The sequence below is a fragment of the Kitasatospora sp. NPDC005748 genome (genome assembly GCF_040630735.1).
Classification (GTDB): Bacteria; Actinomycetota; Actinomycetes; order Streptomycetales; family Streptomycetaceae; genus Kitasatospora.
In genome coordinates this window covers 55,926-112,744 of record NZ_JBEXYD010000010.1, presented here as the reverse complement: position 1 = coordinate 112,744, position 56,819 = coordinate 55,926, and the positions used below count along the sequence as shown (strand labels likewise).

The window sequence follows — 56,819 nt, the reverse complement described above, 5'->3', positions numbered from 1 at the left end:
CTGTACACCGTCGGAGCGGTACCCCGCACCCCGGCGTCGGCCCGTTGCCGCCAGCCGGTTGTCGGCGGGCCGTTGCCGGCGGGACGGGACCGGCGCCCCTCGGCCCGGTCCTCGGCTCAGTCCTCGGCGCCGTAGCGGGCCAGGTAGCCGGCGAAGCGGGCGACGTCCTCGTCGGACCACTCGGTGAAGCGGGCGGTGAAGGCGACCCGGCGCTGCTCGCTGGCCTCGCGCAGCAGGGTCAGGCCGGCCTCGGTGGCGCGCAGGATCTGGCCGCGCTGGTCGTCCGGATCGGTCTCGCGGCGCAGCAGGTCGAGCTTCTCCAGCGCGGTGACCTGGCGGCTCACGGTGGACTTGTCGAGCATGAAGTACGAGGCGACGTCGGCGGCCCGGCAGCCGCCGCGCTCGTTGATCAGGTCGAGGATGCTGTAGGTGACCAGGGAGAGGTCCGGGTGCAGCTGGGAGGCCTTGTGCCGGGCACGCCGGGCGAAGGCGGTCAGCTCGCGCTGGATGGTGTCGATCGATGTCTCGCGGCCGGGCACGGCGGTCCTACCTCCTCGGTAATTTGTTGCACTGTACAACGTTTTGGGCTCCGCTGTGCCCGCCGTGTGCTGTCGGGCCACGCCGTCCGCCGCCGTCCTCCGCCCCGTTCCGCGGCCGGCGGCACCCGGCCAGGGGCGCGGGCTCAGCCGGTCGTGGCGCCGTCCGGGGTGCCGGTGCCTCCTGCGGCCTGCCAGGCGCGGGCGGCCGCGATCCGGCGGGTGGCACTCGGATGAGTGGCGAACAGTAGCTCAAGCACCCGGGGCGGGTCGACATCGGACACGTTGGCCACTGCCAGTCTGCGCTGCATGGCGATGAACTGCTCGGCGTCCGAGGTCAGTTCCAGGGCGTGCCGGTCCGCCCGGGCCTCGACCCGGCGGCTCACCGCGCACTGCACCGGCCCCGACAGGGCGCCCAGCAGGGCCGCGCAGGCCGCCATCAGCGGCAGGACGCGCGGATCCGCCGCGTCCGTCGCCCCCGCCGCCGACAGCAGCGGGCCCCAGCCGGTCAGCAGGCCGATCAGGCAGACCACCACGGCCGCCCCCACCGCGCCCAGTACCGTGCCGGTCAGCACGTCCCGGTGCTTCACGTGCCCGAGTTCGTGCGCCACCACCAGCTCCACCTCGCGCGGCTCGGCGGTGGACAGCAGCGTGTCGTAGGCGACGATCCGTCGGGTCGCGCCCAGGCCGGACACGTACGCGTTGAGGGCCGTCGTCCGCCGGGAGGCGTCCGCCACCAGGACGTCCCGCACCCGGACGTCGTCCTGGTCGGCGAGCGCGAGCAGGGCGGTCCGCAGCGGGCCGGGCGCCATCGGGGTGAAGCGGTTGAAGACCGGCTCCACCAGCAGCGGGTAGAGGAAGGAGAGCGCCGCCGTGAGCAGCGCCGCCGCGCCGGCGGCCGGGAGCCACCAGCGGTCCGGCCAGCGGTCGGTGAGCGCGAACAGTCCGAACGCCAGGGGCAGCACCAGGGCCAGGCCCAGCGCCAGTCCGCGCACGGCGTCCACCGCCCAGCCGCCCCAGCCCTGGGTGACCAGGCCGAACCGGGCCCGCACCGTCCGGGCGCCGGCGGCGAACGGCAGCTGGGCCGCCCGGCCGAGGAGGACCAGGGCGGCCGCCCCCGCCAGCACCTCGGCCGTCCGCGAGCCGCCGAACAGGTCGCCGGCGGCCGTCACCAGAGCGGCTCCGGCCGGGCTCAGCCCGAGCAGCAGCGTCAGGAGAAGGCCGGCCAGCCGCCCGCCCAGTGCCCACGGCAACTGGGCACGCCGCAGCGCGCGGCCCCGGGCGCGCTGGGCGGGGGTGAAGTCGGGCGCGCCGGTACCGGCGCCGGGGGCGGGGGTCGCTGAGCCCGGAGGCGGGCTGACCGGATCTGTCATCTGTCGGCTGTCATCCGTAGTCCGTGAGCTGTCGGCCACCCGCTGCCGGGCGCCGTCCGTCGGGCGCTGTCCGTCCGGCCGCGCCCACCGGTTGCCCGTCGGGCGCGGGCCGGCCGGCGGCCGCCGGGATCAGCATGTCACTCCCGCGCCGGCCCGGTGGCGGACTCGGTGCCGCTGCGGAGCAGCCGGTGCCCCAGCTCGACCAGGGCCCTCCCCACGGCGAACGCGTCGCCGACCGCCTCGGCGGGCTCGTCCTGCGGGCTGCGGCGGGCGCGGGTGTCGGCGTGCAGCACGCTGCCGTCGGCGTCGAGCACGGCGTGCACCCGGGTGGTGTCCCGGCCCTCGACGAGGTGCAGGCTCACCTGCCACTCCTTGGTGCGGACGGCCGATCCCTCGTCCTCGGTGAGGGGAGCCGCGGTCGCTGCAGGGGCGGCGTGCACCGGGGCGGCGGCGCCGTCCGCGCGGACGATCACCACCGGGCAGCTGCCGTGCACCGCGCAGTGGGAGCTCACCGAACCCAGCAGCGTGCGGGCGAAGGTGCCGCGCCCCCGGCTGCCGAGCACCAGGAAGTCGGCGTCCGCGGACAGTTCCAGCAGCACCTCGGCCGCGTGGCCGAGGACGAGGCTCTCCTCGATCTCCACCAGCCGGTCCCGGCCGACCACCTCGTCCACCTCGGCGGTCAGCGTGCGCCGGGCCGCCCGCTCGAAGCCGTCGTCCAGCAGCGGCGTGAGCCACCCGTAGAGCGACGGGTACTCCCAGGCCGCCACCGCGTGGACCGCGGCCCCGGTCAGGCCCGCCTGACCGACCGCCCAGCGCAGCGCCGCCTTCGAGGGCGCGGAGCCGTCGATCCCGACCACGATCCGTCGCCGGCCGCCGTTCGCCGCGCCGATTCCCACACCGTCCATGCGCCGTCCACCTCGCCACCTCGGCCCGGGAGCGTGCAGCCCCGGGAGCGTGCACCCCCTCCACGCTGCGCGTCCGGACGGCCGGTGCGCCAGGGACACGACGGCCCGGTGCGGCGGTCGTGGGGGCCCGGGTGTCCTGGTGGGGGTGGTGCCGGCGGTGGCGGGTCGTGGTGGTGGAGCCGGGTGCGGGGGTGCTGCGGGGGCCGGGGCGTCCCGGTGCGGCGGTTGACCAGGCCGGTCCGTCCCCTGCGGTGGAGCCGGGGGGACACCGAGGCGGGCCCGCCGGGCCCGCCGATACGATCGGTCGGGGCTGTCCGGCCCGGTGGGCGCGGGCAGTGGCCGTGAGCTGTGGCGCCGGTCCCGCCGGCGCCACCTGGGGAGAGGGGATCCGGTATGGCAGTCGAACCGTCCGGCGCGCAGGAGGTCCGGCGCGTCGAGGGCCTGGTGTCGGCGCAGGAGAAGGCGATCGCCCTGTTCGCCGAGGCCGAGGCGCGCGAACTGGTGGCGCCCGGGGTGGGCGAGCGCGAGGCGAGCGACCGGATCCGGGATCTCGCCAACGAGATGTTCGGCGCCACCCGGCACTGGCACAAGCGGATCATCCGCTCCGGCCCGAACACCCTGGCCCCGTACCGGGACAACCCGCCGGACCGGGTCATCGGGGCCGACGACGTGGCCTTCGCCGACTTCGGCCCCGTCTTCGAGGAGTACGAGGCGGACTTCGGCCGCACCTACGTCTTCGGCGGCGATCCGCACAAGCGGCGGCTGCTCGCCGACCTGCCGCGGATCTTCGACGCCGGCCGCGCGTTCTTCGCGGCCGACCCGGAGATCACCGGGCGGCAGCTGCACGCCGAGGTCGAGCGGCTGGCCGCCGAGGCGGGCTGGGAGGTCGGCATCTGGCACGCCGGCCACCTCGTGGGCGAGTTCCCGCACGAGGTGAACGACGGGGCCAAGGCCGACTCCTACATCACCCCCGAGAACGAGACGCCGCTGCGCCGCACCGACCGGTCGGGGCGGGTCTGCCACTGGATCCTGGAGCTGCACCTCGTCGACCGGGAGCGCGGCTTCGGCGGCTTCTACGAGCAGTTGCTCGACCTGGCCTGACCGCGGCCCCCGGCCCGCGCTCCGGCCGCCGGGCCCGTCCTGCGCCCCGAGCGCGGGGCGGGCCCGGGGCGGGCGGGCCGTGGAGGCAGACCGAAGGCGATGTGGGGGAATGGCGTAGTCTGACCGCTCTCGAATCGACCCCCGGGGGGACTTCACATGCGCCGAGTCGCGGCCGCCGTCGCACTGCTGCTCGGGCTGATACCCGTGGCCGCCTGCGGGCCGGACGACCCGGCGCCGGCCAAGGCCGCGCCGGCGGGCGACGCGGCGAAGCCCTCAGCGGCCGGGACGGCGCCCGCCTCGCCGTCCGCGAGCGCCTCGGCGCCCCGCCCGGACGGTTCGATCACGGTGGCGTTCGCCGGGGACGTCCACTTCGAGGGCCGCACCGAGGCCCGGCTCGCGGTGAAGGCGCCCGAGCAGGCGCTCGGCCCGATCGCCACGACCCTCTCCGACGCGGACCTCGCCGTCCTCAACCTGGAGACCGCGATCACCGACCGGGGTGCCCCCGAGCCGAAGACGTACACCTTCCGCACCTCGCCCAAGGCGCTCACCGCCCTCAAGGACTCCGGCGTCGACGTCGTCTCGATGGCCAACAACCACGCCGTGGACTTCGGCGCGGACGGGCTCACCGACACGCTCGCCGCCAAGGACTCCGCGCCGATCCCGGTCGTCGGCGTCGGCCGCAACGCCAAGGAGGCGTACGCCCCGTACGTCACCACCGTGCGCGGGGTGAAGGTCGCGGTGCTCGCGGCCAGCCAGGTCGAGGACCTGACGAACCAGAAGTGGCGGGCCGGCGCCACCAAGCCGGGCATCGCCTCGGCGCTGGACGCCGCCGCGCTGGTCAAGGCGGTGGAGGAGGCGAAGAAGCAGGCGCCCGTCGTGCTCGTGTACCTGCACTGGGGCGACGAGGGCAAGGCCTGTCCGACCGGCGCCCAGAGCGCCATCGCCAAGAAGCTCGCCACCGCCGGGGCCACCGCTGTGGTCGGCACCCACGCCCACACCATGCTGGGCTCGGGCATACTCGGCTCCACCTACATCGGCTACGGCTTCGGCAACTTCCTCTGGTACGGCACCTCCGACTACGCCAACTCCAACGAGACCGGCGTGACGACGCTGACCCTGACCGCGGCCGGCAAGGTCACCGGCGAGGTGTTCACGCCCGCCACCGTCGACGGCCAGGGCGTGCCCGTCCCGCAGACCGGCGCCGCCGCGACGGCCGCGCTCAAGCGCCGCGACGGCCTGCGGGGCTGCACCGGGCTGGCCCCGGTGGCGGGCGCGACGCGCTGAGGCCGTGGACGTGGCCGCGCTCAGACGCGGCGACGGTCCGCCGGGCCGAGGTCGTGCGGGTCGCGGGTGGTGAGCGCCTCGGCCACCGGCCGCCCACCGCCCGCCGACCGGGCGAGCCGCTCGCGGACCTGCCCCGGGGTGCGCGGCCGCCACCCCGGGCCGTAGCAGCAGCGCGAGTGGAAGGTCACCCCCGCGGCGAGCAGGGCCGTCAGGGCCCGCCACCCCGCGGTGTCCCGGCGTCGCGGGACCGCCAGGTCCTGGCCCGCGTCGACCAGTTCGCCGCCGCAGCGCACGCAGACGTCCCGCCCCGGGGCGCCGTGCCGCTTCACGGACAGCCGGCACGGCAGGCAGACGAAGTGTCGTCGCGAGGTCCGGCTCCGGGTGCACATGCCGCTCACGGTAGGCGCGCGCCATGCCGTCGGCACCCGGATTTCCGGGCGGGCGGCCGCCGGGGGCGGCCCGGGGCCCGCGGCGGCGTGAGAGGGTCGAAGCGGAAGACGTGGTGGTCACGGGTGCGGAGGAGAGCCGGCCGATGACGGAGTGGAAGACGTACGGCCGGCGGCCGGTCTACGAGTCGCCCTGGGTGGAGCTGTGGCTGGACGACGTGGAGATCCCCGGGGTCGGGCGGGTCGACCACCATGTGGTGCGGATGCCGAAGGCCTGCACCACGGCGGTCGTGACCGATGACGCGGGCCGGTTCCTGCTGCTCTACCGGCACCGGTTCATCACCGGGCAGTGGGGGTGGGAGGTGCCGGCCGGGTGGGCGGAGCCGGGCGAGGAGCCGGCGGCGGCCGCCGCCCGGGAGGTCGAGGAGGAGACCGGGTGGCGACCGGGCCGGGTGGAGCCGCTGGTCGGGTTCAACGCGATGTCCGGCATCTCGACGATGCGCTTCCACGCGTTCCACATGACCGGCTGTACCCGGATCGGCGAGCCGACCGACCGGAGCGAGGCGACCCGGGTCGAGTGGGTGGCGGAGGAGGACGTGGTCGAGCTGCTGGCCGCCGGGGAGGTGCCCGAGGGGGCGTCGCTCGCGGCGCTGTCCTACTTCCTCGGGCCGTACCGCCTGGCGCGGCGGCGGCGGTCGGCCGACTGACCGCCGCCGGTCGCGACGGCCGGTGCGCTCACTCCCGGTGGTTAGCCTCGCCGTGCTTCCAGTAGCCCTTCGCGTGGACCCGGTCGCGGGGGAGGCCCAGGTCGCCGAGGAGGTGGCGGCGGAGGGTTCCGACGGCGACGGCCTCACCGGCGATCCAGGCGGCGGAGCCGGTGGTTCCCGCGGGGCCGGCAGGGTCAGGGCCGGTCAGGACGTCGGCGGCGAGGACGGCGTCGGTGAGGAGCCGGCCCTTGGGGTGGGCGCCGTCGCGGGGGAGCCAGGTGGTGGTGAGCTCGGCGGCGGTGCCGAGCGGCAGCGCGTCGGCGCCGGTGGCGATCTCGAAGTAGGCGAAGGCCCTTACCGTGCTGGGCAGTTGATCGAGAATAGTGAGCGCGGCGGGCAGCGCGCTCTCGTCGGCGGCGAGGAGCAGCCGGGTGACGCCGTCCAGGTCGGGCCGGCGGCCGCGCGGGCCGGCGAGGACGGCCCGGTCGCCGGGTCGGGCGATGGACGCCCAGCGGGCCAGGGGTCCGTTGCCGTGCAGGACGATGTCGATGTCCACCTCGCGCTCGGCGGGTCGGTGCCGGCGGATGGTGTAGGCCCGGGACGGGCCCTCGGGGATGGCCAACTTGACCCACTGGGTGGGGTGTTCGATCCCGAGGTCGGGCAGCGTCGGGCCGCTGAAGGTGATCCGGGTGAGGGTGGAGGTCAGCGGGGTGGTGGCGATGACCTCGACGTCGTGGGCCGGGCGGGGGCGTCGGAACATGATGACTCCTGAGCGGGCCCGGAGGTGGACTCGGGCCGGGTGAAGGGGAGTTCGGTGACGGAGGGGCCGGGGCGCGCCACGGCGAACGGCCGCACGGCGGTGCGGTGCGGCAGCCGCGCGGTGGCGGGTGATGGCGGGTGGTGCCCGGAGTGGGCGCCCGGATCAGTGCGTGAAGCGGGCGAGCTGCCGGTCGAGCAGGGTGTCGACGAAGGCCCGGTCGAGCGGGCGGCGCAGCACCAGGGCGCGGTGGTAGAGCGGGGCGAGCAGGGCGTCCAGGAGTGCGGCGGCCTCGTCCTCGGAGGTGCCGAGGCAGGCCCGGGTGTGCGCGACGTCCCGCTCGCGGAGCGGGTCGAGGAAGCCGGTGTGCAGCAACTCAGCTGTCCGGGAGTCGAGTTGGGCGTGCCCGAGGAGGGCCTGCAGGACTCGGCCGGCCGGTTCCTCGCCGAGGAAGACGGCGAAGCGGTGCAGGTAGACGCGCAGGTCGGCCGGGGTGGCCGGGGAGTCGGGCCAGACCAGGGCGGGACCGGAGTCCAGCGCCAGGTTGTCGAAGAGGATGTCGACCTTGGACTTCCACCAGCGGTAGATGGTCTGCTTGGCGACGCCCGCCGCCGCGGCGATGCCCTCGATGGTGAGGCCCTCGAAGCCGTGCTCGACCAGGAGGTCGTCGGCGGCGTTCAGCACGGCCAGGCGCGCGGCCTCGCTGCGGCGACCGCCGGTACTCGCGCTGCTGCTGCCGGTGGCGGGGCGGGGCTGGGCGGCGATGGCGCTGCGGTCCTCACGGGCGGGCCGCTGCGGGAGCCGGCCGGGGTGCTGGGTCGGGCCCATCCTCTCACGCCTCCTCCGCCGCGAGGGGCGTCGGCCGTGCGCGACGGCCGGTCAGGCCGGCCGCGACGCCGACGGCCAGTACCGCGACCAGCGCGCTGAAGACGACCCCTGCCGTGCGCAGGTCGGTGGCCCGGATCAGGAGCCCGACGCCCACCACCGGTACCGAGAGCATCGTGTACAGGACGGCGAAGTAGGCCGAGATCGCCTCGCCGCGCCGTCGCGGTTCGACGCCCCCGTTGATGGTGGCGAGCCCGGTGGCGACGGCGGTACCGGTGGCGAGGCCGTTGAGCACCGCGCCGAGGAGCAGCGGCGGCAGCGTCCCGGTGAGCAGCGCGGTGGCGACCAGGGCCGCCGCCACGACGAGCCCGGCGCAGGCGGCGGGCAGGGCGCGGGGGCCGGGCAGCACGCGGGCGAGTACCTGGCCGGCCCCGGTGGCGACGAAGGCGAGGCAGGCGACCAGGCCGGTGAGCGCGTGGTGGTGGATGCCGAGGACGGTGGCGAGGAAGAGCCCGCTGACGGAGGTGAGGACGCCGAGGGCGGCGAAGCCGGACCCGGCGGTCAGGGCGGCGCGCAGCAGGGCGGGCCGGATGGCGGTCGGGACGAGCGGCGGCTCGAAGGGCGGGGGGAGCGCGGCGCCGGTGCTCCCCGGGGCGTTCCCGGGGGTCTCGCGACGGGCCTTGCGGGAGGCCGTGCGAGGGGGCGTGTGAACGGCCGTGTGGTGGGCCTCGCGGAGGGCCTTGCGGGGTCCGCCGCCGGGCGCGCTCTCCGGGACGGCGAAGAGGCCGAGCAGGGCGACCGCGGTGAGGGCGAGCATCACCGTCCAGGGCAGCCGCAGCGGGGAGCCGGCCCATTCGGCGAGGATCCCGGAGAGCAGCGTGCCGCCGGCCAGTCCGCCCATGTTGGCGGCGAGCGCGAGGGTCTGCGCCCGCAGCCGGCGCTCCGGCGGAGCGAGGTCGAGCAGGGCCGCGGTGGCGGCGCCGGTGACCAGGGCGGCGGCGAGGCCGGACACCACCCGGGCGACGAGCAGCCAGGGCAGGGCGGAGGCGGCCTCGAAGAGTCCGGCGGCGGACGCGGCGAGGAGCAGGGCGCCGGCCAGGACGGGGCGGCGGCCGATCCGGTCGGAGAGGCGGCCGAGCGTGAGCAGGCCCACGACGACTCCGGCGGCGTAGACGGCGAAGGTCACCGTGACCATCAACGGCGATAAGCCGAAGGCCTGTTGGTAGATCGGATAGAGCGGGGTCGGGACGGTGGTGCCCGCCATGGTGACCCAGAAGGCGAGGGCGATGGCGGCCCGGGCGAGCGGAGTCGCCGGGGTGGGCGGGGCGGACGGGGCTGTGGCCGCCGCCGGGGGGCTGTCGGGGGGCGCGGAAGGCACGGATGTGCTCCTCGGGTGAGGGAGGTGAGGCCTGGCGGGGCGGGAGCTCCGCGCGGGGCGGAGTCGGCGCAGCGCGGGGCGGGCCCCGGAGGCGAAAGTAGACGCAACGTTGCGTTGCGATTTGAACGTAGCACTGGACGCAACGTTGCGTCCAGGCTCGATGGGAGCACCCCGGTCGACCCCGGTGAGGAATGGCGGCCGCCGCCGCGAGTTGACGGACTCGCAGTTCGGCGGCGCACACGAACGGGCGTGTTAGGTTAGCCTTGCCTAATGTTGCCGCTCAAGGGGAGTTCGGGGAGGGGGTGTCCAGGTGCGACTGCCCGAATCAGCGGGCCTGGTCGCGAACCTGCGGCCGGGAACCCCGCCCGCCCCGGTGCTCCGCCCCTAACCGGACGGAACCGGTGTTCGGACGGCGGCGCCACCCGCGTCGCCCGACCGGCTCGCACGCGGCCGCCGAGGGCCGACTGCCCCGCGTCCACCGGAGGCCGAGGCTCCGGACCACCAGCGACCCTCGCGCCACCCGGGCGAACCGTTCACCCGGCCCCGAACCGCCCCACCCGCCGACCGCCCCGACCGGGGAACCCGGCGGCCACTCGCAGACTGGGAGGATCCAGGTGACCACCGTGCACCACGCCCCCGCCGGGACGGACCACACCGTCATCGGCGCGGCCAGCGGGCTGCTGGGCCAGTACCGGGCCGCGCCCGACGAGGCGTTCTTCGCCTCGCCGACCCGCACGCTGCTCGCCGAGGGCGTGCACGCCAGGGTGGTGCAGGACGAGCGCCCGCTGCCGGTGCGGGTCGCCGAGACACTGGCCCGGGCGCGCCGTGACGGGGTCCGGCAGCCGCTGGTGATGGGCGCGGTGGCGTTCGACCACGACAGCAGGGCCGAACTGGCCGTGCCCGCCGGGCTGCGCGTCTGCGGCGCGCTGCGGGACGACCCGCTGATCGCCCTGCCCGCCCCGGCCGCCGAGCCGGTGGAGTGGCGGGTCCGTCCGGTGCCCGAGCCCGAGGTGTACGGGGCGGGCGTCGCCGAGGCCGTCCGGCGTGTGCGGGCGGGCGAGTTGAGCAAGGTCGTGCTCGCCCGGACACTCGAACTGAGTGCCGGTCGCCCGCTCGACCTGCCCGCGATCCTCCAGCGGCTGGCCCGCCGCGACCCGAGCGGCTACACCTTCGCGGTGCCCGCTGGGGCGGGCCGCACCCTGATCGGCGCCAGCCCCGAACTGCTGCTCTCGCGCCGCGGCACCACGGTGGTGGCGAACCCGCTGGCCGGTTCGGTGCCGCGCACCGCCGACCTGGGCGAGGACGTCCGCCGGGCCGCCGCGCTGCTGGAGTCCCCGAAGGACCTGCGCGAGCACGCCTTCGTGGTGGACGCCATCCGCGTGGCGCTGGCCCCGTACTGCCGGACGCTGCTGGTGCCGGCCGCCCCGACCCTGGTCCGGACCGCCGCCATGTGGCACCTGGCGACCACGATCACCGCCGAACTGGCCGACCCGGCCGTGTCGGCGCTGGAGCTGGCCACCGCCCTGCACCCGACCCCGGCGGTCTGCGGGTCGCCGACGCCGGCGGCGCGGCGGGCGATCGGCGAGATCGAGCCGTTCGACCGCGGACTGTACGCCGGGATGGTCGGCTGGGGCGACGCGGACGGTGACGGCGAGTGGGTGGTGACCCTGCGCTGCGCGGAGGCCGACGAGGGCACGCTGCGGGTGTTCGCCGGGGCGGGCGTCGTCGCCGAGTCCCGGCCGGAGGCCGAACTGGCCGAGACCAGCGCCAAGTTCCGCACCTTCCTGGACGCCGCGGGGGTGCCGCGGTGAGGGTCCGGGCGGCGGCCGAAGCTCGCTGTGCGGCACTCGGGTGCGGGGCCGGCCGTCGCGGTCGGCCCCGGCTGACGACCCGGGCCCTACGGCAGGTCGATCCGCTCGGTCCGGTAGGCCCCGATCACCTCGATCCCCTTGCTCCCCGTGATGCCGTCCAGCGGCAGCGACTCCGTGTACGGGGCGGTGGCGGGGAGCCCGATGCCGGACAGCGAGCCGACCACCTCGATGCCCCAGTACTCCGGCTGCGCAAGGTAGACCCGGGGCGACAGCCGGACGGTCATGTTCAGGTAGGGCTTGGTCCCGTTCACCACGAGGATGAACGTGCCCGGGACGATCCCCGGGACGGCCTTCGCCTCCTCGAAGTCGATCAGGCGCACGGACTCCGGCGCCGGCCGCTCTGCAAAGTTCTCCGCCATGGTGAACCCTTTCGTCACCGCGATGCCCTCAGGCCTTCCGACGACGCAGGCTAGCTGACGGTCGCTCACGAACGATGCCTGCCGCGCGCGTACGAGGGCGCCCGCATGCCCGACACCCGCCCGGCGGATCCGACCGCTCGGGAGAGCGGTGTCTCCGTGGCTGCCGCGAAGGCGACGAAGTCGGCCCAGGCGGCGGGGGAGAAGGCGAGCTGCGGCCCGCTCCGGTCTTTCGAGTCCCGGACGCGCACGGCGGTCGTCATGGCGGCGACCTCGATACAGGCGCCGCCCTCGGTGCCGCTGTGGCTGGAGGTGAACCACGCGAGCTCAGTACTCATTGCCCCTCCGCCAACGCGCCGATGAACCGCGCCGAGGCCTTGGAGCCGAAGCCCCCTGGTCCTCGACCGGCTCGGGCTCCGAGGGGAGGGCGGGTGTGGGTCGGGGTGGGGGCGAAGCATGAGAAACCGCACGTCCGGGTGAAACCGGCCGGGGTGGTGGTGTGCGCCGGGGCTTCGGTCCGGTCGGGGCGGGTGCCGTGAGTGTCGGGCGGTGGAGCGCGGGGTCGCTGTGATGAGCTGAGGGCTGCCGTGCCCTCCGGTCCCGTGCGGCAGCCGTTCCGGTCCTGCTGGACCGTCCTCCTGAGGGGAGACGCTCGTGCGCAGTCGTGTCGGAGCCGGGGTGCTGGCTCTGCTCCTGGGGTCCGGTGCCGTCGCGGGCTGTTCGTCGGCGCCGGCGCCCCCGGCCACGTCGGCCGCCCCGAGCTCTGCCGCCGCCTCGGCAGTCGCCTCCCCCACCGCCTCCGCCACCGCCTCCGCCCCGGCCACGCCCGGTGCCGCGCCGTCGGTGGCCGTCCGGGCGACGGTCACCGAGGAGTTGGCGGCGCCCTGGGGCCTGGTGGTGCTGCCCGACGGGGACCTGCTGGTGTCCGAGCGGGACGACGGACGGATCGTCCGGGTCGCGGCGAAGGACGGCGCCCGCACCGGGACCGGGACCGTCCCCGGGGTGGTCTCCGGCGGCGAGGGCGGCTTGCTGGGCCTCGCGTTGTCGCCCGGCTACGCCACCGACCACCTGGTGTACGGCTACTTCAGCACCGCCGCGGACAATCGCGTCGTCCGTCTGACGTACGACCCGACGCGGCCGCCGAAGCAGCAACTCGGCACGCCCGAGGCCCTCCTGACGGGCATCCCGCACGGGCCCCGGCACAACGGCGGGCGGATCGCCTTCGGCCCCGACGGCCTGCTCTACGTGGGCACCGGGGACAGCGGCGACACCGGGCTCGCCCAGGACAAGGGCTCGCTCGGCGGCAAGATCCTGCGGCTCGCCCCGGACGGCACCCCCGCTCCCGGCAACCCCTTCCCCGGCTCGCCCGTGTACTCCTACGGCCACCGCAATGTGCAGGGGCTCACCTGGGATCCCCAAGGGCGGCTCTGGGCCTCGGAGTTCGGCCAGGACACCTGGGACGAGCTGAACCTGATCAAGGCCGGCGGCGACTACGGCTGGCCGGTGGTCGAGGGCACCGGGAACCGCCCCGACTTCATCGACCCGGTGGCCCAGTGGCATACCGCCGACGCGTCCCCGAGCGGTATCGCCTACGCCGACGGCGCCGTCTGGATCGCCGCGCTGCGGGGTACCCGGCTCTGGCGCGTCCCGCTCGACGGTGACCGCGCGGCGGGGGCTCCGGAGGCGTTCCTCGGCGACGCCTACGGGCGGCTGCGCACGGTGGTCGCGGACCGGGACGGCACGCTGTTGCTGGTCACCAACAACACCGACGGGCGCGGGGACTCGCGCTCCGGCGACGACCGGATCCTGCGCCTGACCGTCTCCTAGCGGCGCGGCCGGTCCCCGCGGTCCCGGCCGCTTCTGACATGCTCGGATCGAGTGCGTGGTCCGCCGACCGGTCGGCGTGGTTCGCCCGCAGATCGCTTGTGCTGGAGGGGAGTTGGGACCCCTCCGGGCCGTCGGCCGGGGTGGCGGCCGCGTCGTCGTCCCCGCTGATCGTTCACTCGTTCGATGGGTTTGAAGCGGCTGGTCCGCAGGAGCGGCCCCCCGGCGGCCGCGTTGTCAGTGTGTCCCGTTACGTTCCTCCCATCGCAGACCAGCAGCTGGGAGGAGAGCGGCCGTGACGTGGGTGGAAGCGGGGACGGGCGGCTATCAAGTCGCGCTCGACGCGGAGGGCAGGGTGGTGTGCCGCAACGCGGCCGGCCGCCCGTTGAAGTCCCTTCCGTCGAAGCTGAACGACGATCCGGTGGTCACCGGGCTCAAGCAGCTCACCGAGTGGCTCGCCGCGCACCGGCGCGGCTGCCTGGAGGACGTCGAGCGGTGGATGGTCCGCTCGCTGCCCGTCCCCGCCGCGGTCCTGGTCGCGGTCTGGCCGGACGAGGCCTGGCAGGAGGTCCTGCGCGACCTGGTGGTGACGGGCGCGGACGGCGAGGTCGCCGGGTTCCTGCGCGGCGCCGACGCCGAACGCGGCCTCGGGCTCGTCGACCTCGACGGGGACACCGTGCGCCTCACCGACGGCGAGATCCTGATACCCCACCCCGTCCTCCTGGAGGACTTGGACGAGCTGCGCGAGTTCGCCGTCGAGCTCGGGGTCTCCCAGCAGGTGCAGCAGCTGTACCGGGAGGTCTGGCACCGCCCGGCGGAGGCCGCGTCCGGTACCGAGGTCACCAGCTACGCCGGCGGCCGCTACAACGCCCTGCGCGACCTGCTCGGCCGCTGCGCCCGGCTCGGCTACCGGGTGCGCGGCGGCTACGCCGTGCTGCCCGTGGTCGAGGGCGGCCGCGCGCTGGAGGCCCGCGTCTGGGTCGGGGACTACTACGAGTACGACGAGTGCGAGACCGGCGCGCTCAGCTGGGCCGGCCCGGACGGCACGATCCTGCCGGCGGCCGAGGTCGGGCCGGTCGCCTGGTCCGAGGGCATGCGGATGGCCGCCGCGCTGTACGCCGGCCGCACGATCGAAGGGGAGGAGCCCGCATGAGCACCACCGAACTGCACGAGCGCCTGCTGGATGCCGGAGCGGTCCTCCCGGCGGGCACGCTGCCCGGCGCCGGGCAGCCCGACAGTGCCGCCGACGTCCTCACCGCCCGCAGCTACGCCCACCCGGCGCTCGACGGGCGCCGGATCGTCCGGCTCGTCCCGGGCGCGCTCGGGCCCGCCGAGGACCTGGCGGTCGACTTCCTCGGCCTGAAGCCGGCGGCGGAGCCGGCCGAGGTCGGCCAGGTCCGCCAGGAGGCGCTGGGCTTCCCCGCCTGGGCGCTGGTCCACGACCCGGCGAACGGCCACCACGCGCTCGCCCTGGTCAAGGAGATGGAGCGGCTCGCCCGGCAGGCGAAGTCCAAGCCCGGCCACGCCAAGGACGGCTTCGACGAGCTCGCCGTGCGCCTCGGCCGCGCGGTGCCGCACTTCCTGCCGACCTACTGCGAGGAGGTCGGCAGGATCTTCGTCGAACAGGGCAACCAGACCTACGCCGGCACCTTCTTCGGCAAGGCCCGCGAGGCCGAGCGCACCCACAGCCTCGCCGTGGACGAGGAGCGGCTGCGCGCCGTCTTCCTGGAGTTCGCGCTGGCCGGCGCGCTCACCGTCAAGGCGCTGCGCCAGTACGTGAAGGAGCTGAGCGGCCGGCTCGACCCGCTGACCGCCTGGCAGCGCTTCCGCCAGCTCTGCACCGAGCGCTCGGCCGCCGGCATGGCCCCCTACGCGGGGATCGCCGAGGACGCCCGCGCCCTGATCCGGGCCGCCGGGCTCGACCGCACCGAGCACGAGCAGGCCCTGCTCGCCGAGCTGCTCGCCTCCCCCGCCGTCAACCGCGCGCCCGGCGCCTTCTGGAAGTCCTGGCACGGCGCCGTCATCGAGCTGGCCCGGCGTGACGAGGGCGTCCGCGCCCGGCTGCTGGAGATCATGCCCGACCCGGCCGGGGTCTCCGACCAGAGCGCCCAGGACGCCTCCTGGCTCGCCGTGCTCGCCGAGAGCGGCGCCGAGCAGCTGCTGACCGGCCTGCCCGCCGGCGGCGCGGCGGGCCGGGCCGGGACCACCCCGGCCGCGGCCGTCTGGCTGCAGCGCTGGGTGGGCCACATCGGCCGGGGCTGGCGCACCAACGGGCTCAACGCCGAGACCGTCGCGCTGGCCGCCCGGATGACCGGGCGGCTGCGAGCCGACGGCATCCCGGTCGACCTCTTCACCGGGACGCGGCGCAGCCCCCACCAGATCGAGCTGCTCGACCTGCTGCTCGCCGAGGGCGTCCCGGTCGCCGACCCGGCCGACGGGCAGAGCCTCGGCCTCGGCGACTGGGTGCGCGAGTCCGGGCCCGGCGGCCGCACCCTCGCCGCGGTGGCCGCCGACCCGCGGTTCCGCGCCCTGCTGCGCTCCGGCGTGCCCAACAGCTGGACGGCCGCCGCGCACAAGCAGCTGGCCGCCCTCCCGGTGCTGCGCGAGCTGTTCGTCGAGTGGTCCGACGCCCGGGCCGACGAACTCCTGGCCGTGCGCGGCCTGGCGAGCGCCGCCGAACTGCTGAAGGACCTGCGGAGCAGCCGCGGCGCGATCCGCACCGAGAACCCGGCCGCCGCCGAGCGGATCGCCGGCCTCGACGTCACCGGACTGCTCGCCCGCACGCTGCGCACCGGCATCCTCGACGAGCTCGGCTGGCCCGCGCTGGAGGAGGCACTCGTCCGGCTCGGCATCGAGGCGGGCGAGGCACCGGGCGGCCCCGAGGGCAGGGAACTGCCCGACGGCCTCTGCGTCGAGGAGGCCTGGCCGCAGCTGGTCCTGGAGCTCGGGAACCGCGTCGTGGTGGTCGGTCCGCAGGGCATCCTGCTGGAGCACACCCTGCGCATCCCCGACAAGCTGGAGCGCTGGCAGCGGCCCCGGCTGCGCTTCGTCGACGGCGAGCTGCTGGTCGCCTGGTACCGGGAGAACAAGCAGTTCGCCTACTGGTCCGGCCGCCCCACCGAGACCTTCGAACTGGGCGGGGAGACCATCGTCCGCTACTACGGCGGCCGGGACGACCCGGAGATCCCGTCGATCCCGCTGTCCGGCGGGGGCCGGACCACCGGCGAGCGCCCGCTGCACGTCGGTGACACCCGGATGCCCGCCGAGGCGCGGGTGATCGGCGACGGCACCGGTCACTGGACGGTCCGCCCGAGCCGGTCCGGTGACGTCCTCACCGAACTGGACGCGGCCACCGGCGCGCTGGGCCGCGCCGCCGAACCGCCCAGGATCGCCGCCACCGCGGCGGCCGGCCGGCTCGACCTCGACCGCACGTCGCTGCTGCCGATGCAGCCCGGTCTGGAGGCCACCCCGCTCGGCACCGACGGCGTCGTGCTCGGCAGCTGGGTCCGGGTCGACGGGGCCAAGGTCACCACCGGCACCGCCGACGGCACCACCCTCGCCCTGGCCGGAAAGGGCCGGCGCGCCGATCGGTTCCCGCTCGGGCGGCTCGGCCTGCCCGGTGACGCCCACCCGCTGGTCGTCGAGGAGCGCGGCGGCGATCTCGGCCTCGCCCTGCCGGACGCCGACGGCAGCGGCGCCGACACCAGCACCGACCTGCAGACCTGCCGGCCCGGTGGTCTGGCGGCCGCCGGTACCGCGTTCGTCCCCCCGCTCGCCCACTGGCACGCCCTGCGGCCGCGCGACGAGGCGGGCTCGCTGGTCCTGCGCGGTCTGACCGACGAGCAGGCCGCCCGGCTGATCGACGCCGCCTGGCCGACGGACGCCGAACCGCCCGCGGAGGCGGAGCAGCGCTGGCTCACCGTCCAGGGCGTGCGGCGCCCGCTGGCGGTGGGCAAGGCCGCCCGGCAGTCCGTGCCGGTCGAGGCCGTCGGCGCCGTGCTGCCCGGCGTCGGCCACCCGCTGCTGCGGGCCGGCGTCGCCGGCCTCGCCCGGTCCGCCGCCGAACTGCTCGACCTCGCCGCCCGGTTCGTCCCGCAGCCCGAGGCCGAGGCCCGCCCCGAGCCCGGCACCGCCCGGGCGGGCGCCGCCTACCGGCCCGAGCACGGGCGTGACCAGGACCTGCGCGAGGCGGTGGAGATCCTGCTGCCCGACACCTCGGGCTTCGGCCGCTCCTGGGAGCACGGGGACCACTGGCGGGTGCTCGGCAACCTGCGCACCGTCCTCGGCGTCCTCACCGGGCCACCGGCCGTGGCGCCCGGTACCGAGGGCTGGTCCGCCCCGCTCCGGGTCGAGCTGGAGGGGGACGACAACCACCACGGCTGGCTGAGCCTCCTCGGTCACCTCGGCACCCTCGCCTACGCCGCGGCCGCCCCGCTCACCGGCGTGGCCGAGCGGTCGGCGCTCGCCCTGCTGCTGACCGAGCTCACCCGCGGCCTGCTCGCCGACCGCGGCGCCACCCTGCGCGAGGTGGTGCTGACCGAGCCGCTCGCCGACTTCGTCGACCCGGACGGCACCAGCCGCAAGCACCCGTCCCGGGCCGGCCAGGTGTTCCGGCACGGGGAGCGGACGGTCGTCGTCCTCGGCTGCCGCCACCACCGCGAGGACCGGGTGAACTGGCTCGCCGTCGACCACGACCCGAGCGGCGCCTTCGGGCCGGTCGCCCACTTCGGCACCGCCGGGGAGCGCAACACCGAGGAGGTCGTCACCGCCGACTGGACGGCGCGGTTCACCGCCCTGCTCGCCCTGCACGGCGGGTTCGTCCGGGAGGCCGGGCAGGCCGCCGCCTTCGGTGCGGCGACCGGCATCGGCGCCACCCGGGCCGCCCTGCTGCTCAGCCCCACCAACACCCTGTTCGGGTGGTACGGCAACGTGCTCCCCGCCGACCGGCTCAAGGAGTACGGTCTCAAGTCGGCCGAGGCCAAGGCCGCCCGGGACTGGCTGCGCGGTCGCGACCGGGCCGGCCTCCGCGCCGTCTGGACGGCGCTCCTGCCCGCCGACCCGAAGGCGCTCTGGACGGACGGCCCCGACACCGCGGCCGGAGCCGAGCGGTGGACGGAGCGGTTCGGACGGCTCGTCACCCTGCCCGAGGAGGCCCAGGCCACCGTCAACGGTGCCGGGATCAACCACATCGAAGAGGTCCTCAACCCGACCCGGACGCCCTGGCTCAACCGCACCACCGGCTACCGGGTGCGGGCCACCCAGGACGGCGGGCCGGTCCAGCTGGTCGCCGACGACCCGCACGCCCTGCCCGGCGACACCGGTCTGGGCGGGTCCGTCGACGCCCTGCGCTGGCTCGCCTACCACCTGCCCGCCGACAGCCCGCTGCGCCCGCTGCTGCCGCAGGCCGCCGCGGCGCTGCGGGCCCGGCTGGCCGACCCGGAGCTGCTGCTGAACTACGACCTGCACCGCACCGCCAAGGGCGAGAAGCTGTCGCCGGTGCTGCGCACCCGCTTCGGGCTGCCGGCCGAGGGCGGGGCCGACGCCGACGGTCTGGTCCGCTGTGGGGAGGCCCTCGTGCTCGCCCCCGGCCGCACCGAGGACGAGCAGGTCTGGCTGCGCCCGGCCGGGCTCACCGGCGGGGACGATCCGGTGCTGGAGCTGCTGGCCGGGCTCGTCGACGGCTACTGGTTCACCAGTCAGCGCCCCGCCCTGGCGGCCATCCTGGACGGCGAGCTGGAGCGTCTGGTGGCCCCGCCGGAGCTCACCCCCGACCCGGCGCCGACCGGTGCCGGGGAGGAGGCCCGCTGGGCGCAGAACCCGCAGCTCAGCGTCGGCCCGCTGGTCGCCGAGGTGGCCGCCGCCCACGGCCTCGGCGCGGACGCCGCCGCGCTCTACCTCCAACTGCTCGCGCTGCCCGACCCGACCGACCGCAACGTCGCGCGCTGGACGGGCTGGAAGCCCGCCCGGCTGAAGCGGGCCCGGGCCGAACTCGCCGCCACCGACCTGGTGCTGGAGGCCAAGCGGGCCCGGGCCGGCCGCGGCCTCTTCCTGCCCGGCGGCTGGCAGGAGGCCAAGGCCCCCGGCCTCCCGACGGAGACCTGGAAGGCCGGCCTGTACGAACTGCCCACCCACCACGCCGTCCTGCCGCGGCTGTCCGTCCCGGAGCTGTTCGCCCGGGCCTGGCAGCGGATCGGCGACGGGGACGTCCCCGGATACGAAGAGCTCCGTACCGGCAAGCGCAGGAAGGCCCGCCGATGACCACCGCCCCGAAGGACCAGTCCGCCGATCCGACGGCTCGGCAGATCGTCCCGCCCGAGGAGAGGTACGCCGCCGAACTGGAGTTCCTGGCGGCCCACGACACCGGCCCGCGCCCGCCCGGCTGGCGGCTCACCCCGCGCGCCGTGGTCACCTTCGTGATGGGCAGCGGCGGCGAGAAGCTCAAGGCCGGGCGGAAGAGCCTAGCTGTGGAGCAGAAGTTCGTCGGCGAGCGGGCGCTGGTCGAGCGCTGCGTGGTCACCCTCGCCGGGGAGCGCGGTCTGCTGCTCGTCGGCGAACCGGGTACCGCGAAGTCGATGCTCTCCGAACTGCTCGCCGCCGCGGTCTGCGGCACCAGCGCGCTCACCGTCCAGGGCACCGCCGGTACCACCGAGGACCAGCTGAAGTACGGGTGGAACTACGCCCTGCTGCTGGCCAAGGGCCCCAGCCGGGACGCCCTGGTGCCCTCGCCGGTGCTCACCGCGATGACCACCGGAGCCGTCGCCCGGGTCGAGGAGGTCACCCGCTGCCTGCCCGAGGTGCAGGACGCCCTGGTCTCGCTGCTCTCCGAACGGCGCATCGCGGTACCCGAGTTGGCGGGCAGCCCGGACGGCCAGCTGCACGCCGCGGCCGGCTTCACCCTGATCGCCACCGCGAACCTGCGGGACAAGGGCGTCAGCGAGATGTCCGCCGCCCTCAAGCGGCGGTTCAACTTCGAGACGGTCGGCCCGATCGGCAGCCTCGCGGCGGAGGTCGAGCTGGTCCGCCGGCAGTCCACCGCCGCGGTCGCCCGGGCCGGTGCCGCGTACGCGGTGGACGACGCCGTGCTGGAGGCACTCGTCACCGCCTTCCGGGACTTGCGCACCGGCCGCTCCACCGAGGGCTGGGACGTCGAGCGCCCGTCCACCGTGATGAGCACCGCCGAGGCCGTCTCGGTGGCCACCGCGCTGGGCGTCTGCGCCGCCTACCTGCCCGACGGCGGAGACCTCCTCGGCCGGCTGCCGGGGCAGCTGATCGGCGTCGTCCGCAAGGACGACCCGGCCGACGCCGCCCGGCTGCTCGGCTACTGGGACGGCCCGGTCCGGCGCCGTGCCGAACAGGGCGCGGCCACCTGGCGGATGCTCTGGGACCTGCGTTCGGCCCTGGAGGCGTGAGGCGATGACGACGAGCAGCGCGGTGACCGGACTCTCCGGAGCCGGAGGAGCGGGCCCTCGCGGCCCCGGCACGCCCGGGGACCACGACGACCCGCGCGGGGTGGTCGAGGCGGAGGCGGCGCGATTGGCCGCCTCGGGGGCAGGCCGTCCGGGGCCGTTCCTGATCGGGGTGCGGCACCACGCCCCCTCGCTCAGCGCGGTGGTGCCCGCGCTGCTCGACGCGGCCCGGCCCGAGGTGGTCCTGGTCGAGCTGCCCACCGAGTTCCAGCCCTGGCTGGACTGGCTGGCCGACGAGTCCACCCGGGCGCCGGTCGCCCTCGCGGCCGCCCCGGACGGCTCCGGGGACGGTCCGGGCGAGGGGCCCGCCGGGCTCGCCTTCTACCCGTTCGCGGACTTCTCCCCGGAGCTGGCCGCGCTGCGGTGGGCCCGTCGCAACGGCGTCCCGGCCCTCACCTGCGACCTGCCGCTCGCCCGGCGGGCCGAGGCCCGCCGCGCGAGCGGGGGCACCGCACACGACGGCCGCCCCGGCGTCGCCGCCGCGCTGCGGCACCGGCTCACCGGGCGGGACGACGACGATGACCTCTGGGACCGCCTGGTCGAGACCGCCGCCCCCGGGTCCACCCCGGAGGCCGTCCGCCGCGCCGCGCTGCTGGTCGGCTGGGCGATGCGCCGCGACGCGGCGGACGGCGCCGGGGTCGATCCGTACGACCTGCGACGCGAGGCCTGGATGCGTGCGCGGATCCGGGCCGCCGGGGCCGACGGGCGCCGGGTCGCCGCCGTCATCGGGGCGTTCCACGCGCCCGCGCTGCTCGACGACGCGGCGGCCGCCGGGCCCGACCCCGACGGCGGCGGGGACGACGGCCACGCGGAGAACGGCGGCCACGTCGTCTCGCTGATCCCCTACACCTACCCCCTGCTCGACGCCCGGTCCGGGTATCCGGCAGGCATCCGAGACCCCGAGTGGCAGCACACGGTGCTCGACGCGGGCGGCGATCCGGAGCGGCTCGCCGACGCCCTGACCGGCACCGCGGTGCGGATCTGCCAGGCCCTGCGCACCCAGGACCACCCGTCGGGTCCGGCCGACGCCCGCGAGATCGTCCGGCTCGCCGGGGACCTCGCCCGGCTGCGCGGGCTGGCCGCCCCCGGCCGGGGCGAACTGGTCGAAGCCGTGCAGACCGTCCTCGCCCAGGGGGAGCCGCTCGGCCGCGGCCGGGCCGTCGCCCGCGCGCTGGAGCGCGTCCTGGTCGGCACCCGGACCGGCCGGGCCGCGCCCGGCGCCCCGCGCAGCGGCCTGGCACCCGCCGTCGAAGCGGCCCTCACCGGACTCGGCCTCCCCGGGCCGGGCGACTCCGCCGAGACCGCCCCGCGGGAACTCCGGCTGGACCCGCTGCGCTCGGCCCTCGACCGCCGCCGCGACCTGCTCCTGCACCGCCTCACCGCCTGCGGCGTCCCCTACGGCGAACCGGTGGCCGGGGTGGGCGCGGGCGGCACCGAGACCCTCGGCGCCCGCTGGCGCGTGCAGTGGAGCCCGACCGTCGCCGCGATGCTGACGGTCGCCGGCACCCGTGGCGTCACCCCGGCCCAGGCGGCCGAGGGGGCGCTGCGGGAGCGGCTGCGCCGCGAGCAGCAGGCCGACGGCCCGACCGCCCGCGAGGTGGTCCAGGGCCTCGCCGACGCCGCCGCCTGCGGACTGCCGGCGCTCGCCGACACCCGCCTCGCCCAGCTCACCGCCGTCCTCCCGCAGAGCGGGACGCTCCCCGAACTCCTGGACGCACTGGCCCTGCTGGACCGCCTCGCCGCCGGTCACGTCCCGGGCCTCGCCCCCGAGGCACGGCGGGACTCCTCCGCACCGGGGACCGCGGACCGGACGGAGCCGGCCGCGCCGCCCGGGGAGCGGGCCGGGCCGATCGAGCCCGGCGGCCGGGCCGTCGCGCTCGCTTCGGCCGCGGAGCTGCTGACCGACGCGGCGGTGCGCCAACTGGAGGGGCTGGGCGGGTCCGACGACCCCGCCGATGCCCGGGCCCTGGTGGAGCTGGCCCGCCGGGCCGACCTGTCCGGCGGCGTGCGGCTCGCCCACACGCTGACCGAACTCGCCGACGGCGGGAGCCCGTTGGTCCGGGGAGCGGCCGGGGCCGTGCGGGTCCTGCTCGGGCAGGACGGCCCGAGCGCGTTCGGCGGCCGCGCGGCCTCCTGGGTCGACGGAGCCACCGACACCGGGACTCGTCATGCCCTCGGCCGATCGCTGGTCGGTCTGCTGACGGCGGCGGAGGGGCTCTTCTCCACCGCGCCCGAGGCGCTCGAACCGGTGCTGGAGCGGGTCACCGCCCTGTCCGACACGGCGTTCCTGGACCGGCTGCCCGCACTGCGCGGTGGCTTCGACACCCTCGCCCCGGCCGCCCGGGACCGGTTGCTGGCACTGGTCGAGGAGCGGCTGGGCAGCCGTCTGCAGACCCTGCCGGACGCTGTTCCGCCGGCGCTGCTCGCCGCCTGGGCCCGCGCGGACCTCGCCGCCCGGGCCGCCCTGGAACGACGCGGGCTGCTCCCGGAGCGATCCACCGCCCCGATGGCCGAGCCGACTACCGGACCGCTGGCCGCACCCGGGCGCTCCGACCGGCCGGCGGACGAGCTCGTCGGCGGGTCCGCCGGCGATGTTCCCGCGACGGCCGGTGGCCCGGCGGCCGAGCCGACACCCGGGCGGCTCGCGGCGGCCGAGCATCCCGGCCGGACGGCTCACCTCGCCGTGGCCGCCGACGACGGACACCCCGCCCCCGGGCAGGCCGTCCAGCCCTTCCACGGCCCGGGAACGGATGCCGGGCCGGCTCCGGGGCCCGCTGCGCACGTCCCCGCTCCCGCGTCCGCCGGGCAGGAGCTCGCGCCGGCCGAGCGATGGCGGCTGTTGCTCGGGCGGCCGGGGGGCGGAGGCCTCGGGGGGCGTGCGGCCAGGCTCGCGACCGCGCTCGACGAGCTGTACGGCACCGGGCACGGGGAGGGGTCCGGGCCCGGGCTGGACGGTCGGGGCGGGGCGGGCGGCAACCGGGGCGGCCGTGAGGCCCCGTACCCGGGCGTGCGCGAGTGGTCCGAGGAGCTGACCGCGCTGTTCGGGCCGGGCATCCGCGAAGAGGTGCTCGCCGCCGCCGTGGGGCAGGGCCGGGCCGACGCGCTGGACGCGATCGACCCGGGTGCCGTCCGCCCCTCCGTCGACCTGCTCCGGACCGTGCTGGAGCACGCCGGTGGCCTGCCGGAGGCGCGGATCGCCGGGCTGCGTCCTCTGGTGCGGCGCCTGGTGTCCGAGCTCACCCGGGAGCTGGCGACCAGGCTCCGACCGGCGCTCACCGGAATCAGCGTGCCGCGGCCGAGCCGGCGGCCCGGCGGAGGGCTCGACCTCCACCGGACGATCCGGGCGAACCTCGCCACCGCGCGCCCGGCCCGGCCGGGGGATCCGGAGGCGGGCACGGTGATCGTCCCGGAACGGCCGGTCTTCCGGACCAGGGCCCGACTGGCGGCCGACTGGCGGCTGATCCTGGTGGTGGACGTGTCCGGGTCGATGGAGGCGTCCACGGTCTGGGCGGCGCTGACCGCCTCGATCCTGGCCGGGGTGCCCTCGCTGAGCACCCACTTCGTCGCCTTCTCCACCGAGGTCGTCGACCTGACCGAGCGGGTGGAGGACCCGCTCGGCCTGCTCCTGGAGGTCCGGATCGGCGGCGGCACCCACATCGCCACCGGGCTGAAGTACGCACGCGAGCTGGTGACCGTGCCGTCCCGGACGCTGGTCGCGGTGATCAGCGACTTCGAGGAGGGCGGACCGATCGGCGGGCTGCTGACGCAGACCCGCGCGCTGGTCGACTCCGGCTGTCACGTGCTCGGCTGCGCCGCGCTCGACGACACCGGGACGGCGCGTTACTCGAAGGCGGTCGCGAGCCAGCTGGTCGCGGCCGGAATGCCGGTGGCGGCGCTGAGCCCGCTCGAACTGGCCCGCTGGGTGGGGGAGAAGGTCCGATGACAGAGCAGCAGAGCGTGCCGTCCGGCGGGGCCTGGCCGGCCGTCCGGCCGGAGGTGGTCGCCGAAGTGGTGGCGGGGCTGTCGGCCCGCCTGCAGAAGCGGCTGGACGGCGCGGCCGCCAAGCTGGCGGAGCGCCCGGTGCGCCGGGACGGCGACGAGTGGCGGATCGAGGTGGACGAGGAGACCGCCCTCGTCCTGCACGCGCCCGGCGGGGTGGTCCGGGGGCAGGCCGATGTCCGCTGCGGCTGCCTGCTGGCGCCGGCCTGCGTGCACCGGGCGGCGGCGGTCACGGTCTGCCGGATCGCCGACGCGGACACCGAACCGGGCCCGGGCACCGAACCGGAACCGGCCTCGGAGTCGGGCCCGGAGCCGGGCTCGGGGTCGGGCACCGAACCGGACCCGGTCGGCGGCACGCCCGGCGGCCCCCGCACCGCTCCCGATGCCGCTCCCGACGACGCCTCCGGCGGTTCGCTCACGGCGGCCGAGCAGGCCGCCGTCCACCACCTGCACCGCGCCGCCGCGGCCGTGCTGGCGGCCGGGGTGGGCGGAGCCGGCGCCGTGCTCCAGGCGGAGCTGCTGCGGGCGGCCCACCGGGCGCGGCTGAACGGGTTCCACCGGCCGGCCGCGGCAGCGGTCGCGGTGGTGAGCCGGCTCCGGGCCGCCCGCTCGGGCGAGCCGGACCACCGGCTCGCGCTCCTGGTCGCCGGCCTGCGCGAGCTGCTCGACCTGACCACGGCCCTGACTACGACCTTGTCCCCGACCCGGCCCCCGACCGTGGCCACGGCCCTGACCCGTGCGCGAACCGCGGCCCCGGGTACGGGGCACCGCGATCTCGCCGCCCTGCGCGGCACCGCCCGTCAGGTCTACGGGGAGGCGGGCGGGCTGCGGTTGTACGGGCTGTTCGCCGAACCGGTCCTGACCGCCACCCATGCGGGCGTGCTCACCTGGGCGGTGGATGCCAACGGCGTGCTGAGCACCGTCGCCGAGGTGATGCCGCACGCCGACCCGACGACGGCCGCCCCGCAGGCGGTCGGTGCGGGGAACCGGGCTGTCCGGTTGGGTGATGCCCTGCTCAGTCACCGCGAGTTCAGCCGGGCGGGGCTGGCCGTGCAGGGGGCGACGCGGTCCGCCAACGGTCGGCTCGGCGCGGGCAGTTCGGTTCGAGCGGTGCGGGCCGGGGGAGTGGCGTGGACGGCGGACCCGGTCGCCGGGCTCTGGACGGAGCCCCCGGCCGTCCAGGTGGAGCGGGCCCTGGCAGCGGCGGCGCTGCCGTACGAGGGCCGGCCGGCCGGGAGCGACCTGCTGTTCCTGGACGTCACGCTGCTCGGCGCCGCCCCGCACGGGTCGGGCGGCGTGCCCGAGCTGCTGGCCGACTGCGGCGGGCTGGTGGTCGCGCTGCGCGCGGCGCACGACCGCCCCGGGCTGGCGTTCCGGGGCAACCTGGCGCTGCTCGCCACCGCGCCGGGCCTGCGGCTGCGGGTGATCGGCCGGCTGGAGCGGGCCGAGCACCCGGAGCTGCGGCTGCTCGCGGTGGGTACGCCACCGGCCGGACCCGAGCCGGGGGAGCCGGCCCTCGCGCTGCCCGCCGATCGGGCGGCGCGGGTCAATCTGGGCCTGGAGCGGTTGCAGACCGCCGATCTCACCCTCGGCGCCGCGTCCAGCACCTCCGCCACCGTCGAGGTCCCGAGCAGTGCGGCCGGACCGGTCGGGCCCGCGGCTCCGGTCCATCTGCTGGCGCGCCGGGTGGAGCAGGCGGTGACCGGCGGGCGGCAGGGGCTCGCGCTCGGCGCTGGGGCGGCGGACACCGGCCGGTCGGCGCTGCGCGCGGCCGGTCTGGCCACGGGGGCGGCCCTGCTCGACGCGCTCCGCGCGGCGGCGGCGGACCAGCCCCGCGACGTGTTCGGCAGGGTGGTGGCGGACGACCATGCCGCGTTCACCTCCGCCTGGCTGGCTGCGGCCTGCTACGGCGAGGAGTTGGCCTCGGCGCTCTGCGCGGGTGGCTGGCAAGGGCAGGATCCGGTCAAGGCCGGGTCATAAGAAAGTATTTGCACAGGCAGGTAAAGCGCGTCGAATGGCATACTGGGGGGCGGGAAGACGTTCGACCGGTCGTACTACCGTCGACCGGGGCCGGGCAAGTGACCGGCCGGTGGGCCGACCGGGCCACGGGTCCGGTCCGGGTTCGAGCCCGGGTTCGTGCACGAGCTCGGGCCGGGGGCCGGACCGGAACAGGGAAAGCGAAGGGCGAGCCATGGGTATCCACGACGATGCTGCCGAGATCCGCGCCTGCGGCTGGCGTACGCTCGCCGCTCTGCACGGCCTCATCGACGCCGCGCTGGAGAAGGCGCTCCAGAGCGAGCACCAGCTCTCGGTGGTCGAGTACACGGTGCTGGACGCGCTCTCGCGGCAGGACGGCTGGCACATGCGGATGCAGCAGCTGGCCCGGGCCGCGGCCCTGAGCAGCAGCGCGACCACGCGCCTGGTGACCCGACTGGAGGACCGCGGCCTGCTCAGCCGCTTCCTCTGCGTGGACGATCGGCGCGGCATCTACACCGAGCTGACCCCCCAGGGCCGCCAACTGCTCGAAGCCGCCCGGCCGGTGCACGACGCCACCCTGGAGGCGACGCTCGCCAAGGCCACCGACGCGCCGGAGCTGGCCCCGTTGGTGCGGGCCCTGGAGGAACTCAAGCTCACCCCGGCGGCGGCCACCGCCCCGGCTGCCGTCTGACCCCGACCGGTACGGCCGACGTCGGCGCCGAAGCCGGTACCGACACCGGCCCCGGCGCGCGGCCGAGAACCCGTCCCGGCCGCCGCTGGAGCGGTGGCCGGGACGGGTCACACCTCGTCCGGCCTCTGTTGCGCGGGGCCGGTCTTGCGGACCCGCCGGGGGAGGACGGGCGGGACGCGGGGGTGCCCTTCGAGTCCGTGGTCCGACGGGACCTCCTGGACGCCCTCGCGCGTACGCGTGGCGGGGTCGGCCGGGTGGCTCTCCACCACGCCGTCCCACAGGGCGTCCCGAGGGTTCGCGTACCGCGGTCCGGCGGCCGCCTCCCCGGCTACCGCGCCGCCGTCCGAAGGGGCGCGGTCGGAAGGGGCGCCGTCCGAAGGCGCGTCGTTCGGGCGGGCACCCTCCGGAGGAGCGCCCTCCGGAACACCGGCGTCCGCACCCCCGCCCGAGGCCGCGCCGAACGGGTCGTCGTCCTGCCAGGGCGACGAAGCCCGCGACGGTGAGGCCAGCGACGCCTGCGAAGGCGACGGGGCCTGCGGCGCCGACGGCTGCCACGACGAGGCCCGGGGGACGACCACCGCGTCGGGCAGCCCGGGGATCGGCGAGCCGGCCGCCGGGGGAGCCGGGGGCGCGCCCGCGGTCAGCTCCTCCGGGGCCTCCGGCTCCTCGCCCGACCCGCCGTCGCCGTCCCCGTTCCCGCCGTCCCCGCTCCGGTCGGCCTCCGCCACCACCGGTGGCCGGGTCACCCGGGCGCCGGGCGGCAGGCCGGCCACGGACGGGGTCTGTTCCATCCGCTCCAGCAGCGCCGACGGCAGCAGCACCACGGCGCGCGTCCCCCCGAAGGGGGAGGACCGCAGGGTGACCTGGATGTGGTGCCGGGAGGCCAGCCTGGCCACCACGAAGAGGCCGAGCCGCAGGTCGTCCCCGAGCGCGGAGACGTCCAGCTCGGGCGGGTCGGCCAGGTAGGCGTTGAGCTGCTCGTACTCGTCCCGGCACATCCCGAGACCGCGGTCCTCGACCTCGACGGCCAGCCCCCGGGGGACTTCCTGCGCGGAGACCTGCACCTTGGTGTAGGGCGGGGAGAAGGTGGTGCCGTTCTCGATCAGCTCGGCGATCAGATGGATGACGTCGGCGACGGCCTGGCCGCCGAGCGCGACGCGCGGGATGCCCTGCACGACCACCCGGGAGTAGTTCTCCGTCTCCGAGACGGCGCTGCGCAGCACGTTGACGACCGGGACGGCGTTGCGCCAGCGCCGGGCGGGCAGCGCGCCGCCGAGGATGACCAGGTTCTCGGCGTTGCGCCGCATCCGGGTGGCGAGGTGGTCGACCGCGAACAGCTCGCGCAGCAGCCCGGGGTCCTCGTGCTCGCGCTCCAGCGCGTCCAGCATGCTGATCTGGCGGTGGAGCAGGATCTGGGTGCGGCGGGCGATGTTGAGGAAGACCTTCTTGGTGCCCTCCCGCCCCTGGGCCTGGTGCACGATGGCGGTGAGCGCGGCGGTGCGGACGGCGGAGAGCCCCTCGGCGGTCTGGTGGAGTTCGTCGCCGAGGCGCCGGGCGGGGATCCAGGCGGGCGGTGGCGGGACGGATTCGCCGGCTCGGAGCCGGCCGACCACCTGGGGGATCTCGTGCCGGGCGATCGAGAGGGTGTCGGCCCGCAGGTCGCGCAGCCGGGCGGACACCGACCGGGCCAGCCGGATGCCGCGGGTCAGGCTCCAGAGCAGCACGACGGCGACGGCCGCGCTGACGACCGCAAGGGCGGTCCGGTGGCCGGTGCCGCGCAGCAGGGAGAGGGCGTAGCCCCAGGTGGCGGCGAGGCCGAGGCAGGGGACCAGCACGAGGGCGAGGAGAGAGCGGCGGAGCGAGCCGGACCGGCCGGCGCGGTGGCCCGTGCGCGGGGCCGATATGCCTGGCATCTGATTCCTTGGTGCAGGGCCAACGGCGGGTCTGCCCGTGTGCGGTCCGGCCGGGGTCTCGGAGCCGCCACGGCCGGCGGGCCCGGAGGGGGTCGGACGAGGTGGCGTGGTACCACCGTCCGAGCGGGTGCAGCACGGCCGCCGACTTCGGGCACGCTATCAGCCCCGGGAGGCCCTGTCGCAACATCAACTGACGATACGTAAGCGGATGGTGACGCGTCTTTACATCGGTTGATCGGCCGCTTTTCGGCGGATCTCCGCAGGTCAGCGCGGTGGTCCTGGTCGTCGACGACTTCCCGGGAGCCTGAGGGGAGGTCTCCGGAAAGCCGTCAGGAACAGGTCAAGTACGGGAAGTCCGAAGGTGGGCCGGAAGCCGGGCGTGGGCCGGTTCCGGGTGGCGCGGATGCCTCCGTGTGGGGGTGGGGGCTTCAGCCGGCGAGCGGCATGTGCAGCAGGGCGGCGCCGGCCGGGCGGGCGGCCTCGGCCTCCAGTCGGGCCTCCCGCTGGGCCAGTTCGGTCCAGGCCCAGCTCGTGAGGTCGGACAGCTCCGCCGACCACTGCTTGCCGTACGTGCCCGAGGCCACCTGGCCGAGCCGCAGCCGCTGGACGTCGGAGGTGCCGGCGGGCGGGTAGATGTGGGTGGCGTCCCGCAGGTAGCGCTCGATGTGGAACTCGGCCTGCAGGCCCCGGGCGGCGTGGATCTCCATCGCGTTCCGCGCCGAGTCCAGCACGTACTCGGTGTTGATCAGCTTGGCGTTCATCAACTCGGCGTCGCAGGGCCGGCCGTGGTCCAGCTGGTGCGAGGCGTGGTAGGCGGCCAGCTTGGCGGTCATCAGGCGGGACTGCATCTCGCCCAGCTTGAGCGCTATGTTCGGCAGCTGGGAGAGCGGCTTCCCGTAGAGCACCCGCCCCTCGGCGAACCGCACGGTGTCCTCCACGATCGCCCGGTGGATGCCGAGTGCGACGGCGGCCAGGTTCAGCCGTCCGTACAGGGTCGAGGAGGAGTAGGCGATGTCCAGGCCCTGGCTCTCCTCGCCCAGCCGGTTGGCGGCGGGGACGCGGCAGTCCTCGAAGACGATCTCGCCGAAGCTGAAGCCGTGCAGGCCGCTCTGCGAGCCGGGGCTGCCGGTGCGAAAGCCCGGGCGGTCGCTCTCCACCAGGAAGGCGGAGAGGCCCCGGCTGCCCTCGCCGGTGCGGAGCACCACGCCGTGCACGTCGCCGATGTGGGAGTTGCCGACGAACCACTTGCGGCCGTTGAGGACGTACTCGTCCCCCTCGCGCCGCGCGGTGCCGGTCATGCCGAGCACGTGGCCGCCCGATTCGGGTTCGGTGACGGCGATCGTCGGCAGCACCTCGCCGGAGGCGAACCGCGGCAGCCAGTAGCGGCGCTGGGTGTCGGAGCCGAAGTGGATCACCTTGGCGACGCCGAGCTGCGAGGCCTGCGCCATCGCGCCCATCGCGCCGCTGACCCGGGCCAGCTCCTCGACGATGACCGTCTTGGCGAGGTGGCCGAGACCGAGCCCGCCGAAGGTCCGCGGAATGGTCGCGCCGATCCAGCCGCGCTGGGCGATCTCGCGGGAGAGTTCGACCTCGACCGTCCGGTCGGCCTCCATTCTGGCCACCTGCGGGCGCACCTCCTTCTCCGCGAACTCACGTACCTCCGCGCGGAGGCTCTCGTGCCGTTCGTCGGTGAAGTAGTCCATCGCCATGCTGGGTCCTCTCGATTCAGGGGTGGTGGTGCCTCCGTCCGTGCAGCCGAACCGCTCCGGCCGCCCAAGGGTGGGGGTGATGAGGTGGCGGCCGGTTGCCCTGGTGCAGCCGGTACGCGCGGATGTGCGGGGCGGGATCCTGGCGGAAACCCGTCCCTGTTTTCGGCAGGGCTCATTGTCGTATGGCGATCCGGCCCTCTCCATAGTCGATCTTGGAATGGCGCGAAACGGATCGCCCGAAGTCGGAGGAGGATTGAAAGCCGCCGCGGCGGGGGAATGATCATTCCCGCTTTTCGGCCCTGCTGGAGGGTCGTCCACGTGCGGGTTTGATCGCCCGTCAGTCGTGGCGGTCGGGTGGGCCGAGAGCGTCCATCGCGCCGATGGTCTGATTACATGTGCGCCATGACTGATGTGATGAGCACTCAAGGCCAGTTCCCGGGTGCCGCCGGCGAGTCCGAGCGGACCCGCCGGCTGCGCATCCTGGGTCTCAACGAACCCACCGTGGACGAGGCCTTCGACCGCTTCGCCCACCTGGCCGCCAGCCTCACCCGCGCCCCCATCGCCATGGTCAACTTCATCAACGACGAGCGGCAGATGTTCCGGGGGCTCTTCATTCCGCCAAACTCCGCCGCCCCGGGCGACACCGGCTGCTCCTGGGCCGACCGGGGGATCGTCTTCGACCTCCCGAGCCGGGAGATGCCGCTGAGCCACGGTTTCTGCCCGCACGTCGTCGCCCAGCGCTCCCCGCTGGCGCTCGACGACGTCCTCGCCTACCCCCGGTTCGCCGGGAACCCGGTCGTCGACGAGCTGGGGGTGCGCGCCTACCTCGGCGCCCCGCTGGTCGACGACACCGACACCGTCATCGGCACCGTCTGCGTCCTCGACCGTGAACCCCGCCAGTGGGGGCGCGAGCGGCTGCGCGACATCCAGCACCTCGCCGAGGCGCTGCTCTCCGAGATCCGGCTGCGCGACAACCTGATCGCCCAGCAGCAGGAGATGTTCGCCGCCTTCGACGGTTCGCCGTTCCCGATCATGCTGACCCGCGGGCCCGAGCAGGAGCTCCGCTACGTCAACCCCGGGCACGCCGAGGCCTTCGGTGCGCCGGTGGCCCACGGCTCGATCGGGCAGGCCTACCCGCAGCTGGCCGCCGCGGGGCTGGAGCAGACGGTGGCCGAGGCGTACCACACCGGTCGGACCGCCGTCCTGAACGACGTCCGTTTCCAGTCCACCCGGCCGGACGCTCAGCGGATCCACCAGATCTTCAGCTTCACCTGCACCCCGCAGCGGGCCGCGCGGACCGGCCAGGTGAACGGTGTGCTCGTGGTCGGCATGGACGTCACCGCGCAGTCCCGCACCGAGGAGGAGCTGGGCACGCTGGCCGCGCTGCTGGTCGACCGGCTCCAGCAGAGCGGTGGTGGCGCCACCGGTCGGCCGGGCATCGGCGGCGGGGAGACCGGGCTGGTGCTCCCGGGCTGACCCCGGACGCCACCGCACCCGTCCCCCACCACGATGAACACGGCCCCTGCCACGACCCCCGCCACGACCACGACCACCGCCACGACTTACGCCGCCGGCACCACCACCACCGGTGCCGCCGACACGACCGCCGCCGTCGCAGCCGCCGGACCGGCCACCGCCGCCGGCCCGACCACGACCGGCGCCACGTCCAGGACCGGCGCCACGTCCAGGACGGACCCCGTACCCACCGGCCCCGCCACCGTGCCGGGGCGCCTCTCACCCCCGAGGAGAGGCGCCCCACCACGGTGACCGCCGGGAGCCCGCCGCCGTAGTCGCGGCCTCAGCCCTGCCCAAGCGCGTCGCCGGGAGCCCGCCGCCCCGTAGTCGGCCTCCGCCGTCCGCCGCAACGCTGCCGCACCGCCGTCCGCCGCAGCACCGCCGCACCGCCGTCCGCCGCAACGCTGCCGCCGCTCGTTGCGAGCCGCCCGGCCGCCGCGCGGGTGAACCGGACGCCCCGTCCCCCGGACGGGCGCCCGCAGCACGGCGACCGATGGTAGGCATGGGCCGCATGGAGTGGTTCGCCGACTGGTTCGCCGCACCCGAGTACGGGCCGAGCCGGGTCCTCGTGCAACGGCTGCTGGCCGCCGTCTACCTGACCGGATTCGTGGCCGCCGCCGCGCAGTTCCGGGCCCTGATCGGCGCCGAGGGCATGCTTCCGGTGCCCGCCTTCACCGCCCGGGTACCGTTCCGCCGCGCGCCGAGCCTCTTCCACCTCCACTACAGCGACCGCTTCTTCGCCGCCGTCGCCGGCACGGGCGCCGTGCTCTCGGCGGGCCTGGTCGCCGGACTGGGCGACGCCGTCCCGCTCTGGGCGTCGATGCTGCTGTGGGCGGTGCTCTGGCTGCTCTACCTGTCGATCGTCAACGTCGGCCAGACCTGGTACTCCTTCGGCTGGGAGTCCCTGCTGCTGGAGGCCGGCTTCCTCGCCGTCTTCCTGGGCAACCAGGACGTCGCCCCGCCGCTCCCGGTGCTCTGGCTGCTGCGCTGGCTGGCGTTCCGGGTCGAGTTCGGCGCCGGGCTGATCAAACTGCGCGGCGACAGCTGCTGGCGCGACCTGACCTGTCTGCGCTACCACCACGAGACCCAGCCGATGCCGGGACCGCTCAGCTGGTTCTTCCACCACCTGCCCGGGCCGCTGCACCGGGCCGAGGTCGCCGCCAACCACGTCACCCAGCTCCTGGTACCGGTCGGCCTGCTCCTCCCGCAGCCGGTCGCCGGCTACGCGGCCGTGATCGTCGTGGTGACCCAGCTCTGGCTGGTGGCCTCGGGCAACTTCGCCTGGCTGAACTGGCTCACCATCACCCTCGCCCTCGCCGCCGTGGACCCCGCCCGCTTCGGGCTGTCCTTCCGGACTCGCTCCTACGGCGGTACCCCCGGCTGGTTCGAGGGCCTGGTGATCGCGCTGACCGTCGCCGTCGCGGTGCTCAGCTACTGGCCGGTCCGGAACATGGTCTCCCGTGAACAGGTGATGAACCGATCCTTCAACCGGCTTCATCTGGTCAACACCTACGGCGCCTTCGGCAGCGTCAACCGGATCCGCCTGGAGGTGGTGGTCGAGGGCACCGACGAGGCCGCCGTCACCGGGCGGACGGTCTGGCGCGAGTACGGCTTCAAGGGCAAGCCCGGCGACGTGCGCCGCCTGCCGCGCCAGTACGCCCCCTACCATCTGCGGCTGGACTGGCTGATGTGGTTCGCCGCCATCTCGCCCGCGTACGCCCGGCCCTGGTTCCTGCCGTTCGTCGCCCGATTGCTGACGAACGACCCGGCCACGCTGCGGCTCCTGCGTCACAATCCGTTCCCGGACGCCCCGCCGACCCACGTCCGGGCGACGCTCCACCGCTACCGCTTCACCGACTGGCACGAACTGCGGTCCACCGGCGCGTGGTGGCACCGGACCGCGCTGCACGAGTACCTCGCGCCGGTCAGCCTTGACACCCTCACTCGTTCCGGTCACCGGCCGCCGCTCGGCCGCCGGAGCCGTTCGGTACCCCTGGACGGTCTGCGACGGCGGTCCGGTCACCCGCCCGGCCCCGCACCGCACCACCCGCCCGGCCCTCCCGAGTAGCGGCCGGGCGGGCGGTGTGGCACGCCACACCGGCCCGTCGGACGGTGGGTGCGTGCAAGGCTCGAACGGGCACCCGTATTCTTGGCCTCCACAACCGGCGGCCCGAACGCGCGCCCCCAGCCCCTCCCGCCGGGGCCTCCGTGCGCACCCGGTCCGCCGCCCCCTCGCCGCCCGCCCCGCCGCAGTCGCCCAGAACCGGACCTCACATGACAGTGCTTCACTCGCGCAACGCCGACGCCACAGACGCCAAGGCCGCCGCAGACGCCAAGGACGCCACGGACCCGGATCAGAACCGCGGCCAGGCGGCCACGGTGGAGACCGGCCTCCGGGACGAGCTCGGCCGCTACGCCGAGCTCGGTGCCTTCACCCTCACCGCCGGGACCCACGCGTGGTACGCCGCCGTCGACACCGTCGCCACCCCCGAGGACGCCCGCGCCGCCTCCACCGCACTCGCCGAACTCCGTGGCAGCGACCTCCAGCAGACCTGGGAGGCCGTCACCGCCCTGGCCGCCGACGCCAGGATCGAGGTGCCCGGCAGCGTCGCCGTCGCGGCGCTGTTCGCCGAGACGCTCCAGCGTGTCCACCAGACCTCCGCGACCCTGATCGGCGCCGCGTACGACGCCGACCTGGACGCGCTCGTCGCCGCCACGGCCGACCGCGCCTGGCGTCGCGAGAACGGCGTCAAGCTGTCGTTCCTGCGCGTGCGCGGGCTGCGCAAGCAGGCCGCCGCGCTGGTCGCCGGCGGCCGCAAGGTCCGCCCCGAGGAGCTGCACGAGGCGCTCGCCTCGGCCAAGATCGAACGTCGGGCCTGGGCCGTCCTCGCCCCCTCGGGCGCGCTGCCCGTCCCGCCGGCCGACGGCCCGCTGGCGGAGCGGACCGCGGCGGCCTTCGAAGCGATCGGTACCGCGCTGCGCGACCTGGGCCGGCTGCTGCCCGAGCACGACCTGGAAGCACAGCCGTTCCCCGAGCTCATCGACCTGGTGGAGCGTCTGGCGGCGGACGAGGGCACGCTCTACCGCCTCCCCACCATCCGCTCCCTGCGGACCTCGCTCGAAGAGGCCGGTCTGGCCGACCTGCTCGCCGAGCTCGCCGCCGCCGGCGCCGACCGCCGCGCTGCCGAGGCCGCCTACGGCGCCCGCCAGGCCCTGGCCGGTGGTCAGCGCGACGGCCTGACGGTGACGGAGGCGACGCCCGTCGAGGAGCTCGCCGCCGAGGAGCCGGTCGCCGAGGAGGCGGGCGCCGCCGAGGCGCTCGTTGAGGAGACGGTCGTCGAAGAGGCGGTTGTCGAAGAGGCGGCCGTTGAAGAGGCGGCTGTCGAGACCGAGGCCGAGCCGGTGGCGGCCGACAGCTCGACCGAGGCGGAGGCCGAGCCGGTCGTGGCCGAGGCGGCGACCGGAGCGGACGAGCCCACGGCCGAGGAGCCCGTCGAGGCCCGGCCGCTCGTCGTCTCGCTCCCGGCGCCCTCGCCCGCGGCGGACGACCTGGTGGACGCGGCTCCGGCCGTCCCGGCGCAGGCCGAGGCCGAGCCGGAGGTCGAGGTTGCCGAGGTCGTTGAGCCCGAGACCGAGGTTGTGCCCGAGGCCGAGGCCGTTGCGCCGGAGGTTGTCGAGCCCGAGGCGGCTCCGGCCGAGTCCGTAGCCGAGGCTGCGCAGGTTGCCGAGGTCGTGGAGCCGACTGCCGAGGTCGAGCCGGAGGTCACCGAGTCGACTGCCGAGGTTACCGAGGTCGAGGTTGCCGAGCTGGTCGCCGAGGTCGTCGTGGTCGTGGAGACCGAGACCGAAGCCGTGTCGGTTGCCGAGGTTGTGCCCGCGGTTGAGGCCGAGGCCGTTGCGCCGGAGGTCGTCGAGCCCGAGGCGGCTCCGGCCGAGTCCGTAGCCGAGGCTGCCGAGGTCGTCGTGGAGACCGAGCCCGAGACCGAAGCCGTGCCGGCTGCCCAGGGTGTGCCCGCCGTCGAGGCCGAGGCCGAGGCCGTCGAGCCGGAGGCTGCGGAGGTCGAAGCGGTTGTGGAGCCGGTTGCCGAGGTCACCGAGGTCGGGTTCGCCGAGGCGGAGCCGGCCGTCAAGCCCGAGCCCGCCCCCAGGACGCCCAAGGTGGCCAAGGCCCCCAAGGCCGCCCCCGCCGCCGGGCCCGGGAAGCCGGACTTCACGCCGGGGCGTCCGGTGACCGCCTACTCGGCCGACGAGCTGCTCGCCGTCGTGCGCTGGTTGGACGGTGACGGTGTCGACCGCAGCGACGAGGAGCTGCTGCGGGCGGCGATGAAGGAGCTGGGCTTCGGCCGCCTCGGCCCGCGCATCAAGGAGGCGCTGGGCGCCGCCGTGACGGCCGCGCGCGGCTGACCCGAAGCGACGCCGAAGGGTCCGGTGCGGGAGGTACGCCTCCCGCACCGGGCCCTTCGCCGTGGTCAGCTCCGTGATCAGCCGGCCTTGTTCCAGGGGGCGCCGGCCATCAGCGCCTTGACGTTGGCGACGTAGCCCGGGTTCGGGATGGCCACGCTCCCGCCGGTCGCGCCCGTGACGGGGTCGGTGACGGTGTTGTAGTGCACGTTGCCCGCACCCGCGTTGTAGGCGGCGATCACCAGGTCGAGCAGCGGTGTCCGGCCGGTGGCCGGGTCGGGGGAGAGGTCGTACTTCCCGCCGAAGGAGGAGTCGCCGTAGTAGGCGACCAGCCAGTCGAGCAGCTGGGTGCCGAGCTGGACGTTGCCGGCCAGCGTCTTCGGGTCGGAGGTGGTGCCGAACTTGCTGTTCATCCAGCTGACGGTGGCGGGCATGATCTGCATGGTGCCGATGCCGCCGTCGCAGGCGAGGATGCCGGACTGCCAGCCGCTCTCCTGCCAGGCGATCGCCTTGACCAGGTTGGCCGGCAGCGCCGGGAGCCGGTCCGTGCCGCCGTTGCTGAGGAACAGCGTCCGGGACTGCCCGGCGGCCGAGCCGAGCGCCGCCGCGACGGCCTCCTTCGGCTCGTCGGGCTGGGGCTTGGTCGGGGTGCAGCCGCTCTGCAGCGGCGGGACGTGCGGGGTGGCGGGCGCGGGCGGCGGCGGGGGTGCGACCGGGCCGGGCTTCGCGGTCGGTGCGGGCGCCGCGGCGACGGCGGCCGGGGCCGGGGCCGCCTGGGCCGCCGGGGGCGCGCTGGTGGCCTTGGCGGCCGGGTCCGCGGGCTTGGTGGTGCCGGGCCTGGCCGTGCTCGCCGACGCGGTCGGGCTCGGCTTGGCCGACTTGCCCGCCGTCGCACTCGGCGAGGCGCTGGGGCCGGGCGAGGTGCTCGTGCCGGGCGAAGGGCTCGCCGTCGCCGGGGCGTCGGCCGTCGGGGTCCCGGAGGGCGAGACCCCGGCGGTGGCGGCCACCGCCGGGCCCGCCGCGGCGTCGGTGCTGCCGTCCGCCTTCTTGCTGCCGCAGCCCGTCAGCAGCGCCGTCGACACGGCCGCCGCCGACACGAGAACCAGCGCCTGCCGTGAAGCACGCACCTTCATGGATTTCCGCCCCCCGTTTTCGCCGGCCGTCCCGGCGAGAGGCGGTCATCCTACGACGGTGTGATCGTCCTACCGACTCGGGCCCCGGAGCGACGTTCGGTACGCGGCTCCGGCGTCCCGGCGGCCGCGTGGCGGTCCGGCTCGGGGTGGCCCGGTCAGTCCGGCGCCGCTCCCGGCCGGGCGCGGGCCAGCTGCGCGCCGAGTACCCGGGGCGCCTGCGCCAACGACGGTCCGTACCATGTCAGATGGCGTCCGCTGAGCAGGGCCGCCGGGATGCCGGGGAACGCCTCGGGGCCGTCCTCGGCGGTGAAGCGGTACGGCTCGTCCGGGAGGACGACCACCTCGGGCCCGCTCGCGAGGAGTTCGGGCAGGGGGACGGCGGGGTAGCGGTCCGGGTGGCCGGCGTGCAGCGTCACCTGGACGCCGAGGCGCCGGAGCAGGTCGCCGGCGAAGGTGTCGCGGCCGAGCACCATCCAGGGGCGACGCCAGACCGGGACGACGGCCCGCCGGAGCACCGATCCGGGCGGGGTGGACGCCGCCCAGGCGGCCTCGGCGGCGTCCAGCCAGGCGGGGCGGGGGAGTCCGCAGCCGAGGGTGAGCAGGCGGTGGAGAGAGTCGAAGGCCTGCTCCAGGGTGCGGATGTCGGTGACCCAGACGGCCAGGCCGGCGGCGCGCAGCGCGTCGAGGTCGGGGCGGCGGTTCTCCTCGTCGTTGGCGAGGACGAGGTCCGGCGCGAGGGCCGCGATCCGGCGGACGTCGGGGTTCTTGGTGCCGCCGATCCTGGCCACGGCGAGGTCGGCGGGGTGGCTGCACCAGTCGGTGGCGCCGACCAGCAGGCCGGGAGCGGTGGCGGCGACGGCCTCGGTCAGCGAGGGGACCAGCGACACGATCCGCCGGACCGGGCCGGGCCCGGACGGCACCCGCAGCCCGAGGTCGTCCACCCGGACCGGCGGCCCGCCGACGGTCACCCCGCCGGGCCCGCCCGGCCGGGACCCCGCTCGCGGACCGGACCCTGACGACGGGTCGGACGGCGGCCCGGGCGGCTCGGGCGGCTCGGGCGGCTGGGCGAGGTGGGAGGCCATGCGGCAAACCCTAGGCCGAACGGGCCCGTCCGGCGGGGGAAAGTCGTGGGAACCGGGCGGGTGCGGCGGCCGACTACCTGGTCCGGGCTCCCAGGAAGGGCCCGAGCACGATCATTGACCAGGAGAGTTCCATGCGCCCTCGCGTGTTCTGCGGCATCGCGGCCGCCATCGCCCTGTTCGCCACGGCCTGCGGGAGCGGCGGTGGGGGGAGCAGCGCCGGCGGTGACGGGACCGGTGGGGTGGGGCAGTCCGCCGCTTCCGGGTTCCCGGTGAGGGTGGCGGACTGCCAGGGCAAGGAGACCATCGTCCAGCAGGCCCCGAAGCGGATCGTCACCAGCAATGCCGCCGCCCTGGAGATGCTGCTCCAGCTCGGCGCGGGCGACCGGGTCGTCGGCACCGGGTTCCCGCCGGGCAAGGGCAGTCTGCCGGCGGCGCTGGCCGAGCAGGGCGCGAGGGTGCCCGTCCTGGGCGCCAAGGTGATCGCCAAGGAGAAGCTGCTCGGCTCGGGCGCCGACCTCTACGTGGACACCTTCGGCTCGATGCCGATGATGGGCGGGGCGGGCGCGGTGCCGAGCGAGCAGGAGTTCGCGGCCGCGGGGATCCAGCACGTCATGCTGCTCTCCACCGCCTGCGCCGGTACGCCGAAGGCCGCCCCCGCGCCGCGCACCGACCTCTCCCAGGTGGAGGAGGACATCCGCCGGCTCGGCGCGGTGACCGGTACGGCGGCCAGGGCCGAGGAACTGGTCACCGGGATGGAGCGGCAGATCGCCGAGGTCCGCACCGCGACCGCCGCGGTGCCCGCCGACCAGTGGCCGAGCTACTTCCTGTTCGACTTCGACGCCGGGACCAAGCAGCCGATATCGGTCTGCGGCCGGCAGGTCGCCAACGCGGTCATCACCCTGGCGGGCGCCCGCAACGTGTTCGCCGACTGCGACGCCGACTTCAAGCCGGCGTCCTGGGAGGACGTGGTCGCCAAGAACCCGGACTGGATCCAGCTCGCCGTGCGCAACCGGGGCACCGAGGAGGAGAACCGCAAGGCGTTCGAGGACGCCGAGGCCTTCCTGCGCGGCTTCCCCGCGACCCAGGGCCTGAAGGCCGTCCAGGAGGGCCACTTCCTGCGGATCGGCTCCGAGGTCACCACCATCGCCGGGGTGCGCAACGCCGACACGGTGCGGCAGATCGCCGCCACCGTGTACCCGGCGCTCGTCGAGAAGGGCCGGTAGGCCGGTGGCATCGGCCGCCGTCACCGCCAGGCGGAGCCGGACGGGGACGCTGCGCGCCGGGCCGCTGGCCGTCGTGCTCGCCCTCGCCCTGGTCGCCGCGCTGACCGCCGCCGTCTCGCTCGGCTCGGTGGACATCGCCCCGGGCGAGGTCTGGTCGGTGGTCGCCCACCGGCTCACCGGCCGCGCTCCCGAGCCCGGCACCCGGGACCTCATCGTCTGGCAACTGCGCGTCCCGCGCGCCCTGCTGGCGGCGATGGTCGGGGCCGGGCTCGGCCTGGTCGGCACCGCCGTCCAGGCACTGGTCCGCAACCCGCTCGCCGACCCCTACCTGCTCGGGATCTCCTCCGGAGCCTCGCTCGGCGCGGTCGCGGTGATCGTCCTCGGCGGCGGCCTCGGCCTGGAGCTGGCCTTCGGCAGCGCGGTCGGACTGACCATCTCGCTGGCCGCCTTCCTCGGCGCGCTGGCGGCGTTCTCCCTGGTCTGGCTGCTGGCCCGGCGCGGCGGCGGGTTCTCGCCGCTGCGGCTCGTGCTGGCCGGCATCGGCATCGGCCAGTTCCTCGCCGGCTTCACCAGCTACCTCGTCCTGCAGACCAGCGACGAACAGCAGACCAGGGGCGTGCTGTTCTGGCTGATGGGCAGCCTCAGCGGCGCGGTCTGGGGTCAACTGGCCGTCCCCGCCGTCGCCGTGGCCCTCGGGCTGGCGCTGCTCCAGGCCCGCGCGCGGAGCCTGAACGCGCTGCTGATGGGCGACGAGACGGCGGCCGGGCTCGGGGTGGACGTCACCCGGCTGCGCCGCGAGATCTTCGTCGTCACCAGCGTCCTGACCGGGGTGCTGGTCGCCGTCTCGGGCGCGATCGGCTTCGTCGGGCTGATGGTGCCGCACGTCTGCCGGCTGCTGGTCGGCGGCGACCACCGCCGGCTGCTGCCGCTGTCCGCGCTCACCGGGGCGGTGCTGCTGGTGGTGGTCGACACCCTCGCCCGGACCGCCCTGGACACCCAGGAGCTGCCCATCGGGGTGGTCACCGCGCTGCTCGGCGCGCCCACCCTGCTCTTCCTGCTGGACCGACGACTGGAGCGGAATTGAGGATCGCGGTCGAGGATCTGAGTGTCACCCTGTCCGGGCGGACGGTGGTGGCCGGCGTCCACCTGGTCGCCGAGGAGGGGGAGATCGCCGGGCTGGTCGGCCCGAACGGCAGCGGCAAGTCCAGCCTGCTGCGCACCGTCTACCGGCATCTGCGGCCGAGTGCCGGGCGGGTTCTGCTGGCCGGCCGGGAGCTGGCCGGGCTGACCGCGGCGCAGTCCGCGCGGCACATCGCCGCGCTGCCCCAGGAGCGCGGCGGGGACTTCGAGTTGACCGTCCGCGAGGTGGTGGCGATGGGCCGCACCCCGTACAAGCGGGCCTTCGCGGCGGACGACGCGGAGGACCACCGGCTGGTCGCGGACGCCCTGGAGCGGGTCGAGATGGCCGGCGCGGCGGACCGCCGGTTCGCCCAGCTGTCCGGCGGTGAACGCCAGCGCGTGCTGCTGGCCAGGGCGCTGGCCCAGCAGCCGGACGTCCTGGTGCTGGACGAGCCGACCAACCACCTGGACGTCCGGCACCAGGTCGAGCTGCTCGGGCTGATGCGCGAACAGCGCCGCACCACGCTGATCGCGCTGCACGACCTCAACGCGGCGGCCTCGGTCTGCGACCGCCTGCACGTTCTGCACGAGGGCGCCCTGGTGGCGTCCGGGCCGCCGCGCGAGGTGCTGACCGCCGAGCTGTTGGCCAAGGTTTTCGGGGTGCGGGCGGCGGTGGTCGAACACCCGCTCACGGGTGATCCGTTGATCGCGTTCGACCACCGCACGCCCGCCTCGACGGCGGGATCGCCGAAGCGTCAGGAGGTCTCGTAGTGGCTCGGGCGGCCGTCGCGCTCCACCAGCCGGCCGATCCGCCCGGCCTCCTCGCTGCGTAGCAACTCCCAGCGCCCGTCCGGGCGGTGGAGCACGGCGGAGTGCCACGGCGTCATCCAGACGTCGGCGGCCTCCAGCAGCCGGATGCCGAACTTCGCCACGCCGACCCGCTGGGGGTGGATGGAGAGCCGGAAGGACCGGGGGTGCTGCTCGGCGATCAGGTCGCCCCAGGCGCGGCTGCGCTGGATGACGCCGTACGCGCGCTGCCGGCAGTCGCGCTGCAGGGCGGACCTGGTGCCGGTGAAGCCGGCGGTGTCCTCGGTGAGGAACCGGGTGATGCCGCGGTAGAGGCGCAGGGTCTCCTCGTCGGTGAGCACCTGCTCGCGCAACTCCTCCTTGCTGGGCGCGTACTGGGCGTGCACCCGGGCCCGCTTCTCGTCGAACGGCAGGTCGCCGAGGACGGCCCGCAGGTCGAAGGTGGCGAGGTGGCTCAGGCCCTCCCGCGCGATCATCGCGGAGAGCGCATCGGAGTACTCGTCGATGTGGTCGTCGGGGACGTGGATGAGGTCGCCGAAGATGTGGCCGTCGGAGCAGATGAGGATCTGTGCGCCGGGCTCGTAGAGCGTGCCGATCTCCTCGCAGAGCCGGTCGAGGAAGGTGAGCGAGAGGCGTTCGCCCTCGTCGGGCAGGTGGCCGAGGACCTTGGCGGAGTTGGGCGACTTGCAGGGGAAGCCGGGCAGGGTGAACACGATCGGGTCACCGGCGGCGACGAAGTCGGCCAACTGCTCCAGCTGGAGCGGGAAGTCGGCGGTCGTGGCGTCGACCTCGGGGTCGGAGGCCCGGCGGTGCGGGAGCAGCAGCTCCAGGATCGCGGCGCAGATCCGCGGCACGGACTCCGGCGCCGGGGCGCCGGGGCGGCGGGCGGCGCCGGGCGGGGCGGCGCCCGGCCGGGGCTCGGCGGTTCGGTGGTCGGTGGGCCCGTGTTCGGCGGGTCGGGCGGTGGTACCGGCCGCGGTGGTGGCCGGGGAACGGGTGTCGGTCGGGGAGTCGGTCGCGACGCCGGTAGGTGGCATGGTGGTCCTCCACGGGACGAACGGTGTGCGGGCTTCGGGGCAGGCGGGAGCCACGCCCGGCGGTGGCCGCCGGGACGACGGGAGGGAGTGCGGGGGCTTCGGGGCGGTCAGACCCGCCGGTCGTAGGCGACCGGGAGGCGGTTCACGCCCCGGGCGAGCACGGCGGGCACCCAGGTGAGCGCGTCGATTCCCGCGCCGTCCTCGGTGGACGGCCGCAGTCCGGGCAGCCGGGTGAGCAGGGTGGCGAGGGCGATCTGGAGTTCGAGCCGGGCCAGGGCCGCGCCGGGGCAGTAGTGGATGCCGTGGCCGAAGGCCAGGTGGGCGTTGGGGGTGCGGTCGAAGTCGAGGACGTCGGCCTCGGGGAACTGCTCGTCGTCGCGGTTGGCGGCGCAGAGCGAGACGATCACGGAGTCGCCGGCGGGGACGGTCGTGCCGTACAGGTCGCTGTCCTCGGCGAAGAAGCGCCAGGTGGTGAGCTCGAACGCGGCGTCGTGGCGCAGCAGTTCCTCCACCGCGCGGGTGAGCAGGCCCGGGTCGGCGGCGATACCTTCGCGCAGCCGGGCGAGCTGCTCGGGGTGGCGCAGCAGGGTGATCAGCATGGTGGTGATCTGGTTGGTGACGGGCTCCTGGCCGGCCACCAGCAGCTGGAACACGATCGAGTCGCGCTCCTCGGGGGTCAACTCGCCCGCGTCGCAGGCGGCGACGAGCCGGCCGAGCAGGTCCGTGTCGGGCCCGGCGGGGTCGTGGTGGGCGCGCTTGTGGGCCACCACGTCGGCGATGTACCCCTGGAGGCCGCGCAGCCGGCCCTCGTAGGCCGGCCGGCCCGGGTCCTGCGGGCCGACCGGCTGGACGACCTTGCCCCAGTCCCGGTCGAAGCGGGCGGCCAACTCCGGCGGGAGTCCGATGACTTCGGCGAGCACCCGGAAGGGGTAGTGGGCCGCGAAGCCGGCCACCAGGTCGGCGCCGCCGGTCCCGGGCAGCTCGTCGACCAGGGCGTCGGCGAGCTCCTGGACGCGCGGCCGCAGGGACTCCACCCGGCGCGGCGCGAAGGCGTCCAGGACGAGCCGGCGCATCTGCGTGTGCTTCGGCGGGTCCTGGTGCAGCAGGTGGACCTGGAGCTGGGAGTGCTGCGGCTCGGGCATGATCGAGGCGAGCCGGCGCCAGCCCTCGTTGCCCAGGGCGTGGTTCTTGCCGAGCCGCGGGTCGTTGAGGGTCTCGTGGGCGGCCCGGTAGCCGGTCACCAGCCAGGCGGCGATCCCGCTGGGGAACCGGACCCGGTGGACCGGCCCGGCCTCCCGCATCCGCCGGTAGAGCGGATAGGGGTCGCTCTTGTACGCGGGCCCGTACAGCGGTACCGGGTCCGGGAGTTCGTCGTAACCGAACGGGCAGCGCGGGGTGTCCGCCGGGCCGGCGGCGGTCGGGTCGTGGACGGTGTCGGTCATGCGGGGTCCTCCGGTCGGGATCGGTGGTGCGCGCGAGGGCGCTTCGTCAGGCTCTGGAGCGCGTCGTGCTGTCGGCGCCGCTCGCCCCGTCGGTGCTCCCGGCCTGCTCGGGGAGCGGGGGGAGCGCGGCGCGGGCGGCGCGGTGGTGCAGGGCGAGGAGGGCCACGGCCGTGGTGGCGGCCAGCGTGGCGAGGACGAGTCCGGCGCGGCCGGCCGTGGGGCCGCTGCCGCCGACCAGGGCGGCGGAGGTGCCGAGGGCCGGGCCGAGGGCGAACCCGAGGCTGCGGGAGAGCTGGACGACGGAGCCGGCGGTGGCCAGTTGCCCGGTGCGGGCGGCGCTCATCACCAGGGCCTGCACCGGGCCGCCGTTGAGGCCCATGCCGGCCCCGGCGAGCGCGAGCCGCCAGGAGATGTCGGCCGGCGTCCAGCCGGAGTCCAGCGGGACGAGCAGCAGCAGACCGGTGGCGGTGACGACGGCGCCGGTCAGCGCGGTGGGCCGGGCGCCCCAGCGGTCGGCCAGCCGCCCGCCGAAGCGGCCGGCCAGGACCATGCCCAGCGGGAACGCCAGCATGGTCAGGGCGGTGGTGGTGGCGCTGATCCCGTCGTCCCGGCGCAGGTGCTGGGCGAGCAGGTAGTGGGTGGCGGCGAAGCCGGCGGCCAGGGCCAGCACCGAGCCGTTCACGCCGGCGGTGCCGGAGGCGCGCAGCACGGCGGTGACCGGCCGCCCCCCGGGCCGGCGCAGCCAGAGCGCCACCAGCGGGGCGGCGGGCAGGGCGAGCAGCAGCAGGCCGGGCCGGTCGGGGGCGAGGGTGAGCCCGAGCATGACGGCGGCCACGGCCGAGCCGATCAGCGCGGCGTCGCCGAGGGAGCCCCGGTCGGGCAGGCGCAGCCGGCCGCCCCGCGGGGCGTGCCGGTAGGCGATCGCCAGGGCGACCAGACAGACCGGCAGCTTGACCAGGAAGATGGCCCGCCAGCCGACGTGGTCGAGCAGCAGGCCGCCGAGCACCGGCCCGGTGACGGCGCCGAGCGGGCCGAGGGTGGCGGGGACGCTCATCGCCCGGCCGCGCAGCTGGGGCCGGACGGCGGTGGCGGCCAGCACCGGCATCAGCACGAACAGCACCGCGCCGAAGGCGCCCTGGGCGAGCCGCGCCGCGATCAGCCAGCCCGCCCACGGGGCGACGGCGGCGAGCACGCTGCAGAGCGCGAAGCAGCTGACGGCCAGCAGCAGGGCGGACCGGGCGCCGACCTGGCCGAGCCAGCGCCCGGCCGGCAGCAGCAGCGCCACCAGCGGGAGCTGGTAGCCGAGGACGGCCCACTGGGCGGTGGTCGACGAGACGTGCAGTCCGGCGGCTATGTCGGTGAGCGCCAGGTTGACGACGTTCATGTCGAGCATCGCCACGAACGAGAGCAGCCCGGCCGCCACGACCAGGATCCACCGGTCCGGCGGCTCTGCCGGACCGTCACCCGGTCCGCCGGTGGCCGGCGCCTGTCGCGCTGCCATGGGTCCTCCTCCGCTTGCCGTGCCGTGCGACACCGCCTCGTCGGCGGCGTCCGGTACAGCAGTCGGGGGCGGGGGAGCTCCGGTTCCGAACACCTGAGGGAATTTCCCGGTTGGCCGGAATGTGGCGACCGGATGGCTGGTCTAGACCATTAGTGATCTAGGAAGCCCCTGGTTCAGCGCCTGTCCAGCCCTGGTTGGGCCCCGGTTCTCCCGGCACGATCGACCCCGTCGGCCCGTTGCCGGTCCGGCAGGGACGCGAGTCGGTCGGACGGCGGCACGGGGGTCGCTCCGATGGCGGCACGGGGAAATAGCCCGGTCCGTTCCGGGGTTGCAGCCAGGCACGACGCATGATCGCGGCAGCACCGGAAGGATCATCATGAAGATCGGCATCATCGGCGCGGGCAACATCGGCGGCAACCTCACCCGTCGGCTCACCGCCCTCGGGCACGAGGTGTCCGTGGCCAACTCGCGCGGCCCGCAGACCCTGGCCGCGCTGGCGGAGGAGACCGGCGCCACGCCGGTCGCCGCGACGGAGGCGGCGCGCGGCGCCGAGATCGTGGTGGTGACGGTGCCGCTGAAGAACGTGCCGGACCTGCCGTCCGGCCTGTTCGACGGCGCGGCCGAGGGCTTCGTCGTGATCGACACCGGCAACTACTACCCGCAGCAGCGGGACGGCCGGATCGCGGCCATCGAGGAGGGGCAGACCGAGAGCCGGTGGACGGAGGGCCACCTCGGGCACCCGGTGGTGAAGGCCTTCAACGGCACCTACGCCGAGGACCTGCTGGAGCGGCCGCGCCCGCAGGGCGACCCGGACCGGCTGGCGCTCCCGGTGGCCGGTGACGACGAGGCCGCCAAGCGCGTCGTCCGGGCCCTGATCGACGAGCTGGGCTTCGACAGCGTGGACGCGGGCGGTCTGGACGACTCCTGGCGCCAGCAGCCCGACACCCCCGTCTACGGTCTGCGGGCCGGCGTGGACGCGGTCGTCAAGGCGCTGGCCGAGGCCTCGCCCGAGCGCCCCGCCGCCTTCCGCGCCCAGGCCTGACGCGCCAGGCCCGACGCTCCAGCCCCGACGCTCCGGCCCCGGGCCCGGTCGGCGCGCCCGCCCGGTCCTTTCCCCGATGAGGGAGGAACCGGGCCCGGACGCGCCGACCGGGCCGGTGGCGCGGCGTCAGCAGGCGGCGGCCAGCGGGGTGGCCGGCCCCGGAGACGCCGGGTCGCCGGCCTCGGCCGCCCGCAGGCGGGCGATCAGTTCCTCGCGGGCCCGGGCGACCCGGGAGCGGACGGTGCCGACCGGGCAGCCGGCCACCGCGGCGGCCTCGGCGTAGCTGAGGCCGACCACCTGGGTGAGCACGAAGGCCTCCCGGCGCTGCGCGGGCACCCGGTCGAGCAGGTCGCCGAGCGCGACGCCGTCCTCGAACCCGGCGGCGGGCGGGGCGCTCTGCCGTTCGGCGGCCTCCTCCCAGTCCGGCAGGGCGGCGCAGCGCGGGCGGGCGGCGGCGGTGCGGTAGCGGTCGATGACGGTCCGCCGGGCGATCGACAGCAGCCAGGTGCGGGCGGAGGAGCGGCCGGCGAAACCGGGCAGGCTCCGCAGCGCGCGCAGGAAGGTCTCCTGGGCGAGGTCGTCGGCGGACTGCACGTCGGTCAGATGGGCGACGAACCGCCACACGTCCCGCTGGGTGGCCATGACGAAGGCCTCGACGTCGGCCGGCCGGCCCGCGCGGGCGGCGAGGGCCAGCGCGGTCAGCTGCTCGTCATCCATGCCGGACCCCCACCCGGTCGGTCCGGCCCGGGGCCCGGTGCGGGACGATGGTCACATGAGATGCGCCCAGTTCCGTACTGCTCTGTCCGCCCGTCTCGACGGTGAGCCGACCGGTCTGCCGGACCGGCGGCTGGACAAGCACCTCGCGCGCTGCGAGGCCTGCCGCGGCTGGCAGGAGCAGGCGGAACGGCTGCGCGGTCGCACGACGGGGATCGACCCGGACGGCCCCTCGGCGGCATGGTCGGCGAACCTGCTCGCGAGCCTGGGCGGGCGCGGGTCGGGTGCGGGCGGTCCCGGCGTGACGGGCGGTCCCGGGCAGGGGGACGACGGGTCGGGGCCGGAGCGGTAGGACGGTGGCGCCGGGCGAGGCCGGTGCGCCGTCGTAGTCAGGCATGAAGAGGTCCTGAGGAGAGTGCTCGGGAGCGGTGGCCGCTGCGGGCGGCGCGCTCGGCGTCGGTGGACGCGCACGGATCGCCGTGTCCCGGCAGGGGGCGGCGGGGCGTGCGGGCCCGGGCCCCGGCGGCGCGGCCTACGGCCACGGCGCGGGGCGACCTGCCCACCGCGGCGCGGACACCGGAACGGCGTCGGGCGGCGGGCGCGTCAGCAGGCGGCAGCGAAGGACGGCGGCCCGCGCCGGACGAGGGCGTGCGAGAGCAGGACCGGTCGGGGCGGGCGGGCCCGACGGGCGGCAGGCCGGGGCGGGACCGGCGGCTCGAAGCCGCGCGGTCGGGTGAGCAGGGCGAGCACCGGGAGCAGCAGGACCCCGGCCAGCACGGTGCCGAGTGCTCCGAGCAGTTCGAACAGCCGGGTCAGCGCCGTCTCGCCGCGCCGGAGCAGCAGCGCGCAGGCGAGTGCGGCGAGCAGGTGGGCGGTGAGCATCCCGGCCGACATGGAGTGAGCCGCCATGTCGTGGCCGGACATCCCCGGCATCCTCGGCATCCCCGATGCTCCGGACAGCCCGGCCGCGTCGCCGGACAGGCCGGACCCGCCGGTCAGGCCCGCCAGCCCGTGGTCCGCGGCGGCCGTGGCCGGAGGCGGGCCCACCGCGGCCGCGGTGCCGTGGTGGTGCGTCCCGGTCAGGACGCGGACGCCCGTGGCGGGCGGCACGTCGGGGTCGATCCCGGCCATCCGGGCCAGGTCGGCGGGGGAGAGCCCGGTGGGCGTCTGGTCCGGATTGCAGAGCAGCAGGCCGGCCCAGTCCGTCGTGGCGATGCGGCCGAACCCGCCGCGGTCGGCGGCCAGGGCCCCGGCCTGTTCGAACATCAGGTGCAGCGCGCTCTGCGCGGCGACCATCCAGACACTGATCGGACCGAGCCCCCGCCGCTTGCCGGCCAGCAGCCAGCCGAAGCCGAGGGTGAGACCGAAGGCGCCCGCCAGGACCGGCGGGGAGACGCCGGCGCCGGCCATGGTGACGTGCGCCGCGGCGGCCAGCGCCACGCAGAGCGCGGCGAAGACCACGGCGCGCAGTGCGCGGATTCGGTCGGTCATCACGATGACACTCATCGTCGCATTCGCCCCGGCGGGCCAGGACCGCGCCCTCGGGTATTGGCCGGTTCGGCCCCGTGAGAGCATGCCCGGCCGCCCGGTCCCGGCTGCCCGGACGGGCAATCGGCCAAGCGATCGGACGGGCGATCGGAGGGGCAGTCGACCGGGGCAGTCGACCGGGGTCGGCCGGACCGCCGCCGCCCGGCCGGTGCACGGCCGTCGCCGGCCCCCGAGGGCGGCGCGCCAGAGGCGGTTCGTACGGTCGCCCGGCCCCGGCTTGTCCGTTCCGGCACGGGACCGCCGCCCGCGCCCGCCCGTACCGTCTGGGCACCGCGCGGCGCCGCGCCGCCGGTCGACGACGGCACGGGCCGGTGAGCACGGAGAGGCGGGCGGGCCGATGTACTGGCTGGTTCACGACTATCGCGAGGACGACCTCGCGGCGGTGGTCCACTTGATCGACACCACGGCGGAGCTCGGCCAGGAGTCGGTGTTCTCCCTGGCGGAGTGCATCAGCGCGCTGACCTCGCGCCAGCCGGCCGTGGTCGCCGTGCACCAGGGGGCGCCGATCGGTGCCGCGCTCGCCTGCGTGGCGGGCGAGCGCGCCTGGGTGATGCGGATCGCGATCGCGCCGGCCTGGCGCGGCCGGGGCCTGGCGAGTTCGCTGCTGCGCGAGCTGGAGCGCCGGCTGGTGGCCTGCCGGGTGCGCCGCATCGCCTATGTGCTGCCCGAGGAGGAACTGCTCGGCGAGGGCCTGCACAACGCCGGCTACACCCGCCGCCCCGCGGCCGCCTACTTCGAGAAGGACGAGCCGCAGGCGGGCGCGGCGAGCGGACTCCTGGAGGAACTCGGCGGCCGGCTGCTGCCGGGCGACCTCTGGGCCAAGGTGGCCGGGATGGAGACCGAGAAGAACCTGATCGAGCGCCGGGTGGTGGCGCCGCTCGCCGAGCCCGAGCGGGCCGCCCGGCACGGTGTGCGCCCGCCGCGCGCGATCGCCCTGTTCGGACCGCCCGGTACCGGCAAGACGACCTTCGCCCGGGCGATCGCCTCCCGGCTCGGCTGGCCGTTCGTCGAACTGCTGCCGTCCCGGCTGGCCGACGAGGGCAACCTGGCGGCCGCGCTGCGCGACGCCTTCGCCCGGATCGGCCGGCTGGAGCGCGCGCTGGTCTTCATCGACGAGGTGGAGGAGATCGCGCCGTTGCGCACCGAGGGCGTCCAGGGCGGCATGCACGGCGTCACCAACGAGCTGCTCAAGCTCATCCCGGGGTTCCGGGAGGGCGAGGAACGGCTGCTGGTCTGCGCGACCAACTCGATCCGCTCGCTGGACCCGGCGTTCCTGCGCCCGGGCCGCTTCGACTACCTGATCCCGATCGGCACTCCGGACCCGGCCGCGCGCTCCGCCATCTGGTCCCGGTACGCGGCCGGCCGGGCGGACGTGGACCTCGACGCGCTGGTGGGGGCGAGCGAGCTGTTCACCCCGGCGGACATCGAGCACGCCGCCCGGGTCGCCGCCCAGGCGGCCTTCGAACGGGACCTCGCCGGAGCGGACCCGGCCGGAGCGGACCCGGCCGGAGCCGCCGTGACAGGGCCGGACCCCGCCGCGACGGGGCCGGACGCCGCCGACGGGGCGAGCACCGAGGACTACCTGGCGGCCATCGCCCGGGCCCGGCCGACCGTCACCCCGGCGATGATCGAGGAGTTCGGCGCGGACATCACCTCGCATGCGCGCGTCTGAATATCGTTTCATCGCATGGTAGTTGCGGTTTGACACCCTGCCGGTCGGTGCTGACTAAATGTGGGCACCGACAGGACAGGAGGCCCGGCATGGGCACAGTGGCCGCGACGGACACCCCCGCCGTCGACCTCGCCGACCCCGGGTTCTGGCAGCTGCCCGCGCCGGCCCGGGCCGCCGCCTTCGCCGAGCTGCGCCGACTCCCCGGCCCGGTCTTCGTCGGCGAACGGGCCGGGGAGCGGGCCGGCGGCGCCAAGGGCGCCAGGAGCGGCAGGAGTGCCAAGGGCGCCAAGGGCGCCAAGGGCTACCACGCCCTGGTCCGGCACGCCGACGTGGTCGAGGCCAGCCGCACCCCCGCGGTGTTCCTCAGCGGTCCCGGGGTCACCACCCCCGAACCCGCCCGCTGGGTCCGGGCGCTGTTCGGCGACTCGATGGTCAACCTGGACGACCCCCGCCACGCCCAGCTGCGCCGGATCGTCTCCCGGGCGTTCACGCCGCGCCTGATCGCCCGGGTCGAGGACGACATCCGCCTGGTCGCCGCCCGCCTGATCGACCGGGTGGCACGGGACCGGCCCGAGGACTTCGTCACCTCGGTCGCCGCCGAGCTCCCCTTCCAGGTCATCTGCAACATGATGGGCATCCCGGAGGAGCCCCGCCGCGCGATCCTCGACCAGGTCAACCACGCCTCCGAGAACACCGGGGTGGCCCGGCCGCTGCGCAGCCGGATCCGGGTGCCCGGGCGGGGCCTGCGGGCGCTCGCCCGGATGCAGGGCATGGTCGCCGAACTCGGCCGGGAGCGGCGCCGCCGGCCCACCGACGACCTCATCTCCGCCCTGGTCACCGCCGACGTCGACGGCCGCCGGCTGACCGGCCGGGAGCTCGGCGCGTTCTTCTCCCTGCTGCTGGTCGCCGGTGTCGAGACCACCCGCAACGCACTGGCCCACGGCCTGCACCTGCTCACCGTCCACCCCGAGCAGCGGGCCCTGCTGCTCGGCGACCCGGACCGCCACCTCGGCGGCGCGGTGGACGAGATCGTCCGCCACGCGACGCCGATCATCCAGTTCCGCCGCACCCTGGCCGTCGACCACCGGCTGGGCGGCCCCGAGGGCCCCCTGCTGCGGGCGGGGGAGAAGGCGGTGCTCTTCTTCGGCTCCGCCAACCGCGACGAGAGCGTCTTCACCGACCCGGACGCCTTCGACATCACCCGCACCCCCAACCCCCACCTCGGCTTCGGCGGTGGCGGGCCGCACTACTGCCTGGGCGCGCACCTCGCCCGGCAGGAGATGAAGGTGCTCTACCGGGAGCTCTTCACCCGCCTGCCGCAGGCCCGCTCGGTGGGCGAGCCGGAGCTGGTCCCGTCCAACTTCGACCACCGGGTGCGGGCGCTGCGCTTCACGTTCTGACGCGGCCCCGCCCCCCGTGGTCGGCTACCCACCGGTCGGGATGCCGCGGTCGGCCTTCACCTGCTTCATGGTCAGGTGCGAGTTCACCTGGGCGATCCCGGGCAGCCCGGAGAGCACGTCGGTGATGAACCGCTCGTAGGCCGCGATGTCCGCCACCGCGATCCGCAGCAGGTAGTCCGGTTCGCCGAAGAGCCGGTGCGCCTCCACCACCTCGGGCAGCTCCGCCACCCGGTGTTCGAACTCGGCCACCGTCGCCCGGTCCTCGTGCCGCATGGTGATCGTCACGAAGGGCTGGAAGCCGCGGCCCACCGCCGCGCCGTCCAGCAGCGCCCGGTAGCCGCGGATCACGCCGTCCTGCTCCAGCTGCCGGACCCGGCGCAGGCACGGCGAGGGGGTGAGGTCCACCCGGGCGGCCAGTTCGGCGTTGGTGAGGCGGCCCTCCTGCTGGAGCTCGCGGAGGATTCTGCGGTCGATACGGTCCATAGCGCAATATTCTGCCAAATCGCGGACCGAACGGGCAGGAAGTGGCCATCGTGTGCCGAGCCGTTCCGGCTACCTTCAGTGACCGTAGCGCCGGAACGAACACGACAGGTCACGACCATGGACACGCACGCCCTCCTCCTCTTCCTGGGGGTCGACCTGCTCCTGGTCTGCACCCCCGGCCCCGACTGGCTCTACATCGCCGCCCGCGGCCTCGGCCAGGGCCGCCGCGCCGCACTGGTCGCCGTCGCCGGCGTCTGCGCCGGATACGCCGTGCACACCCTGCTCTCCAGCGCCGGCCTGGCCGCCGCGCTGCGGGCGGTGCCCGCCGCCCTGCCGGTGCTCCGGCTGGTCGGCGCCGGGTACCTGCTGGTGCTGGCGGCCGGCATGCTCCTCGCGCTGCGCCGGGGCGGGGCCACCGCCTTCGCGCAGGCACCGCCGCAACCCACCGCCACCGTGCTGCGCCAGAGCATGCTCACCGCCCTGCTCAACCCCAAGGGCCTGCTGCTCTACCTCTCCCTGGTGCCGCAGTTCGTCGACCCGGCCGCCGCGCTGCCGGTCGGCGGCCAGGTGCTCGCGCTCGGCTCGCTCAACGTGCTGGCCTGCGCGGTCGTCTACGCCCTGGTCGCGCACGCCAGTGGCCGGCTGGGCGGCCGGTTCGGCACCACCCCGCAGGCCGCCCGGCGGATGACGATGGTCTCCGCGGTGCTGCTGATGCTGGTGGCGGGCGTCACGGCGAGCGCCTGAGAACCGGAGCAGAATGCGGGCATGACAGAGCGTCCGCTACCCGCCACCCCGCCCGCCGCCGCCCCCGACGGCCCCACCGCGCACGCCTGGGCCGCCCTGGGCGGGCCCGCCGACCTGCTGGAGCAGGTCTCCTTCCACGGGCCCGAGGACGTGCTGCCCGCCCGGCTGCCGGTCCGGCAGCTGGCCCGGGCCACCGTCGCCGCCTGCTCGCTGGCCGCCGGGGAGCTGTCCGCGCTGCGGTCGGGCGGCCCGGTGCCGGCGGTCCGGATCGACCAGGGCGCGGTGGCCACCGCCTTCGTCAGCGAACGCCACCTGCGGATCGACGGTCGCGCCCCCGTCAGCTTCGCCCCGCTCTCCGGCTTCTGGCAGACCGCCGACGGCTGGGTCCGCACCCACGCCAACTACCCGCACCACCGGGCCCGGCTGCTCACCGCGCTCGGACTGCCCGCCGACACCGGCCCCGAACCGCTGGCCGCGACGCTGCGCGAGCACCCGGCCGAGTGGATCCAGGAGCGCGCCTACCGGGCGGGAGCGCTCGCGGTGGCCGTCGCGCCGGCCGGCGGCCCCGCGGTCCCGCTGGTCGAGACCCGGGTGACGGACGGGGCCGCCGCCCGCCCGCTCGGCCCCGCCGGTCTGCCCGCCGAGGGCGTCCGCGTGCTCGACCTCACCCGGGTGATCGCCGGCCCCGTCGCCACCCGCACGCTCGCCCTGCTGGGCGCCGACGTCCTGCGGGTCGACTCGCCCCGGCTGCCCGAGGCCGAGGACGCCCACGCCGACACCGGCTCCGGCAAGCGCTCCACCCGGCTGGACCTCGCCGCCCCCGGCGACCGCGCGGTCTTCGAGGAGCTGCTGGCCACCGCCGACGCCGTCGTCACCGGCTACCGCCCCGGCGCCCTGGACGCCTTCGGCCTGGCGCCCGACGCCCTGCTCGAACGGCGCCCCGGCCTGGTCGTCGCCCAGCTCCACGCCTGGGGCCGGACCGGCCCCTGGGCCGGGCGCCGCGGCTTCGACAGCCTGGTCCAGGCCGGTGTCGGCATCGCCGTCACGGAGGCCGGTGCCGACGGCCGCCCCGGTGCGCTGCCCGCCCAGGCGCTCGACCACGGGACGGGCTACCTGATCGCCGCCGGCGTCCTGCGCGCCCTCACCGAGCAGCGCACCGGCCGCCCCGGCGGCCGCCACCTGCGCTTCTCGCTGGCCGGTACCGCCTCCTGGCTGCAGCACGGCATCGGGCCCGCCGCCCCCGGCCCGGCGGCCGCGGAGTCCTACGACCCGCAGCGCTGGCTGACCGAGGCGGACTCCCCGTACGGGCGGCTGCGGTACGCGCTCCCGCCGATCGGCTACCAGGGCGGCCCCGCCGACTGGTCCCGCCCGCCGGGCCGCTGGGGCACGGACGCGCCGGCCTGGAGCTGACGGGCGGCCGCCGCCGGGGAGCTGTCGGCGGCGGGTGGCAGGATCCCGGTATGACCGCGCACGCGAGCGACTACGCCTGGCTCGACTCCGGGGACTTCGCCACCCTCACGGAGGCGTACTGCCTGACCATGGTCGAGGGGGTGTCCGCCGGCGAGCTGCTCCGCCGTTTCGGCGCCGCCCCCGGCCGGCGGGTCACCGGTACCCCGGAGGTCCTGGCGGCCTGGGACCGGTACGAGGACGGCGGCGACACCGGCGAGGACGGCGACGGCCACGGCGACGAGGCGCTCGACGGCGACGAGGAGCTGCTGCTCGTCGCCGTCGCCGAACTCGACGGCTGGGCGGTGGCCCTGGAGGTCAACGGCTACCTCGGGACCAGCCGGGGCCTGCTGCCCCGCCTCGCCGAGGGCTCCAGGCTGGTCTCGCACTTCCGGAACGTCAACGCGGTGGACCACTTCCACTGGCGGGAGGGCGAGCGGCACCGGCTGCACTTCGAGCCGCTCTTCCCGGCGGACCGCGACGGCGCCGACGCGGACGCGGTGGCGGAGCTGCTGACGGCGGTCGGCTTCGACCTCAGCACGGCCGAGGGGCGCGGCATCGACCGGACCACGCCCGCGGCCTTCGCCCTCGGCGAGGAGCTCACCGGGCTGCGGCTGACCCCGGAGCGGCTGCGGGCGGCGGAGTTCGTGATCGGCTACGCCCCCGTGCCGTAGCACCCGCTGCCGGGCGCCCACCGGGGCGCGTGGCCGCGGCCGTCAGACGCCGGACGGGATCTCCTTGGCCCGGCTGCGGACCTGGAAGGCGGTGATGATCTCGATCAGGCCGAGGAACAGCAGCCAGCACCCGGCGAGCACGGTCAGGGCGGTGATCGAGCCGACCGGCCAGACCATCAGCAGCACGCCGGCCACGGTGTTGGCCGCCCCGGCGAAGGCCTGCCAGCCGCGCGCCGGCATGTCGGCGTCCGAGATCGCGGCGACGAGCTGGGTGATGCCCCGGAACAGCCAGCCGATGCCGATCCACAGCGCCAGCAGCAGGAGCGACTGCACCGCGCTGCGGAAGCACAGCAGGCCGAGCAGGACGCAGAGCGCGCCGCTGATGAAGGCCAGCACCCGCATCGCGGTGGTGACATGGGTGCCGAAGGCGGCGACCAGCTGCACGATGCCGATGACCAGCAGGTAGAGGCCGAACAGCACGCCCACGACCATCAGCGTCTGCTTCGGCCAGGCGAAGACGATGATCCCGAGGGCGAGCGAGACGAGCCCGGCGAGCAGCAGCACCTGCCAGGCGGCCTTGGCGAGCATTCCGAGCGGGCCCCGGACCGGCGAACCGTCGGGGGTGATGATCGGGGAGACCACGGTGGTGTACTCCTGGCGGCTTGGGAGGGGCGGAGGACACTCCTGACGATCGTCGCGGGGGCCGCGCACCGCCCGTCGGGTTCGCCCGTCCGGGGGACGGAACTGATGTCCCCCGGACACCGGAAGGACATCTCCC

General features: G+C 75.8%; 44 protein-coding genes and 1 pseudogene. 24 read left to right on the top strand and 21 right to left on the bottom strand.

Going from position 1 to position 56,819, the window contains the following annotated elements:
* Positions 1 to 116: 116 nt before the first annotated feature.
* From ABZ495_RS11015 to ABZ495_RS11005, 3 genes are all read right to left on the bottom strand, one after another.
* On the bottom strand, positions 117 to 539 hold the full coding sequence (locus ABZ495_RS11015; protein ID WP_329490397.1) for a MarR family transcriptional regulator: 423 nt from the start codon (positions 537 to 539) through the stop codon (positions 117 to 119).
* 143 nt (positions 540 to 682) lie between these two features.
* The gene (locus ABZ495_RS11010) at positions 683 to 1,909 is read right to left on the bottom strand and encodes a M48 family metalloprotease (protein ID WP_359805426.1); all 1,227 of its coding nucleotides are present in this window, start codon (positions 1,907 to 1,909) and stop codon (positions 683 to 685) included.
* A 137-nt stretch (positions 1,910 to 2,046) separates the two neighbouring features.
* A complete protein-coding gene (locus ABZ495_RS11005; RefSeq protein ID WP_359835391.1) occupies positions 2,047 to 2,814 on the bottom strand; it encodes a universal stress protein in 768 nt (255 codons plus the stop codon).
* A gap of 393 nt (positions 2,815 to 3,207) precedes the next feature.
* On the opposite strand from ABZ495_RS11005, the gene ABZ495_RS11000 reads away from it, so the two are divergent.
* On the top strand, positions 3,208 to 3,915 hold the full coding sequence (locus ABZ495_RS11000) for a M24 family metallopeptidase (protein WP_352287446.1): 708 nt from the start codon (positions 3,208 to 3,210) through the stop codon (positions 3,913 to 3,915).
* Positions 3,916 to 4,071: 156 nt separating this feature from the next.
* Positions 4,072 to 5,199, top strand: coding sequence for a CapA family protein (locus ABZ495_RS10995; protein WP_359835389.1), 1,128 nt, complete (start codon positions 4,072 to 4,074; stop codon positions 5,197 to 5,199).
* Between the two features lie 20 nt (positions 5,200 to 5,219).
* Here the strand turns inward: ABZ495_RS10995 and ABZ495_RS10990 are convergent, their stop codons facing one another.
* The gene (locus ABZ495_RS10990) at positions 5,220 to 5,588 is read right to left on the bottom strand and encodes a hypothetical protein (protein WP_359835387.1); all 369 of its coding nucleotides are present in this window, start codon (positions 5,586 to 5,588) and stop codon (positions 5,220 to 5,222) included.
* Positions 5,589 to 5,731: 143 nt separating this feature from the next.
* Here ABZ495_RS10990 and ABZ495_RS10985 point away from each other — a divergent pair, with 143 nt between their 5' ends.
* On the top strand, positions 5,732 to 6,292 hold the full coding sequence (locus ABZ495_RS10985; RefSeq protein ID WP_329490403.1) for an NUDIX domain-containing protein: 561 nt from the start codon (positions 5,732 to 5,734) through the stop codon (positions 6,290 to 6,292).
* Positions 6,293 to 6,320: 28 nt separating this feature from the next.
* Here the strand turns inward: ABZ495_RS10985 and ABZ495_RS10980 are convergent, their stop codons facing one another.
* The 3 genes from ABZ495_RS10980 to ABZ495_RS10970 form a co-directional block, all read right to left on the bottom strand.
* Positions 6,321 to 7,052 (bottom strand): siderophore-interacting protein, encoded by a 732-nt coding sequence (locus ABZ495_RS10980; protein WP_359805438.1) that lies wholly within the window; start codon positions 7,050 to 7,052, stop codon positions 6,321 to 6,323.
* 162 nt (positions 7,053 to 7,214) lie between these two features.
* Positions 7,215 to 7,877 carry a TetR/AcrR family transcriptional regulator gene (locus ABZ495_RS10975; RefSeq protein WP_359835385.1) on the bottom strand — a complete coding sequence of 221 codons (663 nt, stop codon included), beginning with the start codon at positions 7,875 to 7,877 and terminating at the stop codon, positions 7,215 to 7,217.
* 4 nt (positions 7,878 to 7,881) lie between these two features.
* Positions 7,882 to 9,252 carry an MFS transporter gene (locus ABZ495_RS10970; RefSeq protein ID WP_359835383.1) on the bottom strand — a complete coding sequence of 457 codons (1,371 nt, stop codon included), beginning with the start codon at positions 9,250 to 9,252 and terminating at the stop codon, positions 7,882 to 7,884.
* A 608-nt stretch (positions 9,253 to 9,860) separates the two neighbouring features.
* Between ABZ495_RS10970 and dhbC the strand changes: the two genes are divergently transcribed.
* Complete coding sequence (gene dhbC, locus ABZ495_RS10965) at positions 9,861 to 11,063, top strand: isochorismate synthase DhbC (protein ID WP_359835471.1); 1,203 nt, start codon at positions 9,861 to 9,863, stop codon at positions 11,061 to 11,063.
* 86 nt (positions 11,064 to 11,149) lie between these two features.
* On the opposite strand, the gene ABZ495_RS10960 is transcribed toward dhbC, so the two are convergent.
* Positions 11,150 to 11,482: a hypothetical protein gene (locus ABZ495_RS10960; protein WP_359835381.1), complete on the bottom strand. Its 333-nt coding sequence runs from the start codon at positions 11,480 to 11,482 to the stop codon at positions 11,150 to 11,152.
* 161 nt (positions 11,483 to 11,643) lie between these two features.
* Positions 11,644 to 11,817: pseudogene (locus ABZ495_RS10955) on the bottom strand (DUF397 domain-containing protein); the annotation flags it as partial.
* A gap of 316 nt (positions 11,818 to 12,133) precedes the next feature.
* On the opposite strand from ABZ495_RS10955, the gene ABZ495_RS10950 reads away from it, so the two are divergent.
* From ABZ495_RS10950 to ABZ495_RS10920, 7 genes are all read left to right on the top strand, one after another.
* Positions 12,134 to 13,306: a PQQ-dependent sugar dehydrogenase gene (locus ABZ495_RS10950; RefSeq protein WP_359835379.1), complete on the top strand. Its 1,173-nt coding sequence runs from the start codon at positions 12,134 to 12,136 to the stop codon at positions 13,304 to 13,306.
* Positions 13,307 to 13,598: 292 nt separating this feature from the next.
* Positions 13,599 to 14,456 carry a DUF4132 domain-containing protein gene (locus tag ABZ495_RS10945; RefSeq protein ID WP_329490410.1) on the top strand — a complete coding sequence of 286 codons (858 nt, stop codon included), beginning with the start codon at positions 13,599 to 13,601 and terminating at the stop codon, positions 14,454 to 14,456.
* Positions 14,453 to 19,561 carry a hypothetical protein gene (locus tag ABZ495_RS10940; RefSeq protein ID WP_359835377.1) on the top strand — a complete coding sequence of 1,703 codons (5,109 nt, stop codon included), beginning with the start codon at positions 14,453 to 14,455 and terminating at the stop codon, positions 19,559 to 19,561. The genes ABZ495_RS10945 and ABZ495_RS10940 overlap by 4 nt, the downstream gene beginning before the upstream one ends.
* Entirely contained in the window at positions 19,558 to 20,712 is a 1,155-nt protein-coding gene (locus tag ABZ495_RS10935) for an AAA family ATPase (RefSeq protein ID WP_359805450.1), read from the top strand. The genes ABZ495_RS10940 and ABZ495_RS10935 overlap by 4 nt, the downstream gene beginning before the upstream one ends.
* Before the next feature lie 4 nt (positions 20,713 to 20,716).
* Complete coding sequence (locus ABZ495_RS10930; RefSeq protein WP_359835375.1) at positions 20,717 to 24,712, top strand: DUF5682 family protein; 3,996 nt, start codon at positions 20,717 to 20,719, stop codon at positions 24,710 to 24,712.
* Positions 24,709 to 26,748: a hypothetical protein gene (locus ABZ495_RS10925; protein ID WP_359835373.1), complete on the top strand. Its 2,040-nt coding sequence runs from the start codon at positions 24,709 to 24,711 to the stop codon at positions 26,746 to 26,748. Before ABZ495_RS10930 ends, ABZ495_RS10925 begins: the two co-directional genes overlap by 4 nt.
* A gap of 211 nt (positions 26,749 to 26,959) precedes the next feature.
* Complete coding sequence (locus ABZ495_RS10920) at positions 26,960 to 27,436, top strand: MarR family transcriptional regulator (RefSeq protein ID WP_359805455.1); 477 nt, start codon at positions 26,960 to 26,962, stop codon at positions 27,434 to 27,436.
* Positions 27,437 to 27,543: 107 nt separating this feature from the next.
* Here the strand turns inward: ABZ495_RS10920 and ABZ495_RS10915 are convergent, their stop codons facing one another.
* Together ABZ495_RS10915 and ABZ495_RS10910 are read right to left on the bottom strand one after the other, a co-directional pair.
* Complete coding sequence (locus ABZ495_RS10915; RefSeq protein WP_359835371.1) at positions 27,544 to 29,349, bottom strand: ATP-binding protein; 1,806 nt, start codon at positions 29,347 to 29,349, stop codon at positions 27,544 to 27,546.
* 428 nt (positions 29,350 to 29,777) lie between these two features.
* Positions 29,778 to 31,052: an acyl-CoA dehydrogenase family protein gene (locus tag ABZ495_RS10910; protein WP_329492320.1), complete on the bottom strand. Its 1,275-nt coding sequence runs from the start codon at positions 31,050 to 31,052 to the stop codon at positions 29,778 to 29,780.
* Between the two features lie 408 nt (positions 31,053 to 31,460).
* Here ABZ495_RS10910 and ABZ495_RS10905 point away from each other — a divergent pair, with 408 nt between their 5' ends.
* Entirely contained in the window at positions 31,461 to 32,534 is a 1,074-nt protein-coding gene (locus tag ABZ495_RS10905) for a GAF domain-containing protein (protein WP_329490418.1), read from the top strand.
* An 86-nt stretch (positions 32,535 to 32,620) separates the two neighbouring features.
* On the opposite strand, the gene ABZ495_RS10900 is transcribed toward ABZ495_RS10905, so the two are convergent.
* Positions 32,621 to 32,764 (bottom strand): hypothetical protein, encoded by a 144-nt coding sequence (locus tag ABZ495_RS10900; RefSeq protein WP_359835369.1) that lies wholly within the window; start codon positions 32,762 to 32,764, stop codon positions 32,621 to 32,623.
* 311 nt (positions 32,765 to 33,075) lie between these two features.
* Between ABZ495_RS10900 and ABZ495_RS10895 the strand changes: the two genes are divergently transcribed.
* Positions 33,076 to 34,641, top strand: a complete 1,566-nt coding sequence (locus ABZ495_RS10895; RefSeq protein WP_359805460.1) for a lipase maturation factor family protein — start codon at positions 33,076 to 33,078, stop codon at positions 34,639 to 34,641.
* A gap of 206 nt (positions 34,642 to 34,847) precedes the next feature.
* Positions 34,848 to 36,977 carry a hypothetical protein gene (locus ABZ495_RS10890; RefSeq protein WP_359835367.1) on the top strand — a complete coding sequence of 710 codons (2,130 nt, stop codon included), beginning with the start codon at positions 34,848 to 34,850 and terminating at the stop codon, positions 36,975 to 36,977.
* A 77-nt stretch (positions 36,978 to 37,054) separates the two neighbouring features.
* On the opposite strand, the gene ABZ495_RS10885 is transcribed toward ABZ495_RS10890, so the two are convergent.
* Positions 37,055 to 38,101, bottom strand: coding sequence for a transglycosylase SLT domain-containing protein (locus ABZ495_RS10885; RefSeq protein ID WP_359835366.1), 1,047 nt, complete (start codon positions 38,099 to 38,101; stop codon positions 37,055 to 37,057).
* Positions 38,102 to 38,262: 161 nt separating this feature from the next.
* Positions 38,263 to 39,027, bottom strand: coding sequence for a helical backbone metal receptor (locus ABZ495_RS10880; RefSeq protein ID WP_359835469.1), 765 nt, complete (start codon positions 39,025 to 39,027; stop codon positions 38,263 to 38,265).
* Between the two features lie 293 nt (positions 39,028 to 39,320).
* On the opposite strand from ABZ495_RS10880, the gene ABZ495_RS10875 reads away from it, so the two are divergent.
* The 3 genes from ABZ495_RS10875 to ABZ495_RS10865 are packed head-to-tail and all read left to right on the top strand — an operon-like array spanning position 39,321 to position 42,302.
* Entirely contained in the window at positions 39,321 to 40,412 is a 1,092-nt protein-coding gene (locus tag ABZ495_RS10875; RefSeq protein ID WP_359835364.1) for an ABC transporter substrate-binding protein, read from the top strand.
* Between the two features lie 4 nt (positions 40,413 to 40,416).
* Positions 40,417 to 41,496: an iron ABC transporter permease gene (locus ABZ495_RS10870; RefSeq protein ID WP_359804187.1), complete on the top strand. Its 1,080-nt coding sequence runs from the start codon at positions 40,417 to 40,419 to the stop codon at positions 41,494 to 41,496.
* On the top strand, positions 41,493 to 42,302 hold the full coding sequence (locus ABZ495_RS10865) for an ABC transporter ATP-binding protein (RefSeq protein WP_359835362.1): 810 nt from the start codon (positions 41,493 to 41,495) through the stop codon (positions 42,300 to 42,302). Before ABZ495_RS10870 ends, ABZ495_RS10865 begins: the two co-directional genes overlap by 4 nt.
* Here ABZ495_RS10865 and ABZ495_RS10860 read toward each other — a convergent pair.
* From ABZ495_RS10860 to ABZ495_RS10850, 3 genes are all read right to left on the bottom strand, one after another.
* Positions 42,287 to 43,375, bottom strand: a complete 1,089-nt coding sequence (locus ABZ495_RS10860) for an isocyanide synthase family protein (RefSeq protein ID WP_359804189.1) — start codon at positions 43,373 to 43,375, stop codon at positions 42,287 to 42,289. The two genes, ABZ495_RS10865 and ABZ495_RS10860, sit on opposite strands and share 16 nt — an antisense overlap.
* Positions 43,376 to 43,482: 107 nt before the next feature.
* Entirely contained in the window at positions 43,483 to 44,817 is a 1,335-nt protein-coding gene (locus ABZ495_RS10855; RefSeq protein ID WP_359804190.1) for a cytochrome P450, read from the bottom strand.
* A gap of 46 nt (positions 44,818 to 44,863) precedes the next feature.
* On the bottom strand, positions 44,864 to 46,318 hold the full coding sequence (locus tag ABZ495_RS10850; RefSeq protein WP_359804191.1) for an MFS transporter: 1,455 nt from the start codon (positions 46,316 to 46,318) through the stop codon (positions 44,864 to 44,866).
* 376 nt (positions 46,319 to 46,694) lie between these two features.
* Between ABZ495_RS10850 and ABZ495_RS10845 the strand changes: the two genes are divergently transcribed.
* Positions 46,695 to 47,360 (top strand): NAD(P)-binding domain-containing protein, encoded by a 666-nt coding sequence (locus ABZ495_RS10845; protein ID WP_359804192.1) that lies wholly within the window; start codon positions 46,695 to 46,697, stop codon positions 47,358 to 47,360.
* A 126-nt stretch (positions 47,361 to 47,486) separates the two neighbouring features.
* Here ABZ495_RS10845 and ABZ495_RS10840 read toward each other — a convergent pair whose 3' ends face one another.
* Positions 47,487 to 48,077 carry a sigma-70 family RNA polymerase sigma factor gene (locus ABZ495_RS10840; protein WP_329490429.1) on the bottom strand — a complete coding sequence of 197 codons (591 nt, stop codon included), beginning with the start codon at positions 48,075 to 48,077 and terminating at the stop codon, positions 47,487 to 47,489.
* Positions 48,078 to 48,132: 55 nt separating this feature from the next.
* Here ABZ495_RS10840 and ABZ495_RS10835 point away from each other — a divergent pair, with 55 nt between their 5' ends.
* Positions 48,133 to 48,426 (top strand): zf-HC2 domain-containing protein, encoded by a 294-nt coding sequence (locus tag ABZ495_RS10835; protein WP_329490430.1) that lies wholly within the window; start codon positions 48,133 to 48,135, stop codon positions 48,424 to 48,426.
* 251 nt (positions 48,427 to 48,677) lie between these two features.
* Here the strand turns inward: ABZ495_RS10835 and ABZ495_RS10830 are convergent, their stop codons facing one another.
* Complete coding sequence (locus tag ABZ495_RS10830) at positions 48,678 to 49,565, bottom strand: hypothetical protein (RefSeq protein WP_359804193.1); 888 nt, start codon at positions 49,563 to 49,565, stop codon at positions 48,678 to 48,680.
* 394 nt (positions 49,566 to 49,959) lie between these two features.
* On the opposite strand from ABZ495_RS10830, the gene ABZ495_RS10825 reads away from it, so the two are divergent.
* The gene (locus ABZ495_RS10825; protein ID WP_359804194.1) at positions 49,960 to 51,294 is read left to right on the top strand and encodes a bifunctional GNAT family N-acetyltransferase/ATP-binding protein; all 1,335 of its coding nucleotides are present in this window, start codon (positions 49,960 to 49,962) and stop codon (positions 51,292 to 51,294) included.
* Positions 51,295 to 51,383: 89 nt separating this feature from the next.
* On the top strand, positions 51,384 to 52,694 hold the full coding sequence (locus ABZ495_RS10820) for a cytochrome P450 (protein ID WP_359804195.1): 1,311 nt from the start codon (positions 51,384 to 51,386) through the stop codon (positions 52,692 to 52,694).
* Between the two features lie 24 nt (positions 52,695 to 52,718).
* Here the strand turns inward: ABZ495_RS10820 and ABZ495_RS10815 are convergent, their stop codons facing one another.
* Entirely contained in the window at positions 52,719 to 53,177 is a 459-nt protein-coding gene (locus ABZ495_RS10815; RefSeq protein ID WP_329490434.1) for an Lrp/AsnC family transcriptional regulator, read from the bottom strand.
* Between the two features lie 117 nt (positions 53,178 to 53,294).
* On the opposite strand from ABZ495_RS10815, the gene ABZ495_RS10810 reads away from it, so the two are divergent.
* From ABZ495_RS10810 to ABZ495_RS10800, 3 genes are read left to right on the top strand one after another with little or no spacing between them, the layout of a single operon-like run.
* Complete coding sequence (locus tag ABZ495_RS10810; protein ID WP_359835360.1) at positions 53,295 to 53,921, top strand: LysE family translocator; 627 nt, start codon at positions 53,295 to 53,297, stop codon at positions 53,919 to 53,921.
* 21 nt (positions 53,922 to 53,942) lie between these two features.
* Entirely contained in the window at positions 53,943 to 55,331 is a 1,389-nt protein-coding gene (locus ABZ495_RS10805) for a CoA transferase (protein WP_359835358.1), read from the top strand.
* A 50-nt stretch (positions 55,332 to 55,381) separates the two neighbouring features.
* On the top strand, positions 55,382 to 56,041 hold the full coding sequence (locus tag ABZ495_RS10800) for a DUF6461 domain-containing protein (RefSeq protein ID WP_359835356.1): 660 nt from the start codon (positions 55,382 to 55,384) through the stop codon (positions 56,039 to 56,041).
* Positions 56,042 to 56,083: 42 nt separating this feature from the next.
* Here the strand turns inward: ABZ495_RS10800 and ABZ495_RS10795 are convergent, their stop codons facing one another.
* Complete coding sequence (locus tag ABZ495_RS10795) at positions 56,084 to 56,683, bottom strand: HdeD family acid-resistance protein (protein WP_329490438.1); 600 nt, start codon at positions 56,681 to 56,683, stop codon at positions 56,084 to 56,086.
* Positions 56,684 to 56,819: the final 136 nt, after the last annotated feature.

What these genes read in the sequence shown, in the direction of transcription:
- ABZ495_RS10840 (WP_329490429.1), bottom strand. Translation starts at nt 48,077, where the DNA reads ATGGATGACGAGCAGCTGACCGCGCTGGCCCTCGCCGCCCGCGCGGGC.
- ABZ495_RS10930 (WP_359835375.1), top strand. Translation starts at nt 20,717, where the DNA reads ATGACGACGAGCAGCGCGGTGACCGGACTCTCCGGAGCCGGAGGAGCG.
- ABZ495_RS10800 (WP_359835356.1), top strand. Translation starts at nt 55,382, where the DNA reads ATGACCGCGCACGCGAGCGACTACGCCTGGCTCGACTCCGGGGACTTC.
- ABZ495_RS10960 (WP_359835381.1), bottom strand. Translation starts at nt 11,482, where the DNA reads ATGGCGGAGAACTTTGCAGAGCGGCCGGCGCCGGAGTCCGTGCGCCTG.
- ABZ495_RS10845 (WP_359804192.1), top strand. Translation starts at nt 46,695, where the DNA reads ATGAAGATCGGCATCATCGGCGCGGGCAACATCGGCGGCAACCTCACC.
- ABZ495_RS10940 (WP_359835377.1), top strand. Translation starts at nt 14,453, where the DNA reads ATGAGCACCACCGAACTGCACGAGCGCCTGCTGGATGCCGGAGCGGTC.
- ABZ495_RS10935 (WP_359805450.1), top strand. Translation starts at nt 19,558, where the DNA reads ATGACCACCGCCCCGAAGGACCAGTCCGCCGATCCGACGGCTCGGCAG.
- ABZ495_RS10830 (WP_359804193.1), bottom strand. Translation starts at nt 49,565, where the DNA reads ATGACCGACCGAATCCGCGCACTGCGCGCCGTGGTCTTCGCCGCGCTC.
- ABZ495_RS10895 (WP_359805460.1), top strand. Translation starts at nt 33,076, where the DNA reads ATGGGCCGCATGGAGTGGTTCGCCGACTGGTTCGCCGCACCCGAGTAC.
- ABZ495_RS10890 (WP_359835367.1), top strand. Translation starts at nt 34,848, where the DNA reads ATGACAGTGCTTCACTCGCGCAACGCCGACGCCACAGACGCCAAGGCC.
- ABZ495_RS10820 (WP_359804195.1), top strand. Translation starts at nt 51,384, where the DNA reads ATGGGCACAGTGGCCGCGACGGACACCCCCGCCGTCGACCTCGCCGAC.
- ABZ495_RS11010 (WP_359805426.1), bottom strand. Translation starts at nt 1,909, where the DNA reads ATGACAGATCCGGTCAGCCCGCCTCCGGGCTCAGCGACCCCCGCCCCC.
- ABZ495_RS10850 (WP_359804191.1), bottom strand. Translation starts at nt 46,318, where the DNA reads ATGGCAGCGCGACAGGCGCCGGCCACCGGCGGACCGGGTGACGGTCCG.
- ABZ495_RS10855 (WP_359804190.1), bottom strand. Translation starts at nt 44,817, where the DNA reads ATGACCGACACCGTCCACGACCCGACCGCCGCCGGCCCGGCGGACACC.
- ABZ495_RS10990 (WP_359835387.1), bottom strand. Translation starts at nt 5,588, where the DNA reads ATGTGCACCCGGAGCCGGACCTCGCGACGACACTTCGTCTGCCTGCCG.
- ABZ495_RS10905 (WP_329490418.1), top strand. Translation starts at nt 31,461, where the DNA reads ATGACTGATGTGATGAGCACTCAAGGCCAGTTCCCGGGTGCCGCCGGC.
- ABZ495_RS10875 (WP_359835364.1), top strand. Translation starts at nt 39,321, where the DNA reads ATGCGCCCTCGCGTGTTCTGCGGCATCGCGGCCGCCATCGCCCTGTTC.
- ABZ495_RS11005 (WP_359835391.1), bottom strand. Translation starts at nt 2,814, where the DNA reads ATGGACGGTGTGGGAATCGGCGCGGCGAACGGCGGCCGGCGACGGATC.
- ABZ495_RS10825 (WP_359804194.1), top strand. Translation starts at nt 49,960, where the DNA reads ATGTACTGGCTGGTTCACGACTATCGCGAGGACGACCTCGCGGCGGTG.
- ABZ495_RS10815 (WP_329490434.1), bottom strand. Translation starts at nt 53,177, where the DNA reads ATGGACCGTATCGACCGCAGAATCCTCCGCGAGCTCCAGCAGGAGGGC.
- ABZ495_RS10810 (WP_359835360.1), top strand. Translation starts at nt 53,295, where the DNA reads ATGGACACGCACGCCCTCCTCCTCTTCCTGGGGGTCGACCTGCTCCTG.
- ABZ495_RS10910 (WP_329492320.1), bottom strand. Translation starts at nt 31,052, where the DNA reads ATGGACTACTTCACCGACGAACGGCACGAGAGCCTCCGCGCGGAGGTA.
- ABZ495_RS10915 (WP_359835371.1), bottom strand. Translation starts at nt 29,349, where the DNA reads ATGCCAGGCATATCGGCCCCGCGCACGGGCCACCGCGCCGGCCGGTCC.
- ABZ495_RS10985 (WP_329490403.1), top strand. Translation starts at nt 5,732, where the DNA reads ATGACGGAGTGGAAGACGTACGGCCGGCGGCCGGTCTACGAGTCGCCC.
- ABZ495_RS10995 (WP_359835389.1), top strand. Translation starts at nt 4,072, where the DNA reads ATGCGCCGAGTCGCGGCCGCCGTCGCACTGCTGCTCGGGCTGATACCC.
- ABZ495_RS10980 (WP_359805438.1), bottom strand. Translation starts at nt 7,052, where the DNA reads ATGTTCCGACGCCCCCGCCCGGCCCACGACGTCGAGGTCATCGCCACC.
- ABZ495_RS10975 (WP_359835385.1), bottom strand. Translation starts at nt 7,877, where the DNA reads ATGGGCCCGACCCAGCACCCCGGCCGGCTCCCGCAGCGGCCCGCCCGT.
- ABZ495_RS10860 (WP_359804189.1), bottom strand. Translation starts at nt 43,375, where the DNA reads ATGCCACCTACCGGCGTCGCGACCGACTCCCCGACCGACACCCGTTCC.
- ABZ495_RS10920 (WP_359805455.1), top strand. Translation starts at nt 26,960, where the DNA reads ATGGGTATCCACGACGATGCTGCCGAGATCCGCGCCTGCGGCTGGCGT.
- ABZ495_RS10805 (WP_359835358.1), top strand. Translation starts at nt 53,943, where the DNA reads ATGACAGAGCGTCCGCTACCCGCCACCCCGCCCGCCGCCGCCCCCGAC.
- ABZ495_RS10835 (WP_329490430.1), top strand. Translation starts at nt 48,133, where the DNA reads ATGAGATGCGCCCAGTTCCGTACTGCTCTGTCCGCCCGTCTCGACGGT.
- ABZ495_RS10925 (WP_359835373.1), top strand. Translation starts at nt 24,709, where the DNA reads ATGACAGAGCAGCAGAGCGTGCCGTCCGGCGGGGCCTGGCCGGCCGTC.
- ABZ495_RS11000 (WP_352287446.1), top strand. Translation starts at nt 3,208, where the DNA reads ATGGCAGTCGAACCGTCCGGCGCGCAGGAGGTCCGGCGCGTCGAGGGC.